The organism is Natronococcus jeotgali DSM 18795 (genome assembly GCF_000337695.1).
In the GTDB taxonomy this organism is placed as follows: domain Archaea; phylum Halobacteriota; class Halobacteria; order Halobacteriales; family Natrialbaceae; genus Natronococcus; species Natronococcus jeotgali.
Genome location: NZ_AOIA01000160.1, coordinates 1 through 48,456, shown reverse-complemented (window position 1 = coordinate 48,456; position 48,456 = coordinate 1). Strand labels below are relative to the sequence as shown.

At 67.2% G+C, this 48,456-nt stretch carries 49 protein-coding genes and 2 tRNA genes; 25 read left to right on the top strand and 26 right to left on the bottom strand.

The features are described from left to right. From C492_RS19560 to C492_RS19550, 3 genes are all read left to right on the top strand, one after another. A partial coding sequence (locus tag C492_RS19560; protein WP_008426835.1) for a S1C family serine protease occupies positions 1-980 on the top strand: 980 nt, incomplete at its 5' end. A gap of 230 nt (positions 981-1,210) precedes the next feature. Beyond that, entirely contained in the window at positions 1,211-1,414 is a 204-nt protein-coding gene (locus C492_RS19555; protein ID WP_008426833.1) for a DUF7511 domain-containing protein, read from the top strand. 3 nt (positions 1,415-1,417) lie between these two features. Continuing rightward, positions 1,418-1,606 carry a hypothetical protein gene (locus C492_RS19550; RefSeq protein WP_008426831.1) on the top strand — a complete coding sequence of 63 codons (189 nt, stop codon included), beginning with the start codon at positions 1,418-1,420 and terminating at the stop codon, positions 1,604-1,606. A 27-nt stretch (positions 1,607-1,633) separates the two neighbouring features. Here the strand turns inward: C492_RS19550 and C492_RS19545 are convergent, their stop codons facing one another. Then, positions 1,634-1,813: an HVO_A0556 family zinc finger protein gene (locus tag C492_RS19545; RefSeq protein WP_008426829.1), complete on the bottom strand. Its 180-nt coding sequence runs from the start codon at positions 1,811-1,813 to the stop codon at positions 1,634-1,636. Positions 1,814-1,968: 155 nt separating this feature from the next. Here C492_RS19545 and trmY point away from each other — a divergent pair, with 155 nt between their 5' ends. Both trmY and C492_RS19535 read left to right on the top strand, forming a co-directional pair. Beyond that, a complete protein-coding gene (gene trmY / locus C492_RS19540; protein ID WP_008426828.1) occupies positions 1,969-2,565 on the top strand; it encodes a tRNA (pseudouridine(54)-N(1))-methyltransferase TrmY in 597 nt (198 codons plus the stop codon). Positions 2,566-2,746: 181 nt separating this feature from the next. Continuing rightward, positions 2,747-2,819: transfer RNA gene (locus C492_RS19535), tRNA-Pro, on the top strand. 344 nt (positions 2,820-3,163) lie between these two features. Here C492_RS19535 and C492_RS19530 read toward each other — a convergent pair. After that, positions 3,164-3,553, bottom strand: coding sequence for a PPOX class F420-dependent oxidoreductase (locus C492_RS19530; RefSeq protein WP_008426826.1), 390 nt, complete (start codon positions 3,551-3,553; stop codon positions 3,164-3,166). 116 nt (positions 3,554-3,669) lie between these two features. On the opposite strand from C492_RS19530, the gene C492_RS19525 reads away from it, so the two are divergent. Beyond that, the gene (locus C492_RS19525) at positions 3,670-4,020 is read left to right on the top strand and encodes a hypothetical protein (protein WP_008426823.1); all 351 of its coding nucleotides are present in this window, start codon (positions 3,670-3,672) and stop codon (positions 4,018-4,020) included. A 160-nt stretch (positions 4,021-4,180) separates the two neighbouring features. Beyond that, the gene (locus C492_RS19520) at positions 4,181-4,912 is read left to right on the top strand and encodes a hypothetical protein (RefSeq protein WP_049893205.1); all 732 of its coding nucleotides are present in this window, start codon (positions 4,181-4,183) and stop codon (positions 4,910-4,912) included. A 172-nt stretch (positions 4,913-5,084) separates the two neighbouring features. Here the strand turns inward: C492_RS19520 and C492_RS19515 are convergent, their stop codons facing one another. Continuing rightward, positions 5,085-5,360 (bottom strand): PadR family transcriptional regulator, encoded by a 276-nt coding sequence (locus C492_RS19515; protein WP_008426819.1) that lies wholly within the window; start codon positions 5,358-5,360, stop codon positions 5,085-5,087. A gap of 169 nt (positions 5,361-5,529) precedes the next feature. Here C492_RS19515 and C492_RS19510 point away from each other — a divergent pair, with 169 nt between their 5' ends. Together C492_RS19510 and tgtA are read left to right on the top strand one after the other, a co-directional pair. Beyond that, positions 5,530-6,084, top strand: a complete 555-nt coding sequence (locus C492_RS19510) for an NUDIX hydrolase (protein WP_008426817.1) — start codon at positions 5,530-5,532, stop codon at positions 6,082-6,084. A gap of 88 nt (positions 6,085-6,172) precedes the next feature. Continuing rightward, on the top strand, positions 6,173-7,654 hold the full coding sequence (gene tgtA / locus C492_RS19505; protein ID WP_008426816.1) for a tRNA guanosine(15) transglycosylase TgtA: 1,482 nt from the start codon (positions 6,173-6,175) through the stop codon (positions 7,652-7,654). 73 nt (positions 7,655-7,727) lie between these two features. Here the strand turns inward: tgtA and C492_RS19500 are convergent, their stop codons facing one another. Further along, positions 7,728-7,982 carry a hypothetical protein gene (locus C492_RS19500; RefSeq protein WP_008426813.1) on the bottom strand — a complete coding sequence of 85 codons (255 nt, stop codon included), beginning with the start codon at positions 7,980-7,982 and terminating at the stop codon, positions 7,728-7,730. A gap of 90 nt (positions 7,983-8,072) precedes the next feature. On the opposite strand from C492_RS19500, the gene C492_RS19495 reads away from it, so the two are divergent. Then, a complete protein-coding gene (locus C492_RS19495) occupies positions 8,073-8,486 on the top strand; it encodes a hypothetical protein (protein ID WP_008426812.1) in 414 nt (137 codons plus the stop codon). 47 nt (positions 8,487-8,533) lie between these two features. Next, positions 8,534-10,285, top strand: coding sequence for an archaeosine synthase subunit alpha (gene arcS, locus C492_RS19490; RefSeq protein ID WP_008426809.1), 1,752 nt, complete (start codon positions 8,534-8,536; stop codon positions 10,283-10,285). Between the two features lie 108 nt (positions 10,286-10,393). Here the strand turns inward: arcS and C492_RS19485 are convergent, their stop codons facing one another. Next, positions 10,394-10,954 (bottom strand): GMP synthase subunit A, encoded by a 561-nt coding sequence (locus C492_RS19485; RefSeq protein ID WP_008426807.1) that lies wholly within the window; start codon positions 10,952-10,954, stop codon positions 10,394-10,396. A gap of 90 nt (positions 10,955-11,044) precedes the next feature. Between C492_RS19485 and C492_RS24785 the strand changes: the two genes are divergently transcribed. Next, positions 11,045-11,182 (top strand): hypothetical protein, encoded by a 138-nt coding sequence (locus C492_RS24785; RefSeq protein WP_008426805.1) that lies wholly within the window; start codon positions 11,045-11,047, stop codon positions 11,180-11,182. A gap of 25 nt (positions 11,183-11,207) precedes the next feature. Here C492_RS24785 and C492_RS19480 read toward each other — a convergent pair whose 3' ends face one another. Next, positions 11,208-12,089, bottom strand: coding sequence for a glycerophosphodiester phosphodiesterase (locus C492_RS19480; protein ID WP_008426803.1), 882 nt, complete (start codon positions 12,087-12,089; stop codon positions 11,208-11,210). A gap of 191 nt (positions 12,090-12,280) precedes the next feature. Then, positions 12,281-13,498 (bottom strand): proteasome-activating nucleotidase Pan1, encoded by a 1,218-nt coding sequence (gene pan1, locus C492_RS19475; protein ID WP_008426801.1) that lies wholly within the window; start codon positions 13,496-13,498, stop codon positions 12,281-12,283. Between the two features lie 125 nt (positions 13,499-13,623). Between pan1 and C492_RS19470 the strand changes: the two genes are divergently transcribed. From C492_RS19470 to rad50, 3 genes are all read left to right on the top strand, one after another. Further along, positions 13,624-13,893, top strand: a complete 270-nt coding sequence (locus tag C492_RS19470; protein WP_008426799.1) for a MarR family transcriptional regulator — start codon at positions 13,624-13,626, stop codon at positions 13,891-13,893. 121 nt (positions 13,894-14,014) lie between these two features. Further along, a complete protein-coding gene (gene mre11, locus C492_RS19465; RefSeq protein ID WP_008426797.1) occupies positions 14,015-15,442 on the top strand; it encodes a DNA double-strand break repair protein Mre11 in 1,428 nt (475 codons plus the stop codon). Continuing rightward, the gene (rad50, locus tag C492_RS19460; protein WP_008426796.1) at positions 15,439-18,117 is read left to right on the top strand and encodes a DNA double-strand break repair ATPase Rad50; all 2,679 of its coding nucleotides are present in this window, start codon (positions 15,439-15,441) and stop codon (positions 18,115-18,117) included. The genes mre11 and rad50 overlap by 4 nt, the downstream gene beginning before the upstream one ends. A 27-nt stretch (positions 18,118-18,144) precedes the next feature. On the opposite strand, the gene C492_RS19455 is transcribed toward rad50, so the two are convergent. Genes C492_RS19455 through C492_RS19445 form a run of 3 tightly spaced genes read right to left on the bottom strand, consistent with a single transcriptional unit; the run spans position 18,145 to position 19,385 of the window. Continuing rightward, positions 18,145-18,615, bottom strand: coding sequence for a DUF7346 family protein (locus C492_RS19455; RefSeq protein WP_008426794.1), 471 nt, complete (start codon positions 18,613-18,615; stop codon positions 18,145-18,147). Beyond that, entirely contained in the window at positions 18,612-19,139 is a 528-nt protein-coding gene (locus C492_RS19450) for a DUF7322 domain-containing protein (RefSeq protein ID WP_008426792.1), read from the bottom strand. The genes C492_RS19455 and C492_RS19450 overlap by 4 nt, the downstream gene beginning before the upstream one ends. A gap of 57 nt (positions 19,140-19,196) precedes the next feature. Next, positions 19,197-19,385 (bottom strand): DUF7331 family protein, encoded by a 189-nt coding sequence (locus C492_RS19445; protein WP_008426790.1) that lies wholly within the window; start codon positions 19,383-19,385, stop codon positions 19,197-19,199. A 118-nt stretch (positions 19,386-19,503) separates the two neighbouring features. Here C492_RS19445 and C492_RS19440 point away from each other — a divergent pair, with 118 nt between their 5' ends. The 6 genes from C492_RS19440 to C492_RS19415 all read left to right on the top strand — a co-directional run bounded on the left by C492_RS19440 (position 19,504) and on the right by C492_RS19415 (position 28,616). Then, entirely contained in the window at positions 19,504-23,475 is a 3,972-nt protein-coding gene (locus C492_RS19440; RefSeq protein WP_008426788.1) for an intein-containing DNA polymerase II, read from the top strand. Between the two features lie 235 nt (positions 23,476-23,710). Beyond that, the gene (locus tag C492_RS19435) at positions 23,711-24,628 is read left to right on the top strand and encodes an ABC transporter ATP-binding protein (protein WP_008426787.1); all 918 of its coding nucleotides are present in this window, start codon (positions 23,711-23,713) and stop codon (positions 24,626-24,628) included. Positions 24,629-24,689: 61 nt separating this feature from the next. Then, positions 24,690-26,120: a Fe-S cluster assembly protein SufB gene (sufB, locus tag C492_RS19430; protein WP_008426784.1), complete on the top strand. Its 1,431-nt coding sequence runs from the start codon at positions 24,690-24,692 to the stop codon at positions 26,118-26,120. A gap of 1 nt (position 26,121) precedes the next feature. After that, entirely contained in the window at positions 26,122-27,336 is a 1,215-nt protein-coding gene (gene sufD, locus C492_RS19425) for a Fe-S cluster assembly protein SufD (RefSeq protein WP_008426783.1), read from the top strand. Between the two features lie 295 nt (positions 27,337-27,631). Continuing rightward, positions 27,632-28,126 carry a tumor suppressor TSBF1-like protein gene (locus tag C492_RS19420; protein ID WP_008426781.1) on the top strand — a complete coding sequence of 165 codons (495 nt, stop codon included), beginning with the start codon at positions 27,632-27,634 and terminating at the stop codon, positions 28,124-28,126. 58 nt (positions 28,127-28,184) lie between these two features. Next, positions 28,185-28,616, top strand: a complete 432-nt coding sequence (locus C492_RS19415; RefSeq protein ID WP_008426779.1) for a metal-dependent transcriptional regulator — start codon at positions 28,185-28,187, stop codon at positions 28,614-28,616. A 15-nt stretch (positions 28,617-28,631) separates the two neighbouring features. Here C492_RS19415 and C492_RS19410 read toward each other — a convergent pair whose 3' ends face one another. The 3 genes from C492_RS19410 to C492_RS19400 form a co-directional block, all read right to left on the bottom strand. Next, positions 28,632-30,422 carry a phospholipase D-like domain-containing protein gene (locus C492_RS19410; RefSeq protein WP_008426777.1) on the bottom strand — a complete coding sequence of 597 codons (1,791 nt, stop codon included), beginning with the start codon at positions 30,420-30,422 and terminating at the stop codon, positions 28,632-28,634. A 69-nt stretch (positions 30,423-30,491) separates the two neighbouring features. Then, entirely contained in the window at positions 30,492-31,922 is a 1,431-nt protein-coding gene (locus C492_RS19405) for a HEAT repeat domain-containing protein (RefSeq protein ID WP_008426775.1), read from the bottom strand. A 66-nt stretch (positions 31,923-31,988) separates the two neighbouring features. Further along, a complete protein-coding gene (locus C492_RS19400; protein WP_008426772.1) occupies positions 31,989-32,720 on the bottom strand; it encodes a protein sorting system archaetidylserine synthase in 732 nt (243 codons plus the stop codon). 294 nt (positions 32,721-33,014) lie between these two features. Between C492_RS19400 and C492_RS19395 the strand changes: the two genes are divergently transcribed. Further along, positions 33,015-33,452, top strand: a complete 438-nt coding sequence (locus C492_RS19395) for a cupredoxin domain-containing protein (protein ID WP_008426770.1) — start codon at positions 33,015-33,017, stop codon at positions 33,450-33,452. Positions 33,453-33,530: 78 nt separating this feature from the next. Here C492_RS19395 and C492_RS19390 read toward each other — a convergent pair whose 3' ends face one another. The 6 genes from C492_RS19390 to C492_RS19365 form a co-directional block, all read right to left on the bottom strand. Beyond that, entirely contained in the window at positions 33,531-34,172 is a 642-nt protein-coding gene (locus C492_RS19390; protein WP_008426768.1) for a 30S ribosomal protein S3ae, read from the bottom strand. Beyond that, positions 34,169-34,435 (bottom strand): KEOPS complex subunit Pcc1, encoded by a 267-nt coding sequence (locus tag C492_RS19385; RefSeq protein WP_008426767.1) that lies wholly within the window; start codon positions 34,433-34,435, stop codon positions 34,169-34,171. Before C492_RS19385 ends, C492_RS19390 begins: the two co-directional genes overlap by 4 nt. Continuing rightward, entirely contained in the window at positions 34,432-35,601 is a 1,170-nt protein-coding gene (locus C492_RS19380) for a hypothetical protein (protein ID WP_008426765.1), read from the bottom strand. Before C492_RS19380 ends, C492_RS19385 begins: the two co-directional genes overlap by 4 nt. Before the next feature lie 3 nt (positions 35,602-35,604). Next, positions 35,605-36,072, bottom strand: a complete 468-nt coding sequence (locus C492_RS19375) for a 30S ribosomal protein S15 (RefSeq protein WP_008426762.1) — start codon at positions 36,070-36,072, stop codon at positions 35,605-35,607. Between the two features lie 176 nt (positions 36,073-36,248). Beyond that, a complete protein-coding gene (locus C492_RS19370; protein WP_008426760.1) occupies positions 36,249-37,871 on the bottom strand; it encodes a long-chain-fatty-acid--CoA ligase in 1,623 nt (540 codons plus the stop codon). A 98-nt stretch (positions 37,872-37,969) separates the two neighbouring features. After that, entirely contained in the window at positions 37,970-39,610 is a 1,641-nt protein-coding gene (locus C492_RS19365) for a long-chain-fatty-acid--CoA ligase (protein WP_049893203.1), read from the bottom strand. Between the two features lie 220 nt (positions 39,611-39,830). On the opposite strand from C492_RS19365, the gene C492_RS19360 reads away from it, so the two are divergent. After that, positions 39,831-39,902, top strand: a tRNA-Ala gene (locus C492_RS19360). A 477-nt stretch (positions 39,903-40,379) separates the two neighbouring features. Next, positions 40,380-41,225 (top strand): CHRD domain-containing protein, encoded by an 846-nt coding sequence (locus tag C492_RS19355; protein WP_049893201.1) that lies wholly within the window; start codon positions 40,380-40,382, stop codon positions 41,223-41,225. Positions 41,226-41,425: 200 nt separating this feature from the next. Here C492_RS19355 and C492_RS19350 read toward each other — a convergent pair whose 3' ends face one another. The 6 genes from C492_RS19350 to C492_RS19325 form a co-directional block, all read right to left on the bottom strand. Continuing rightward, positions 41,426-41,764, bottom strand: coding sequence for a hypothetical protein (locus C492_RS19350; RefSeq protein ID WP_008426754.1), 339 nt, complete (start codon positions 41,762-41,764; stop codon positions 41,426-41,428). 42 nt (positions 41,765-41,806) lie between these two features. Continuing rightward, positions 41,807-43,750: an aldehyde ferredoxin oxidoreductase family protein gene (locus C492_RS19345; RefSeq protein ID WP_008426752.1), complete on the bottom strand. Its 1,944-nt coding sequence runs from the start codon at positions 43,748-43,750 to the stop codon at positions 41,807-41,809. Positions 43,751-43,934: 184 nt separating this feature from the next. Further along, positions 43,935-44,333, bottom strand: a complete 399-nt coding sequence (locus C492_RS19340; protein ID WP_008426751.1) for a helix-turn-helix transcriptional regulator — start codon at positions 44,331-44,333, stop codon at positions 43,935-43,937. Between the two features lie 231 nt (positions 44,334-44,564). Further along, positions 44,565-45,368, bottom strand: a complete 804-nt coding sequence (surE, locus tag C492_RS19335) for a 5'/3'-nucleotidase SurE (RefSeq protein ID WP_008426749.1) — start codon at positions 45,366-45,368, stop codon at positions 44,565-44,567. 52 nt (positions 45,369-45,420) lie between these two features. Continuing rightward, positions 45,421-46,872: a small ribosomal subunit Rsm22 family protein gene (locus C492_RS19330; protein WP_008426748.1), complete on the bottom strand. Its 1,452-nt coding sequence runs from the start codon at positions 46,870-46,872 to the stop codon at positions 45,421-45,423. Further along, positions 46,869-47,621, bottom strand: coding sequence for a prephenate dehydrogenase/arogenate dehydrogenase family protein (locus C492_RS19325; protein WP_008426746.1), 753 nt, complete (start codon positions 47,619-47,621; stop codon positions 46,869-46,871). The genes C492_RS19330 and C492_RS19325 overlap by 4 nt, the downstream gene beginning before the upstream one ends. Before the next feature lie 203 nt (positions 47,622-47,824). Here C492_RS19325 and C492_RS19320 point away from each other — a divergent pair, with 203 nt between their 5' ends. Beyond that, the gene (locus tag C492_RS19320; RefSeq protein ID WP_008426744.1) at positions 47,825-48,034 is read left to right on the top strand and encodes a hypothetical protein; all 210 of its coding nucleotides are present in this window, start codon (positions 47,825-47,827) and stop codon (positions 48,032-48,034) included. Between the two features lie 16 nt (positions 48,035-48,050). On the opposite strand, the gene C492_RS19315 is transcribed toward C492_RS19320, so the two are convergent. Next, complete coding sequence (locus C492_RS19315; RefSeq protein ID WP_008426742.1) at positions 48,051-48,392, bottom strand: DUF7344 domain-containing protein; 342 nt, start codon at positions 48,390-48,392, stop codon at positions 48,051-48,053. Between the last annotated feature and the right edge of the window lie 64 nt (positions 48,393-48,456).

The window sequence follows — 48,456 nt, the reverse complement described above, 5'->3', positions numbered from 1 at the left end:
ATCGGGAAGACCGCGCGGACGGCTCGACGTACACCGACGTCTACGAGGCGATCATCGACTCGGTGACCCAGATCCGCGTCTTCGGCGTCGAGAACCCGCGGACCGACGAAACGGGGCGCGGGCAGGGATCGGGGTTCGTCGTCGACGAGCAGTACGTCGTGACGAACCACCACGTCGTCTCCGGCGGCGAGGAGATCGACCTCCAGTACAGCAACGGCGACTGGAGCGGTACCCGCCTGCTCGGGAGCGACGTCTACAGCGACCTCGCCGTTCTCGAGGCCGACCACGTTCCTGACGTGGCGACGCCGCTGGGGCTGGCCGAGGAGCGCCCGGTCGTCGGCCAGGAGGTGCTCGCGATCGGCAACCCCTACGGGCTCGAGGGGTCGATGTCCTCGGGGATCGTCAGCGGCGTCAACCGAACGATCCCGGCGCCCCAGGGGAACTTTTCGTTCCCGAACGCCGTCCAGACCGACGCGCCGGTCAACCCCGGCAATAGCGGCGGCCCGCTCGTCGACCTCGACGGGAACGTCGTCGGCGTCGTCAACGCCGGCGGCGGCAACAACATCGGGTTCGCGATCTCGGCAGCGCTGGCCCGCCGGGTCGTCCCCGCGCTCGTCGAGGACGGGGAGTACGACCACCCGTTCCTCGGGGTGGCGGTCGCGACCGTCGACCGCTTCGTCGCCGAGGCGAACGGCCTCGAGGAGGCGGCGGGCGTCATCGTCACCGAGACGACCCGAGAGCCCGCCGCCGGAACGCTCGAGCCGGCCGACCGATCGGTCGAACGCGGCGGAGAGCCCGTTCCCGTCGGCGGCGACGTGCTCCGCTCGATCGACGGCGAACCGATCCCGGACCGCAACGCGCTCTCGACGCACCTCGCGCTCGAGACCAGTCCCGGCGAAACCGTACGGGTCGAACTGCGACGCGACGGCGAGGTGCGGACGGTCGAGCTGACGCTCGAATCGCGCCCGCGGCCCGACTGATCGACCCCGCCGGGGACGACGGCGCCGCGTCGACCGACGGCGGTTGCTCGCGACGAACGTTCCGGCTAACCGCACCGTACCGATCAGCGATAGATACGTTCTTTTACAAGTGATTAAACTCCCCGAAAGAGGATGGAGACCGACGCTACCGTTCCGACGCGACAGGTTAAATCCTCGATAACAATGGTGGGATCCGTCGTAGCCGGAAGCGCGACGGCCGCCTGCTCACCATGACCACCAACACAAACGACGTCGATACCCGCCAGTCAGCGTTCGACGAGACGAGCATCGAACTCGACAGCGTCACGATCCAACACAACGACGCGCCCAACGAGTGTGCGATGTTCCCGAGAGACGCGAGCGACATCGAGCTGATGACGAACTGGATCGCCGCGTACGACGACGGGTTCGTCAGGCTCGAGTCGATGCGATAACCCATGTACGCCTGGAGTACCGTCACCGCGATCGGGTTCTGGATCGGGGCCCTCCTCCCGGTCGTCTACTTGCCGGTGTTCGTAACCGGGATCGATTCGGTGCGAGCGCTGTCGCTGCTGTTCGGTCTGCTCGCCGTGCACGCGATCGCGTTGATCCTCGGCCACGGACACGACGGCACCCGGACGCGGTGACGTCCGTCGGTCCCTCCTCCCTTTTCGTTACCCCGAGGGCTGCCAGACCTGCGCTCGGGGCGTTCCGCACTCGTCGCAGACGGCGGCGGCGTTGTCCTTGTACTCGCCGCGCTCGAGCTCGCCGTCGGAACAGCTCGGACACGGTCGTCCCTCGAGGATGGCGAGTAACTGGCGTTGCGTTCCGACGGTTGACTGCGGTTTCGACATACTACCGAGTACTGCCGGCCGTCGAACCGGAAACCGTTCTCCCTGTGTGTGCAACGTGGTTCATGTCGGAGAGCCGGCGGTCCGATCGCGAACCCGCGGCTCGCGCGGGACCGGAATCGTCGCCTCTATCCCCGCGGTCGGCGTCGGTCCCCGGTATGCGCCAGTTCGTACTGATCGGCCACGAGGTACCGACCGATCCCTCGTTCTCGCTCGACGACCTCGCGGGCGGAGCCGGCCGGCTCGACGCGCTCTGTCGGTCCGTTACCGCGGCGTTCGTCACCTCCCACGGGATCCGCGAGGACGTCCGGGTCCACCTCGTCGCGCGCGACGAGTTCACGATCACCTTCGACGGGAGCGAGCTCAGACGGCTCAACCCCGACGAGCGCAGCACGGCCGCGCTGATCCGGAAAGCCTTAGAGCACCGCGAGGAGGCCATCGGCGCGATGCCGGCCGAACCCAGCCCCGGCGTCGAACTCTACCGCCGCGGGTTCGAGGCGACCCTCGAGGCCGTCGCCGACGAGGGAACCGTGGTGCAGCTGCACGAGGACGGCGACCCCGTCGGCGAAACCGACCCGCTCGAGGATCCGATCTTCGTGCTCTCGGACCACCGGGAGTTCACGCCCGAGGAGACCGAACTGCTGGGGTCGGCGGCCGACCGTCGGCTCCGTCTCGGTCCCGAACTGCTCCACGCCGATCAGGCGATCACCGTCGCCCACCACTGGCTCGACACCGACGGCTACGAGCGATTTTAGGCGGGAGTTAGCCGACGGTTGCGGGCGTGTACCACGAATTCGGCGGGACATAACTGCGCCGAGCGGAGTCGATCGAGGGGATAAGTTTCCGAGACGAAAGCGACCCTCGAGACCGTCCTGCGGTCGACGCGGGGTTCGCTTTCGGAAGCGTTAAACGAGCGGCCCTCCACAGTTCAGGTGCGGGCCGGTGGGGTAGCTTGGTATCCTTCGGCCTTCGGGTGGCCGTAACCGCGATTCGAATTCGCGCCGGCCCACTACCTTTCCCGCACTCGATGAACGCCGAGCGACAGCGAGGCGTTCCGAGTGCGGGAAGTCTGTCGCCAAGCGAATTCGAGCACGGGAGACGAGCGAAGCGAGTCTCCCGGAGTTCGAGATTCGCGCCGACCCACTTCTCCCGCAATTTCGTCCGATAGCGACAGCCTTCGGGTGGCCGTAACCGCGTTCTCGTGAGCACGGCAAACGAGAGCACGCGAGACTCGGAGTCTCGCGTGAGTCGAACTCTCGCCGACCCGCTGTTCCCGCGTCTAGCGACGACGAGCGGAGCCGTCGTCGCGATGGGAGAAGCGTCGATAGGGTTCGAGCGGATCCGGCCTCGAGGCTACAGGACCCGGTCGGGCCGGATCCGCAACAGCACCCGCTCCGTCTGGATCGGGTTCGGATACTCCTCGACGTCCATGTACCGCCGCGCGAGCTCGTCGATGTGGGCTCGAGCGCCCGCCGTCGTCAGCTCGTCGACCTCGCCGATCACCGAGAGGAACCGGTAGGGGTCGTCCGGGTCGGTCATACTGACGCCGACGGCGGGGTTGGCGCGGGCGTTGCGCTCCTTCTGGCGGCCGCGCTCGGTGTTGACCAGCAGGCGCTCGGCCTCGGCGTCGTAATCGATCCAGACGGGCGTAATGTGGGGAAACCCGTCGTCGGTCAGCGTGCCGACGTGGGCGAACGTCGCCTTCTCGAACAGGTCGCGGTACTCCGTGGGTATCGGAACCATGGCTCGAGAGACGCCGACCAGCCGCTTAGTATTACCCGGAGAACCGATCCCTCCCGCGTTACAGACCCCGCGACTGCTGGCTCGTCGCGTATCCGTCTCGAGCGGGTGGCTCGGGTATGAGCTCTCGACGACGAACACGACGACGACTGCTGGCGGCCGCCGGCGCGACGGCGGCGACCGCGCTCGTCGCCGGCTGCGGCGACGGGGGCGGCGAAAACGGCGACGACGGCGCTCCCGAGGACCCTACCGGAAACGGCGAGGACGGGGGTATCGAGGGCGACGAGCCCGAGGCCGAGGAGGGAACCGGAAACGGCCAGGACGTCGAGGACGAGGAAAACGGCGGGATCGACGGCGGCAACGGCACCCAATCGAGCGGGAACGAATCCGGGGACGACGACTCGAACGGGACCGAGTCCGGGGACGGCGCGGACAACGAGTCGGCGACGGGGGGCGACGAGAGCGAGTAGCCGGCTCGACGTGCGATTTCTCGCCCGGCGGCGCCGGTTCGCGCCCGCTCGAGGCGGGGACGATCCCCGCGTCGCAGCGTCCCGCGCTCGCGCTACGGAGAGCGACGGCGTCGGCGACGAAACCCAAACCGTTACCGCGCTCCGATCCCTCCATCGGACGATGAGCCACGGACTCGATAGCGACGTCGCGTCGGCAGACGACGTCGCCTCGCGACGCGACGAGGTCGCCGCCCGCGTTCGGTCCCACGCCGGCGAGATGGCCCGCCAGCTGGCCGTCCTCCAGGGCGGGGACTACGGCCAGCGCACCTTCGAGACCCCCGACGGCGACTGGACGCTCAAGTACGAGGCCGGGGACGTCCAGTACCTGCGGTTCGAGCCCGATTCGGGCTCGGAGATCTACGTCGTCTCGAGCAAGCAGCCGCCCGAACCGGCGGAGCTCGAGCGGGCCCTCGAGGCGTACGACGCGTTCGTCGCGGCGTTCAACGAGCACGTCGAGTCGTTCGACGGGCTGTTCGACGACGCGACGACGGATTTTCCCGCGGTCGCGAGCGCGGCGGAACTGGCCGCCGAGCGCGACCGCATCCTCGAGGGGATCCGCGAGGTCGCGACCGCGATGGCCCAGGAGCTGCACCGCTACGACGGCGAGTACGGCACCTACCGGACGACCGTCTCCGGAACGCGCTGGGAGCTGAAGTGGGACGGCGACGCCGCCTCCTACCTCCGGGTCGGCGGCTCGGACGGCACCTACCTGCTCTCGCAGTACGGCCCCGCGCCGGCGCCCGAGGTTCGCCGGCTCGTCGACGACGTCGGCGCGTTCGTCGACTCCTTCAACGAGGACGTCGCCGACCTCGAGGCCGACCTCTCCCGGGTGTCGTTCGAAACGACCGCGTAGGGCCACCCTACGGCGCTCGCAGTCGGTCGTAGGGTCCCCGTTCCCGCCCGCTCCGGCGCGGGTCGGCGACGGTCCGACGTCGACGTCCGGGCGTCGCCCGATCGCGAGCCGTCGCTGCGAGCGTCCGCGTCGCTCGAAGCGCCGCACTCGAGACGGTCGGGATCGGACCGAGCTACACGTCGACGTACCGGTTGACCCACTCCTGGCGCTGCTGGAGTTCGCGGCGTCCTTTCGGCGTCAGCGCGTAGTAGTTGGTTCGGCGATCGAGTTCCCCTTTCTCGATGAGTTCCTTCTCGACGAGCGAATCGAGGTTCGGATACAGCCGGCCGTGGGTGACCGGTTGGTCGATGTACTCGTTGATGTCGTCGAGAATCTCCTGTCCCGACGGCCGATCCTTGCCTGCGATGACGTACAGCAAATCGCGCTGGAAGCCGGTTAGTTCGTCCATGGTTCCCTCTGAGTGCCGACGTTCACCGATCCGTGGCTTTGTTATAGTGCGGGTACGCCCTCCGGGTCGGCCGGAACGCACCGCATAGCTCCGGTTGCACGCTCGGTACGTTTCCGGTCGTCGACGCCGTGACGGGGCGTTTTTTACGCCGACGAACGTACCGCGGGGTATGCCGACCGATCCGCTCGCCTGGGAAACTCTCGAGGAACGAACGTCGTACTCCTGTTCGGGGTTCGACGTGATCACGCAGGCCGTCCGGCTGCCGGACGGAACCGAAGCCGAGTTCGATTACCTCTCCGAGCCCGCGAGCGTCTGCATCCTCCCGTTTACGCCCGACGGCGACGTCGTCTGTATCGAGGAGTGGCGCCAGGCCGTGTCGCGGGTCAACCGCGGGCTTCCCGTCGGCGGCACCGAGCCGGAGGACGACGACCTCGAGGCCGCGGCCCGTCGCGAGCTCGCCGAGGAGACCGGACGCGAGGCCGAGCGGCTCGAGCCGCTGATCACGGTCGAGCCGATCAACGGGGTCGCCGACTCGGTCATGCACTTCTTCGTCGCCCGCGGCTGTCGTCCCACGGCCGAGCAACGCCTCGACCACGACGAGACCATCCGACCGACCGAGAAGACGCTCGAGGAGCTAACGGACGAGGTTCGGGACGGAGAGATCCGGGACGGCCGGACGGTGCTCGCGCTCTCGTACTACCGACTGTTCGAAGCGAGCGGGTAACGCGGTCGCCACGGGGCGCCCGGCGCCGCAGCGATAGCCTCGCGGGAGAACGGAACGTTTACCGACGCCCTCGCCAACACACGGTCGAATGCGCGAGTGCTTCGAACTCCGGGACGCCGACGCCGGCGGCCGCATCGGCGAGCTCACCGTCCCCCGCGCCGACGCGACCGTCGAGACGCCGGCGCTGTTGCCGGTGATCAACCCGAACCTGGACACGATCAGTCCCCGCCGGCTCGCCGAGGAGTTCGGCGCCGAGATCCTCATCACCAACTCCTACATCATCTACGGCACCGAGGACGTCCGCGAACGGGCTCTCGAGGAGGGACTTCACGACCTGCTGGATTTCCCCGGCGCGATCATGACCGATTCCGGCTCCTTCCAGCTCGCGGAGTACGGCGAGATCGACGTCACCACCGAGGAGATCCTCGACTTTCAACGCCGGATCGGGTCGGACATCGCCACCCCCGTCGACATTCCGACGCCGCCGGACGTCCCTCGCGAACGGGCCGCGGACGAACTCGCGACAACCCAGGATCGCCTCGAGGTCGCCGAGGGCGTCGACACCGGCGAGATGCTGGTCACCGCGCCCGTTCAGGGCTCGACCTACCCCGACCTCCGCGAGGACGCGGGCCGTCACGCCGCCGAGACGGATTTGGACGTCTTCCCCGTCGGCGCGGTCGTCCCGCTGATGAACGACTACCGCTACGACGACATGATCGACGCCGTCGCCGGCGCCAAACGCGGCCTGGGCGCCGACGCGCCCGTCCACCTCTTCGGCGCCGGCCACCCCATGATGTTCGCGCTCGCGGTCGCGATGGGCTGTGACCTGTTCGACTCGGCGGCCTACGCGCTGTACGCCCGAGACGACCGGTACCTGACGGTTCGCGGAACGCGCCACCTCGAGGACCTCGAGTACCTGCCGTGTTCGTGTCCGGTCTGTACTGCCCACTCGCCCGACGAGCTCCGCGCGTTGCCCGACCGGGAGCGCGAGGAGGAACTCGCCGCCCACAACCTCCACGTCACCTTCGAGGAGATTCGCCGCATCAAACAGGCCATCCGCGCGGGCAACCTCCTCGAGCTGGTCGAGCAACGTGCCCGCGCCCACCCGACTATGCTCGACGGCTACCGGGCGCTGCTGGATCACGCCGACCAGCTCGAGCGCTCCGACCCGGTCTCGAAGGGCGCCTTCTTCTATACGTCCCACGAGAGCGCCCGCCGACCCGAGGTGGTTCGCCACCACCGGCGACTCGAGCGACTCGCGGTTCCCGACGCGCTCTTTCTTACCGAGGGGCGCACCGACGGCGGCGACGCGTACGACAACGCCTGGCGGGTCCAGCCGCCGTTCGGGCCCTTCCCTCGCGCGCTCTCGAAGAGCTACCCGCTGACCGCCGAAGTTCCCGACCGAACCGACCGCGGGGCGCTCGCGGCTGCAGCCGACGGCGTCGCTCGCCTCGTCGAGGACAACCCCGAAACCGAGTTCGCGCTCGGACATCGCGGGTGGCCCGCGGACGTTCTCGCCCGCGTTCCGGACCGCGTCGAACTGATCGAGCTGTCGGGCGGCGCGGAGTAGCACGTCCGTTTCCGATTCCGTTTGCACATCTGTTTGCAGGCGGAAGAGGTGTCGATACACCGGGGTCGCGTTCCTACCCCTCGAGCTCCTCGTCGATCGAGAGCCACCAGAGGTAGCCCTCGCCGACGACTTCGTGGCCCTCGAGCCGTCCGTCCGCGACCAGCGATTCGAGGCGCTCGAGCAACGCCCTCGGAGGAACGTCGAACTCGCCGGCGAGGTAGGTCGTGTTCACGACGGGTTTCGGCGCGGTGCGGATCGCCGCGACGATTCGGTCGTCGTCGATCGCGTCGACGCCGTCTCCCGGCTCGTCGGTCGGCGGTGGCGACATACGGCTGATACGGGTTCGCTCGAGTTGAATCTGCGGGGGAGAGGGACCCGAACGGTACGGGTTTTTCTCCGTCGCCGACCTAACGGGGGTATGCTCCGGCCACTGTTGCTCGCGCTCGCCGCGATCGAGATCCTCGCTCCCGATCGGCTCGTCACCCGGGGCGAGCGACTGGCGTTCGAGAACCCCGACGTCGGCCGGCTTCGGCCGTGGACGCTCCCGCTGGCGCGGCTCGAGGGCGTCACCGCGATCTGGCTCGTCCGCAATCGGGAGGCCGCCTGGCCCGGGATCAAGCCGCTGCTGGCCGTCCTCGGGCTGCCGGCCGCGTTACAGCCGCGAGCGTTCCTGGCGATCGCGCTCGAGACGGCCTACGAGAACCCCGACGCGATCGAGCCCAAGCCGTGGGTCGTTCCGTTCACGCGCGTTCTCGGACTCTGCTACCTCGCGGTCGCGCTGTGGCCCGGACGCCCGGAATCGCCGTCGGACGCTCGGATCGATCACCCGTAGTCGACGGCTATCGACAGCCTCTTTCGCGCTCCGGCGCGAGGTGCGGTATGACCGACTACTTCGAAGTACACGCACGCGACGGGGCCGCGCGCGTGGGCGAGCTCCGCCTCGAGGAGCCGCGTTCGACGCCCGCGCTCGTCGACGACGTCCTCGAGGACGCGGGCTCGCTGTGGAGCGCCGACCGGGCGATGCCGGAGGGCGACGACTCGCGGCTCACCGTGCTCCCCCACCGCGGCTTCCCCGGGGGAACCGCCGAGGAGGTTCGAGAGTCGTTCGCCGTTTCCTATCCCGACGTCGACTACCCGAGCGTCGCCGTGATCTCGAGCGAGGGCGCGGCCGACGAGGGAACCGACGCCTACGCCGTTTCGGACGTCCAGTCGATTACGGGCCACGGCGCGGCGCTGGTCGAGGCGATCGTAAACGTCCGCGAGGCGGTTCCCGCGGATACGGCCGTCTACTTCTCGGGGGTCGCCACGCCCCGCAACGTCGCCGTGCTGGCCTACGCCGGGGTCGATCTCTTCGACGAGACCGCCGCCGTCGTGAAGGGAACCCAGGGGCGATACCTGACGACCGACGATGCGTACTTCCTCGAGGACCTCGAGGAGCTGCCCTGTGCCTGTCCCGCCTGCCGGAAGCCCCGCGAGGAGTTCACCCGCGAGGACTGCGTCGAGCACAACCGAAACGCCCTGGCGGCGGAACTGGGGATCGTCCGCCGGCGGATCCGCGACGGCCGCCTGCGCGATTACGTCGAGGGCCAGGCCCGCCAGGATCAGTGGCTCACGGCCGCGATGCGCGAACTCGACTCGCAGTGGGGCTACCTCGAGGAACGGACGCCCGTCCTCCGGGATGCCCAGATCGACGCCGCGACCGGCGACACCATCCGCCGGGTCGAGATCCAGCGCTACGCCGACCGCGTGACCACGCGGTACCGCAACCGCTTTTCGAACCCGCTCGTGCTGGTGCCCTGCTCGGCGGCGAAACCGTACAGCGAGTCCCAGAGCCACCGCCAGTTCCACGACGCGATCCAGTGGCGGGCCCACCTGGTCTCGATGACCAGCCCGATCGGGGTCGTCCCCCAGGAGCTCGAGACGACCTACCCCGCCCAGCACTACGACACCGTCGTCACGGGCCGCTGGTCGGAAGACGAGAAGCGGTTCGTGAGTACGGTTCTTCGGCGCTACCTCGAGCGCAACGCCTACCCGGAGATCATCGCCCACGTCCCCGACGAGGGCTACCGCGACATCGTCGAGCGCGTCGAGGCGGAACTCGACCTCGGCGTTACGTACACCGTCGAGGACCACCCGACCGACACGGAGTCGCTGGCGAACCTCCAGCGGGCGCTCTCCGGAGAGCTCAAGTACTCGAAACGCGAGCGCGAGCACAACACCGTCCGCGCGATCGCCGACTACCTGCTCGGCGACGGCGCGGGCGACGACCTCTTCGAGGACATCCAGACGACGAGTCGCTACCCGAAGATCCAGGTTCGCGATAGCGAGGACACCCAGCTGGCGACGATGGTCCCCCAGTACGGGACGCTGTCGTTCACGCTCGAGGGCGCGAAGCGGTGGGTCGACGGCGAGGCCCCCACGAAACGCGTCGAGATCGACGGTTTCGTTCCCCACGGCAGCGTGCTCGCGCCGGGGATCGTCGACGCCGACGAGGAGATCCGCGTCGGCGACGAGGTCGTCGTCGAGGGACCGAAGGCCTTCGGCGTCGGCCGCGCCGAGATGTTCGGCCGCGAGATGGCCGAGAGCACGCGCGGGGTCGCCTGCGAGATTCGCCACGTCGAGGAGAAGTAACGGCTCGACCGAGGCGGATCTGCCACGGGGACCGAACGAGACGCGTTCCGCGGTCTCGAGACCGCAATTCGACGGATAGAGAGGACCGAACGCGGAAGAGACGGCCGACTACGCCCCGTTTCGCTCGCAGATCTCGAGGAAGTTCTCGAAGATTTGCTCGCCCTCCTCGGTGTGGGCGACCTCGGGGTGCCACTGGACGCCGTAGAGGTCCCGATCGGTGTCGCTCATCGCCTCGACGTCGCAGACGTCGCTGCGGGCGGTCAGCTCGAATCCCTCGGGGAGGGTCGTGACCTCGTCGGCGTGGCTCGCCCAGACCCGGGTTTCGGGGTGGAGACTGCCGGTGAGAGGGTCCTCGTCGTCGACGATCTCGACGGTCACGTCGGCGTAGCCGCCGTAGTCGCCGCCGCCGACCTCGCCGCCTAACTCCTCGGCGATCAGCTGCATTCCGAGACAGATCCCCAGGACGGGGACGTCGCGCTCGAGGTAGTCCGCCGAGTTGCCGATCCGATCCATGTCCGGGCCGCCCGAGAGGACGACGCCGTCGGCGTCGACCGCGGCCGGATCTGTGTCGTTGTCGATCAGTTCGGCGTCGACGCCGAGGTCCCGGAGCGCCCGCTGCTCGAGGTGGGTGAACTGCCCGTGGTTGTCCACCACAGCGATTGTCGTCATTACGACGGTGTAGCCGGGCGGTCGGTAAAAGCGGACCGGAACCGCGAGCCCGTCGGTACGTTTATGGATGCGTCCTCGGTTCGTACCGGTATGGCAGTCGATACGAGCGGGTTCGACCACCCCGCCTGGCTCACCGCGGGCAGCACCGTCGCCGGATACCTGCTGATTCTCGCCGTGCTGACGGCGGCGCTGTTCGTGGTGCCGTGGCTCGTCTTCGCGGCGCTGTGAGGACGGGCGGACTCGCGCCCGGACGTTACCGTTGCCGGCCGAAACCGGAGCGCGCGTCGGTTCCGAACTCGAGCACGCTGGGGTAGTCGGCGATCAGCGAATCGACGTTCAGCTCGATCGGACGCCGGGCTTCCCGCCAGCTATCGATCGTGTAGACGTTCACGTCCCGCCCCTCCTCGCGGGCGGTCGCGACGAGGTCGGCGTCGAGGACGTCCAGCGAGGGATTGATCGCCTCGGCCTCGAGTTCGCGAGCGATCTCCAGGTTCTCGGCGGGGTTCGCGCCGAAGAGCTTCGCTATCGGGACGGCGGGATCGACGCCGCGAACCGCCTCGAGGGCGGCCGTCTCGAACGAGGAGACGTAGAACTCGCCCGGGAACTCGGACGCGATCTCGAGGGTTCGCTCGGCCACCGTCGACCAGGAGTACTCGCCCGCGGCCTTGAACTCGACGTTCATCGTGACGCTCGGCCGCGCCGCCTCGAGGACCTCCCGCAGCGTCGGCACCGTCTCGCCGCTGTCGAGGACCTCGGCCCGACAGACCGTCTCGGCGGACGCGTCGGCGACGCGTCCGCTCTCGTCGGTCAGGTCGTCGAGGCGTTCGTCGTGGAAGACGACGATCTCGCCGTCCGCGGTCGGCTGGACGTCGATCTCGATCCGCTCGGCGCCACACTGCGCCGCCCCCTCGACCGCGGCGACGGTGTTCTCGGGGTAGACGTCGGCGAACCCGCGGTGGGCGGTCAGCCGTGGCGTCCGATCCCGACCGCCGGCGGACCGCGCCGCCCCGCGGTCGCTCGCGGTGACGAGACCCGCCGCGACGCTCGCGGCCGCGCCGATCGCACCGAGGACCGTTCGTCGGGTGTTCGTTCCGGTCGCGCTTCGTTCCGTCTCGTCGGCCTGTCGATCAGCCATCGCCGAATAGGTCTCGAGCGGAGATAGTGATGGTTTATATGATCGATATGTCTGAAACGATGTCTCTACGTGTGGCTATAGAGCGACCGCGAACTGCGGCCGCCGGACTGTTCGAGCCTCGAGAGGAAGGCAACTATCGCACGGAAAGAGAGAACGAAAGGACGACGTCGACGGGGCGTTCGGGTTCGTCCTCAGGCGAACGTCTTCGAGACCTCGTCGGTCTCGTCGGTTTCGGCCTGGACCTTCTCCCAGGCGCCACGGAAGTCCTCCATCCGGATCTCGGTGCGGTCGTCGCGGATGGCGAACATCCCGGCCTCGGTACAGACGGCCTTGACGTCGGCGCCCGAGGCGTCCTCGGCCTCGGCCGCCAGCTCCGCGAAGTCGACGTCGTCGGCGACGTTCATGCCGCGGGTGTGGATCTCGAAGATGATCTCGCGGCCCTCCTGGTTGGGCTTCGGTACCTCGATGAGGCGGTCGAACCGGCCCGGGCGGAGGATCGCGCGATCGAGCATGTCGAAGCGGTTGGTCGCGGCGATGATGCGGATGTCGCCGCGGTCCTCGAAGCCGTCCATCTCCGAGAGCAGTTGCATCATCGTCCGCTGAACCTCGGCGTCGCCGGAGGTCTTCGACTCCGTGCGCTTGGCGGCGATGGCGTCGATCTCGTCGATGAAGATCACGGCTGGCTCGTGCTCGCGGGCGACCTTGAACAGGTCGCGGACGAGCTTCGCGCCCTCGCCGATGAACTTGTGTACGAGTTCGGAGCCGGCCATCTTGATGAAGGTGGCGTCGGTCTGGTTGGCCACCGCCTTGGCGAGCATCGTCTTCCCGGTGCCGGGCGGGCCGTACAGCAAGACGCCGCTCGGGGGCTCGATGCCGACATCGTCGAACATCTCGGGCTTCTCGAGGGGCATCTCGACGGTCTCGCGGACCTCCTGCATCTGCTCCTCGAGGCCGCCGATGTCCTCGTAGCTGACGTCGGGGCTCTCGGTGACTTCCATCACGCGGGCGCGGACGTCGGTCTCGTTCGAGAGGGTCTTGACGATAGACAGCGAGTTGTTGACCGCAACCCGGGCGTCGGGCTCGATCTCCTCGCGCATCTCCTCGGTGACCTCGGTCAGCGCCTCCTGGTTGTTCCCGTGCTGTTTGATGATGACGCCTTCGTCCGTCATCTCCTGGACCGTGGCGACGAACAGCGGGGACTGCTTGAGCTTCTTGTTCTCGTGGGTAAGCCGCTCGAGTTTCTGCTGGTACTTGTTGTTCTCGGCGTTCGCGTCGAGGAGTTTGTCGCGCATCTCCTCGTTTTGGGACTCGAGGATCTCTAACCGATCCTCGAGCGCCTGGATTTTCTCCTGTTGGGACGCCTCGTCCTCGTCGTAGGGGAGGTCGACGTCGTCCACAGTGTCGCTCATCACTCGTGAGTTGGGTGTTGGCTCATAAGAGGCTTCGGGTAACTACAGCCCCCTCGGAATATAACCACTGGGCATTGATCGAAACAGAAAATATTATCTGGCCGTATTCGAAATGGGTGTGTACGATGAGTTCTCTAGAGTCGCCAGAGCCCGACCCCGCGGACAGGGGATCCTGGGAGGACGTCCGCGAGCTTCCGCCGAGTGCGAAACTCGTCGCGAAGGTTCTCGAGTACAACGACACCATGACCCAACAGCAGATCGCTGACGAGACGCTGCTCCCGTCGCGGACGGTGCGGTACGCGCTCAACCGCCTCGACGAGGAGAACGTGATCGACTCCCGGTTCTCGTTCTCGGACGCCCGCAAACGTCTCTACAGCCTCGACATCGAGTCGTAGCGAACGCCGTTCGTTCTCGCGTCGCCCTCTCGGTCGCCGCGGTCCCGTCCGTTCGGCGAGCGCTTCACTTTCGGTCCGGTCGCGGAATCCATTTAGGGAGCGGTGGCCAACGTCCCGACAGATGACGCGGGTGATACACACGGGCGACACCCACATCGGGTACCAGCAGTACAACTCGCCCGAGCGACGGCGGGACTTCCTGTCGGCCTTTCGGAACGTGGCCGAGGACGCGATCGACGACGACGACGTGGACGCCGTGATCCACGCCGGCGACCTCTTTCACGATCGCCGACCGAACCTGGTCGACCTCCAGGGGACCGTCGAGATCCTCCGGGACCTCGCGGACGCCGACGTCCCCTTCCTCGCGGTCGTCGGCAACCACGAGGGGAAACGCGACGCCCAGTGGCTCGACCTCTTTTCGGATCTCGGGCTCGCGACCCGGCTCGGCGCCGAGCCGTACGTGCTCGACGACGTCGCGGTCTACGGGCTGGACTTCGTCCCCCGCTCGCGCCGCGGGGATCTCGAGTACGAGTTCGACCCGGTTCCGGACGAGGCCGACCACGCCGCGCTCGTGAGCCACGGCCTGTTCGAGCCGTTCCCCCACGGCGACTGGGACACCGAACGCCTCCTGACGGCGTCGACCGTCGACTTCGACGCCGTCCTGCTCGGGGACAACCACCACCCCGATACCGCCGAGCTGGCGGGGACCTGGATCACCTACTGCGGTTCGACCGAGCGCGCGAGCGCGAGCGAGCGCGAGGAGCGAGGGTACAACCTCGTCGACTTCGAGCCCGGCGAGGAGCCGGCGATCCGGCGACGAGGGATCGAGGCGACCCGCAAGTTCGCCTTCGTCGACGTCGGGCTCTCCGAGGGCGAGGGCGTCGACCGGGTTCAGGAACGGGTTCGCCAGCACGACCTCGAGGACGCCGTCGTCGTCGTCACCCTCGAGGGGGAAGGCAAGCCGATTACCCCCGCGGCCGTCGAGGAGCTCGCGGTCGATCGGGGCGCGCTCGTGGCCCGCGTGAACGACCGCCGGGAGCTTCCGGACGAGGACGCCGACGTGTCGGTGAGCTTCGCGAACCCCGACGACGCGGTCCGGGAGCGCGTCCGCGAGCTGGGGCTCAGCGACGCCGCCCGCGAGCTCGATCGCACGGTTCGAAACGACGATCTCGCCGACGCGAACGTCCGCGAGCGCGTCGAGCGCCGGGTTCGAGAACTCCTCGAGGACGAGGCTTCGGCGTTCGAACCCGCTCCCGACCGGGGGCCGGACGGCGCGGACGCGACGACCGTCGCGGACCGGGAGGGCGAGGCCGACGCTGAGAAGCCCGCTGTCGCCGAGCCCGCGTCTGCGGCGGACGACGACGCGAGCGACGAGGCCGCGGGCGCGAGTGGTGCCCGCCCGGACGGGAACGCCGAGACGAGTACGGGGACCGACACCGAAGCCGAGGCGTCGGGCGACGCCGCCGACGCGGGCCCGGAAGACGGTTCCGAGTCGGAGTCGACGCCGGGTTCCGACCGCGAGTACGCTTCGCTGGGTGATTTCGAATGAGGGTCGACCGCGTCCGCCTGCTGAACTTCAAGTGTTACGGCGAGGCCGAACTCGACCTCGAGCGGGGCGTGACGATCGTCCACGGGGTCAACGGCAGCGGGAAGTCGACGCTGCTCGAGGCCGTCTTCTTCGCGCTGTACGGCTCGAAGGCGCTGGACGAGCGCACGCTCGACGACGTAATCACGACCGGCGAGGAGGAGAGCGAGGTCGAGCTCCGCTTTACCCACGACGGCCGCGAGTACCGCGTCGAGCGCCGGCTCAAGCTGCGTGGCGACCGCGCGACGACGACGAAGTGTGTCCTCGAGACGCCGACCGAGACCGTCGAGGGTGCACGCGACGTTCGCGCGGAGGTGACACGGCTCCTGCGGATGGACGCCGAGGCGTTCGTCAACTGCGCGTACGTCCGCCAGGGCGAGGTCAACAAGCTGATCCACGCCTCGCCGGGCGAGCGCCAGGACATGATCGACGACCTCCTGCAGCTGGGCGCGCTCGAGGAGTACCGCGAGCGCGCCAGCGACGCCCGCCTCGGGGTCAAGTCGGTGCTCGACGGACAGCGAGAGGTGCTCGAGGACCTCCGATCGCAGGTCGAACGCAAGGAAGGGCAGGACCTCCACGAGCAGCTCAACGAACTCGAGTCGCGCCACGCCGACGTCGTCTCGAAGATCGATCGCTTCGAGTCCCAGCGCGAGGACGCCCGGGACTCCCTCGAGACGGCGACGGACGTCCTCGAGCGCCACGAGGAAACCCGCGAGGAGCTCGCCGACCTCGCCGAGGAGATCGAGGCGCTGCGCTCGAAGATCGACGAGACCGAGCGCAAGCGCGAGGACGCCGGCGAGCGACTGCGCGAACGCCGCCGGCGCCGCGAGGAGCTCGCCGACGAGCGCGACGGGCTGCTCGGCGAAACCGACCTCGAGACGGGCGACGCCGAGGCCGTCGAGGACCGCATCGAGCGCCTCGAGGAGCGCGACGAGGAGCTGCGCGACGACCTCGAGGACGCCCGCGTCGCGATCACCGAGCGCAAGGGAAGTATGGAACGGCTCCGCGAGGAGGCAACGGAGCTCGAATCCCGGGTCGAGACGAAACGCGAGGAGGCTGACCAGCTCGACGACGACCTCGAGGACGCCGTCGAGGCGATCGAGCAACGGGAGGAGAAACTCGACGAGTTCGACGCGGAGATCGAGGCCGCCCGCGAGGCGTTCGACGACGCGCCGATCACGTTCGGCGAGGCCGAGGGCTACCTCGAGGACCTCGAGGACGACCGCGAGGAGCTCGTCTCGACGCGCAACGACGTCGCCGCCGAGATCAGGTCGGTCGAGGACGCGATCGCCGAGGGCGAGCGACTGCTCGAGGAGGGGAAATGCCCCGAGTGCGGTCAGGACGTGACGGACTCGCCCCACGTCGACGTCCTCGAGGAGAAACGCGACCGGCTCGCGGCCCTCGAGGACCGCCGCGACGACCTCGCCGACGAGCGCGACGACCTCGAGGAACGCATCGAGCGCGCCGAGGCGCTCCGCGAGGCCGAACGGCGGGTCGACCGACTCGAGGAGAACCGCGAGAACGTCGCCCAGCTGGTCGCGGAGAAACGAGACGCGCTCGAGGGGCGCCACGACCAGCGCGAAGAGCTCCGGGCGGAGGCCGACGAGCGCGAGCGCGAGGCCGAGGCGAAACGAGCGGAGGCCGACGACCTCGAGGACGACGTCGCGGACGCGCGAGCCGAACTCGGGGAGATCAACGGCGAGCGCAGCGAGATCAAGGCGGAGCTCGAGACGCTTCGCCGCGTCGCCGAGATCAACGGCGAGCGGGCCGACCTCGAGCGCGAGCTCGAGACCGTCCGGGAGCGACGGGCCGACTGGGAGACGATGAACGAGGAGCGCCGCGAGCAACTCGCCTCGAAACGCGAGCGAAAGCGCGAGCTCGAATCCGAGTTCGACGACGAGCGGATCGAACGGGCCCGCAGCGAGAAGCGGAAAGCCGAGGACTACCTCGAGCGAGTCGAGGAGAAACTCGCGGCGCTCGAGGACGACCGCGACCAGCTTCGGGGCCGGATCGGCGGGATCGAGGAGAAACTCGAGGCGCTCGAACGGCTCCGCGAGCGCCTCGAGGCGGTCGAAACGCGCTGCGAACGGCTCGACTCGCTGTACGGCGAGGCGGAGACGCTCCAGACGACCTACGGCGAGTTGCGCGCGGAACTGCGCCAGCGCAACGTCGAGACTCTCGAACGGCTGCTCAACGAGACGTTCGATCTGGTCTACCGGAACGACTCCTACGCGGGGATCGACCTGGACGGGGAGTATCGCTTAACGGTCTACCAGAAAGACGGCGAGCCCCTCGAGCCCGAGCAGCTCTCGGGGGGCGAGCGGGCGCTGTTCAACCTCAGTCTGCGGTGTGCGATCTACCGGCTGCTCGCGGAGGGCGTCGAAGGGACCGCCCCCATGCCGCCGCTGATCTTAGACGAGCCGACCGTCTTCCTCGACTCGGGTCACGTCACGCAGTTGGTGTCGCTGGTCGAGTCGATGCGGGACCTGGGCGTCGAACAGATCGTCGTCGTCAGCCACGACGAGGAGCTGATCGGCGCGGCGGACTCGCTGGTCCGCGTCGAGAAAGACGCCACCTCGAACCGATCGCGGCTCGTGCGCGGCGAGCCACCGGAGGCGGCGCTGCTGGGGGCGGAGTGACTGACTCGAGAGCGATACCGCCGGCGGCTAGCGCTCCCCGCGGTCGTCTCCGGAGCGACGCGGGTTCGCGTCGGTGTTCGCGCCGATCGCCTCGAGGGCGACTTCCCCCTCGTCGGCGAGTCGGTACCCCCGTTCGCCGGCGACGTCGGTCTCGGCGATCAGGTCCGCGGCGGTCAACACCGTGAGCCGACCGTGGAGATCGCTCTCGCAGCAGTCGTAGGCGTCGAGCATCTCGCGAACGCCGAGCGGGCCGCGTTCGCCGAGGTCGACGAGCAACCCGAGGGCGGTTTCGTCGTGGACGGCCGTCAACAGCGTTCGAACCGGTTCGTCGATGGTTCGGGCGGCCGTCTCGAGGACGGACTCGTCCTCGAGGTGCTCGAGGCGGTCGTTCTGGACGTAACACTCGTTACCGGTTTCGGGATCGCGAACGAGACTCGCGTGCTCGGAGCGTTTGAGAAGGACGTATCGCTTCCCGGTGTCGTCTTGGACGGGTTTCATGTTCGGTCGTGATCCGCGGGCGATCGGTGTTCGGGTTCGGCAGGCGTCTCGTCGGGCGCGGACGGGTCGGCGTCGCGGTCAGATTCGGCGTCGGGCGCGGACGGGTCGGCGTCGCGGTCAGATTCGGCGTCGGGCGCGGACGGGTCGGCGCCGTCCGACGGTCGGGACGTCCGGTAGCGGCGGACGGCGAACCCGGAGAGGACGATGCCGCCGAGGAGCAGGACGACGCCGTTGGTCGAAGGGCCCTCGAAGACCAGAAACAACACGCCGAGCGACAGCGCGAGAACGGCCGCGTTGATGACGAGGACGAGCGACCAGAACGTCTGCAGGAGGTCGCTCGGAACGTCGGTTTCGATCTCCGGTTCGGTCGACGACCCGAACTCCGAACGCAGGTCCGACCCCAGGTCCGACCCCGCGTCCTCCGTCGATACCTTGGGGATCGTCAGCGAGTCGCTGTCGGAGTCGGTAAACTCCTCCTCGGGGTCCCACTCCTCGGGCTCGTGTTCGGAGCGATCGAACACCACACCTGCGCAGACGGGAACCGGAAGGAAAAGGATTCGCGTTCGCGCCGCACCCTCGGTTCAGACGAACTCCTCGAGCGCGAGCGTCCGGCTCGCCTCGACCCACGCGAGGGGGTTCTCGGCATCGTAGAACACCACCCCGTCCTCGATCTCGTAGGCCTCGACGGTCGCTGTGCCCTCGGGCTCGCTACGCGGTTCGCGTCGATCCATCATCTCGTCTTCGTTGGCGCGGGTAGACACGTCGGTCACCTCGACCCTTGCTATGTGTTACCACATTATATGTCTTGTTGCCCCACCGCGTTTTCGCCGGTACCGCAGCGAACCGGGAATGGTGGGTTTTTAACCGGCGGCGCCGAACTCCGGTACCATGACCGAGGCGGGACAGAGCGGACTCGCGGATTTCGGATCGGGGTCCGACGAACCCAGCGACCGACCGGACGCGGAGGCGGCACACGTCGCAGGCAACGGCGGCTCGAGCGCCGCCGACGTGATCGACGTCGTCGAGGAGACGCTTCCCGAATCGCGGGGGGAACTCGATCTCGCCGTGATGCAGGTCGACTACACGATCGCCGGCTACGGCGACGACGAGCGACCGATCATGCACGTCTTCGGACGGACGACCGACGGAACGCTCGAGCACATCCAGATCGTCGGCTTTCGTCCGTACTTCTACGCGCCGACGGCGAGTCTCGAGCGTCCGCCCGAGGAAGCGTACGACCGACTCACCGGGAGCCGCGAAGTGGACGAGGACGGCGAGCCCTACGAGAGCATCCGCGGGGAGAAGCTGACGAAGATCTTCGGCCAGACGCCCCGCGACGTCGGGCAGGTCCGCGACGAGTTCGAACACTACGAAGCCGACATCCTCTTCCCGAACCGATTTCTCATCGACAAGGACGTCCGCAGCGGGATCCGGGTTCCCGAGCGGCGGGCCGAGGACGACTCGCTGGTCGTCCCCCACGAGGAGGTCGAGGCGGTCGAGGTCGACGCCGAGCCGCGGGTCAACACGTTCGACATCGAGGTCGACGACCGCTCCGGATTCCCCGAGGACGGGGAGGAGCCGATCGTCTGTCTCACCAGCCACGACTCCTATCGCGACGAGTACGTCATGTGGCTCTACGAGGCGCCGATCGGCGACGGACCGATCCCCGAGGCCGTCGAGGAGTACGATCCCATCGAGGGACCGCTGGACCACGAGGTCCGGAGCTTCGACGAGGAGGAGGCGATGCTCGAGGCGTTCATCGAATACATCCGGGAGACCGACCCGGACGTGCTAACGGGGTGGAACTTCGAGGACTTCGACGCGCCGTACCTGCTGGATCGACTCGAGGTACTCCAGGGCGGCCACGAGTACGACCTCGAGATCGATCGCCTCTCGCGGGTCGAGGAGGTCTGGCGCAGCAACTGGGGCGGTCCCGACATCAAGGGTCGAGTCGTCTTCGACCTGCTGTACGGCTACCAGCGGATGGTCTTCTCCGAACTCGACTCCTACCGGCTGGACGCCGTCGGCGAGTCCGAACTCGGGGTCGGCAAGGAACGCTACGCCGGCGACATCGGCGACCTCTGGGAGGACGACCCGACGCAGCTGCTCGCGTACAACCTCCGGGACGTCGAGATCTGCGTCGAACTCGACCGCCAGCAGGAGATCGTCCCCTTCTGGGACGAGGTCCGCTCGTTCGTCGGCTGCAAACTCGAGGACGCCCCCACCCCCGGCGATGCAGTTGACATGTACGTCCTCCACCAGGCCCACGGGCAGTTCGCCCTCCCCTCGAAGGGCCAACAGGACGCCGGCGAGGAGTACGAGGGCGGGGCCGTCTTCGACCCGATCACCGGCGTCAAGGAAAACGTCACCGTGCTGGACCTGAAGTCGCTGTACCCGATGTGTATGACGACGATCAACGCTTCGCCGGAGACGCGGGTCGATCCCGACGAGTACGACGGGGAGACCTACACCGCGCCGACCCAACCGGAACCGATCCACTTCCGGAAGGAGCCCGACGGCGTGATGCGCGAGATGATCACGGAGCTGCTCGCCGAGCGCGAGGAGAAGAAGGGGCTTCGGAACGAACACGAGCCCGGAACGCCGGCGTACGAGCAGTACGACCGCCAGCAGGGTGCGGTAAAGGTTATCATGAACTGTTTCACGCCGGACACGGAGGTAGTGACTCCCGACGGCGTCCGAGAGATTACCGACCTCGAGGTCGGTGACGAAGTGTACTCGCTCGATCCGGAAACCGAGAAACTGGAGACGAAGTCCGTCGTCGAAACCCACGCCTATCCCGACTACGACGGCGATCTGATCGATATCGAGACGAGCAAGATCGATTTTAGCGTCACGCCGAATCACCGAATGCTCGTCCGCAAGAACGAGACGAACGGGATCACGGAAGACGAATACAGGTTCGTCGAGGCCGGGGACCTCGACCGGGCGACGAACTATGAACTACCCCACGACTGGGAGGGGCCCGACGGTGACGAACTCGAGGAAGTCGATCTGACGGAACTGATCGACGGCGAGTACGAGGTGTGGGTTCGACCGTCCGTTCACGGCCACACGTTCACCGCAGAACTGGGTTGGACACCGCGTCGCGTGCCGAAAGCCGACGTGGGGGAGGTAGGCTACGTGTTCACTGCCGAGGAGTTCGAGCAGCACCGCGAGTACATCGAAGACGTCTGCGAGACGAGCTTCGTTCACCGTGTATCCGGTCGGAAGTGGATTCCGCGGACGTACGACGGCGACGATTTCCTCGATCTACTTGCGTGGTTCGTAACGGAAGGAAACGTCTACACGTCCGAGGACAAGCAGTTCGGCGAGAACTTCCGTGGCTCTGCGACGACCGTTAAACTCGCGCAGGACGATCGTCCCGTCGCTGACGGGGGTGAAAATCACCACGCGACGATCGGCGAACTCCTCGACGGGATGGGATTCGACTCGTACGTCGACGATCGGTCGTATACGATCACGTCGAAGCTTCTCGGGGACCTCATGACCGAACGCTGTGGCGACGGGAGTTTCGAGAAACGAATTCCCGACCTCGTCTTCGAGTGTAGTCGCCGACAGAAGCGACGGTTTCTGGAGGTTCTCATCGACGGGGACGGCGACCGACAGGTGAACTCGTGGCGATACTCTACCTCGAGCGACGAGCTTCGAGACGACGTTCTTCGGCTCTGTGCACACCTCGGACTGACCGCCAACTACAGCCGAGACAGCGGGACGTGGCGGATCTACGTGACGGAAGCGTCGAAGAACACACTTCGGATGCATCGAAGCTCATCCCGGAGTACGGCCGAGAACGGCGTCTACTGCGTTACCGTCGAGGACAATCACACGCTGCTCGCAGGACGAAACGGGAAGTTCCAGTTCGTCGGCCAATCCCTGTACGGCGTGTCGGGATGGGAACAATTCAGACTGTATGATAAGGAAGCAGCATCCGCGATCACCGCTACTGGGCGCGAGGTGATCGAATTTACCGAGACTGCCGCGGACGAGCTTGATTATCAGGTTACGTATGGTGATACGGACTCCGTTATGCTCGAGCTCGGCCCCGACGTCTCGAAGTCCGAAGCCATCGAGCAGTCCTTCGCGATTGAAGAGCACATCAACGACCGCTACGACGACTTCGCGCGCGACGAACTGAACGCGGAGTTCCACCGCTTCCAGATCGAGTTCGAGAAGCTCTACCGGCGCTTCTTCCAGGCGGGCAAGAAGAAACGCTACGCCGGCCACATCACCTGGAAGGAGGGAAAGGACGTCGACGACGTCGACATCGTCGGTTTCGAGTACCAGCGCTCCGATATCGCCCCGATCACCAAGGAGGTCCAGCATCGGGTCATCGAGATGATCGTCAAGGAGGGTGACATCGAGGGCGCCAAGGAGTACGTCCAGGGCGTTATCGAGGACGTTCGCGCGGGCGAGATAAGCCTCGACGACCTCGCTATTCCGGGCGGGATCGGCAAGCGCCTGGACAACTACGACACCGACACCGCCCAGGTTCGGGGCGCGAAGTACGCGAATCAGCTGCTCGGGACGAACTTCCAGCGCGGAAGCAAGCCCAAGCGACTCTACCTCGAGCGCGTCGATCCCGCCTTCTTCGAGCGCCTCGAGGACGAGGAAGGGCTCGACGCGCGCCGGGACCCCGTCTACGGCGCGTTCAAGCGCGACCCAGACGTCATCTGCTTCGAGTACGAGGACCAGATCCCCGAGGAGTTCGCGGTCGACTACGACACCATGCTCGAGAAGACGCTGAAGGGACCGATCTCGCGGATCCTCGAGGCGCTTGACGTCTCCTGGGAGGAAGTGAGGTCGGGCCAGGAACAGACCGGGCTCGACCAGTACTGGTAGGCGGTCGGTTCGAGAGCGCAGGCACCGCCGGAGCGTCGTCCGTCTCGTGGACCCCAATCCACGACAAAATGGCACGCTGAACCGCCATTGCGCCGTTATCGGTCGGTGGCGACGTCGCGCAGTCGGCGGCGACGGTTCCGGTTCAGAAAAATATTCTTCGCCATTCGAAACCGTATCCAATCGCATACGAAACCGTTATCAGGCGGACGACCCACGGTTTACACGACAGAGTACTATGGCACGCCTCGAACTATCCAACCTGCACGCGGAAGTGGCGGACGGCGACGAGAAGATCCTCGAGGGCGTCGACCTCGAGGTCGAGTCGGGCGAGATCCACGCCCTGATGGGGCCGAACGGCTCCGGGAAGTCGACGACCGCGAAGGTCATCGCCGGCCACCCGGCCTACGAGGTCACCGAGGGCGAGGTGCTGATCCACCTCGAGGACGACGAGTTCGGCGACGACGTCGAGATCGACGAGGACCAGCGCACCTGGAACCTGCTGGAACTCGAGCCCAACGAGCGCGCGGCGCTGGGCGTCTTCCTGGGCTTCCAGTACCCCGCCGAGATCGAGGGCGTCACGATGACGAACTTCCTCCGCACGGCGCTCAACGCCAAAATCGAGGAGCGCGAGGAGCTCTTCGAGGACGAGGACGAAGCGGAAGCGGAAGCGGAAGCGGAGGAGGACGAAGGCTTCGAGACGTCGCCGATGGAAGGTAACGTCGACGAAGGCGAGGTCGGCGTCGCCGAGTTCCAGCAGATCCTCCAGGAGAAGATGGAGCAACTGGACATGGACGAGCGGTTCGCCCAGCGCTACCTCAACGCCGGCTTCTCCGGCGGCGAGAAGAAACAGAACGAGGTCCTCCAGGCCGCCATCCTCGAGCCGTCGGTCGCCGTCTTAGACGAGATCGACTCCGGGCTCGACATCGACCGCCTGCAGGACGTCTCGAACGGGATCAACGCCCTTCGCGACGAGCAGGGCACCGGGATCCTCCAGATCACCCACTACCAGCGCATCCTCGACTACGTCGAGCCCGATCACGTCCACGTGATGCTCGACGGCCAGATCGCCAAAAGCGGCGACGCCTCGCTCGCAGAGGAACTCGAGGACAAGGGGTACGACTGGGTCCGCGACGAGGTCTACGGCACGGCGTAACCGGATTCGACTAGAACAACCGTAATAACGCTACAGCCGTAAACACGAATACATACCAATCATGAGTTCCGAACAAGACCACCTCAAAGACACCGACACCGAGGCGCGCTTCGAGTTCAAGAAGGAGCAAAACGCCGCCGTCAAGTCCGACAAGGGCCTGACCGAAGAGGTCATCCGGATGATCTCCGAGGACAAAGACGAGCCCGACTGGATGCTCGAGCGGCGTCTGCGCGCGCTCAAGCAGTACCAGAACATGCCGATGCCGACCGACTGGCCCGGTCAGCCGGACCTGACCGAGCTGGACATCGAGGAGATCGTCCCCTACATCCGGCCGGACGTCGACAAGCGCGAGGGTGTCGACGACTGGACCGAGCTCCCCGACGAGATCAAGGACACCTTCGACAAGCTGGGCATCCCGGAAGCCGAGAAGAACGCCCTCTCGGGCGTCGGCGCCCAGTACGAATCGGAGGTCGTCTACCAGAACATGCAAGAGCAGTGGGAGGAGAAGGGCGTCATCTTCATGAACATGGACAAGGCGGTTCAGGAGCACCCTGAGCTCGTCAAAGAGCACTTCATGACGACCTGTGTCCCCCCGAGCGACAACAAGTTCGCCGCGCTCCACGGCGCCGTCTGGTCGGGCGGCTCGTTCGTCTACGTCCCCGAGGGCGTCACCGTCGAGATGCCCGTGCAGGCGTACTTCCGGATGAACTCCGAGGGGATGGGCCAGTTCGAGCACACGCTCATCATCGCCGAGGAGGGCTCGGAGGTCCACTACATCGAGGGCTGTTCCGCGCCGAAGTACGGCACCCACAACCTCCACAGCGGGGGCGTTGAGGTCTTCGTCGGCGAGGACGCCCACGTCCAGTACTCCACGGTACAGAACTGGTCGAAGAACACGTTCAACCTCAACACCAAACGCGCCATTGTCGAGGAGAACGGCACCATGGAGTGGGTCTCGGGCTCGATGGGTTCGAAAGCGACCATGCTCTACCCGTGTACGATCCTCAAGGGTCGCGGCGCGACCGACACCCACATCACCATCGCCTTCGCGGGCGAGGATCAGGACATCGACACCGGCGCGAAGGTCTATCACAACGCGCCCGAGACGTCCTCGACCATCGAGTCGAAGTCGATCTCGAAGGACGGCGGCCGCACCAACTACCGCGGCCTCGTCCACATCGCCGACGGCGCCGAGAACTCCTCGACCGCCGTCGAGTGTGACGCCCTGATGTTCGACAACGAGTCCACCTCGGACACCATGCCGTACATGGAGATCGAGGAGTCGAAGGTCGACGTCGCCCACGAGGCGACCGTCGGCAAGATCGGCGACGAGGACATCTTCTATCTGCAGAGCCGCGGACTCGACGACGACGACGCCAAGAAGATGATCGTCGCCGGCTTCATCGAGCCGATCACGGAGGAACTGCCCATCGAGTACGCGGTCGAACTCAACCGCCTCATCGAACTCGAGATGGAGGGAAGCCTCGGATAACATGAGCACGCAGGTACACGCCAATCTGACGGACGAGCAGGTACGCGAGATCAGCGGCAATCTCGACGAGCCCGAGTGGCTCCTCGAGACCCGTCTCGAGGCCCTCGAGGCCCTCGAGTCCCTCGAGATGCCCGACGTCATCCGGACGCCGGGGCGGGACTGGACGAACCTTCACGAGCTCGACTTCGAGTCGCTCGTGGATCCGCTCAACGCCGCGGAGAACAAAGACCAGATCGGCCCCGACGAGGCCGAGGTCCTGCCCTGGAGCGAGGCCGTCGACGAGCACGAGGAGCTCCTGCGGGAGCACTTCGGTTCCATCGTCGATCCCCAGGAGAACTACCTGACGGCGCTTTCGACTGCGCTGTTTAGCACCGGGACCGTGATCTACGTCCCCGAGGGCGTCGACGCCGAGGACGTCACGATCCGGACCGAGCAGAACTCCCGCTCGCTGTTCAACTACACGCTCGTCGTCGCCGAGGAGTCGAGTTCGGTGACGATCCTCGAGCGGCAGTCGACCGGCACCGAGCAGGACGAGCAGTACTACAGCGGGATCGTCGAAGTCGCCGCCGGCGAGAACAGCAACGTCCAGTACGGTAGCCTCCAGAACCTCTCGGAGGAGGCGTACAACTTCGCCGCCAAACGTGGCGACGCCGATACCTACGCCACGATCGACTGGATCGAGGTCAACCTCGGCACGCAGCTGACCAAGTCCGGCGTCTCGACGGAGCTCAACGGCGATGGCTCCGAGACCCAGATCGTCGGCGCCTTCTACGGGCACAACGATCAGCACTTCGACCTCGACGCGAAGGTCTGGCACCGCGCCGAGCACACGACCGCCGATCTGGTCACCCGCGGCGTCACCGACGACGTCGCCCGCTCGGTCTACGAGGGCGTCCAGGACGTCGGCCGCGAGGCCTGGGACACGAGCTCCTACCAGCGCGAGAACACGCTGATGCTCTCCGACGAGAGCGAGGCCGACGCCTCGCCGAAGCTGATCATCAACAACCACGACACCGAAGCCAGCCACTCGGCGACGGTCGGCCAGATCGACCAGGAGGAGCTGTTCTACATGATCTCCCGCGGGGTCGACCCCCGCGCTGCGCGGAACATGCTCGTCGAAGGGTTCTTCACGCCCGTCCTCGAGGAGATCGCGGTCGACGAGCTCCGCGAGGACCTCGAGGAACTGGTCGTCTCCCGGCTTCACCAGCGCGACTGACGAGACGCTCCACCCTCGGTCCGATTTCGGGGCGAAAACGAAACGCGGCTCGTCTGCCGAGTTCTTTTGTAGTGGACCCCGGCACCGAGGAGTGATGCGGAAGCTGTCCGTCGAGTTCGACGGCGACACGTTCGCCGCCCTCGAGCGGGAGAACGGCGTCTAAGAATCGGGAGCCGGAGTGACTACGTTCGGTGGCTCGTCGCACACCGCGGTGCGGTCGGGGCCGACGAGACGCCTCGGCGACGAGCCGGGAAGATGCCTGAAGTTAAGTAGCGCGCTCACCCACGATACGGGTATGAGTCTGGGACAGCGCGTCTCGAGCGACCACCAGCTCGCCCGACTCCTCCAGATCGGCGTCGTTCTGGAGGAGGTGGTCGAATCCCGCGCCGCCCACCACCTCGAGTCGTTGCCCGCCGACGAGCGCGAGGCGATCGACGAGGAGGTGCGAGCGCTGCTCGCCGACGCTGCCGACGAATCCGCCGAACACCGCGAACGGCTCGAGGCACTGGTCGACGAGCTCGAGGCCGAAACCGTCGCCTACGAGGAGATCAACGCGTTGGTCGACGCGCAGTACGGCCCTCCCGAGGACACCGACGGCGTGCTCTACGATCAACTCTGTAACGAGGAAACCGCCTACAAGTTCTACGACGATCTGATCGAGGCGGTCGAGGCGTCGGACGCGGCGTTCGACATCGACCGCGAGCGATTGCTGGAGACGCTGTACGACATCCGCGAGGAGGAACGGGAGGGCGTCGAGGAGGTAACCGAGATCATGGAGCGCAGAGCATGATCGGCGTCCGGAGTTCGCGACGACCGACGACCGACACCGACACTGACGGAGGACCGCGATGAATACCGCAGACCAGTATCTCAAGGCGATCTATCTCGCACAGCGCATCGACGACGGACCGGCCTCGACCGGCACCCTCGCCGACCTCCTCGGGGTCAGCCCGGCCAGCGTCAACGAGATGGTCGGCAAGCTCGAGAGCCGGGAACTCGTCGAGCACGAGAAGTACAAGGGAGCCAGCCTCACCGACGAGGGACTCGAGCGCGCCCACGACGCCCTCCAGACGTACTGCATCATCGAGCGGTTCCTCGCGAACGTCCTCGAGGTCGAAGAGTTCCGCGAGGAGGCCCACGCTCTCGAGGCGGTGATCGACGACACCGTCGCCGACCGGCTCGACACGATCATCGACCGCCCCGAGGAGTGTCCCGACTGTTTCGACCCCGAGGCGGACTGCTGTAAGTACCTCGAGGTCGAACCGAGCCGAGCGGACTAGGGTTCCCGAAGGGGCTCACTCCGAGCCGAACCGGACGTATCGGCGACCGACGATCGCCGCACAGACGAGCGCCACAACGACGGTCGCCGAGAGCTCGATCGGAAGCGACCACGTCTCGCCGTTCCAGTCGTCCTCGAAGACCGTCGCGTAGTAGTTCGCCGCCGCCGATCCGTGCACGGCGAGTAACACCTCCCGGTTGTTTCGCAGCGAGTTGTCGTTCCAGTTGGCGCTGCCGACGACGACGGTCTCGCGGTCGATCACGATCCCCTTCGCGTGGATCTTTTCGAACGCGTCGCCCTCCTCGACGAGGGCGGCCTCCAGCGGAAGCTCCTCCTCGTCGGCCGTTCGCTCGAGTTCGTCGACCAGCGCTCCGTTTTCCTCCTCGACGTACCAGCTCGAGTCGAGCAGGATCCGAACGTCGACGCCGCGACGCGCCGCGTCGATCGCCTCTTGGAGCAACGAGACGTCCGCGGCGATACTGGCCTGCTTGATCAGGATCTCGTCGTCGGCGCTGGCGAGTAGCTCGCCGAGCCGTCCCTCCGCGTTCTCGGGAGCGAGCAGGAGTTCGGCCGAGTCGACGGGAACCGTCTCGGGCTCGTGAGTCGAGTCGAACTCCCGCAAGGGTGCCGGTTCGTCCTCGGCGAACGAAGCGTTCTCGAGGTAGGACGTGCCGGACTCGGTGTCCCATCCCTCGAAGTCGGCCTCGAACACGGCGGCGAGGTCGGCCGCGAGTCGATCGTTCTCGACGCGGACGCCCCAGCCGCGACTCGACTCGCCGCCGATCCCGGAGGCCTTCCAGTTCTCCGTCGTCACGAGGACCGTCTCGTCGGCGACGGCGTACTTCGGATGGTGGTACCGGTAGCGCGCGTCCCGACCCCCGACGACCCTGACGTCGACGCCCCCGCGCTCGAGGGTCTCGAGGACCGACGCGGTCGCCGCGGGCGTTCCGCCGACGGGGCTCGCCTCGAGCAGTACCGACACGTCGACGCCCCGGTCAGCCGCCGCGACGAGGTCGTCGGCGATCTCGTCGTCGGTGACGGTGTAGCCCGCCAGCAGGAGCCGATCGTCGGCAGAACGGATCGTTTCGCGCGGGACGCCGGGGCCGTCGGGGAGGACGAACGCGGTCGCCTCGTCGGCGTCGGCTGTCGACACCGGAAGGCAGGTCGCGCCGCGGGGCCACCACTCGCCGCGGGCGGGTGCGTCGCCGGCGTCCCCTCCCGTTCGGTACCACCGCTCGGCCGTCGGCGCGCGATCGTACGCGACCGCGTCCGCGACTCGATCGCCGTCGCGAAGCTCGAGGTCGTCGCCGTCGGCGGCGAGTCGCAGCGTGCCCTCGAGTTCGGCGACCGGATCGTCGGTCAGTTCGCGCGTCGTTTCGGGCGCGGTCGTGAGCGCGATCCGACCCGACACGGTCTCGTTCGGGAGCCGTGCGGTCGTGTGACCGTCCGTAATCGTCCAGTTTCCGAGGTTCGTTTCCGGGGGCGTCTCGACGACGAGGTACTCCCCGGCGTTCCCGTGCGTGGTCGGATTCGGGTAGAGTTCGACGATCCGCGGGTCCGACGGCGTCTCCGCGGCGTCGGTCGGCCGGGGACAGACGGGGTCGCCTCCCGCGGGCGTCGTCGCGTCCGCGAGAGCGGGCGAGGGCCCGCCCGCCACCGCGTCCGTTCCGGAGGCGGGAGGAACGGTCACGGACGGGTCCGGCGGAGTCGGTGAGTGGGTCCCGGCGCCGCCGACGATCGGAGCGGGTACCGCGGCGACCAGCAGCGCCGTCGCGACGAGAGCGAACGCAATTCGCCGACGAAGCATCGGTTCGTCTGGCCGCGGCTTCGTGCTTAAACTCGCGGAACGGAGCGGGCTCGCGGACGGCGGTCCGTCTCAGGCCGCGGGCTCGAGGTCGGCGCGCTCGGCTTCGGCCTGGACGAGGTAGGCGCGGTCGTCGGCGTAGTCGGCGACGATCTCGAGCGCGTCCGCCGTCCCGATCTGGTTGAGCGCCCAGGCGGCACTGGCTCGAACGCGGTCGGCGTCGTCGTCCTCGAGAACGTCGGCCAGCGGATCGATAGCGCGGGTGTCACCGATCAGCCCGAGCGCGCGGGCGGCGTTGCTGCGGACGGCCGGGTCGTCGTTGGTCGCGAGCTCCTCGGCGATCGGCTGCACGGCGTCCGCGGCGCCGATCTCGCCCAGCGCCCTGAACGCGGGGCGCTGGAGCTGGATGTTCGAGTCGACGTAGTCGAGCAGGGTCTCGACGACCTGTTCGTCGGCGACGCCGATCTTTCCGAGGATGCTCATGGCCTTCGTATCCCGACGGTTGGCCTTCTGGACCATCGCATCGGTCGCCTCCGAAGGACCCATTCGCTCCAGTGACTCCATGCAGTGTTCCTCCATGAACTCCGAGCCCAGCGAGTCCAGCGCGAGCAGGATCATCTCGACGTTGCCGCGCTTCTCGTGGACCTTCAGGGCTTGCCACTCCGGCGGGAAGTCCTTGACGTGGTCGAGCACGTCGTAAAAGCCCTCGCGGCGGAGCTGCTCGCGGACCTTCAGGTCGGTCCACTCGGTGGCGTCGTCGACGTCGCCCTCGAACTCGTCGGTCGCCTCGAGCAAGGCGGCGATCGTCTCGGCGTCCTCGTCGGGGTCGAGGTCGGCGGCCTCGACGGCGTCGGTAACGTCCTCGAGCGTCGTCGCGAGCCGTTCGGGAACGCCCTCCTCGTCGGGATCCGGCGCGTCCTCGCGGAGCTTGGCGCCTTCGGTCGGCTCCAGATCGTCGGGCAGCGAGACCGAGGCGCCGAGCAGGTCGTTCGCGTCAGCGAGGAAGTCGTCGACGGCGTCGATCAGTTCCTCCTCGCCCTCGATCGTCCAGCGGGTGCCCGTGATCGTGCCGCTGACGCCCTCGATCTCGCCGATCACGTCCTCGGCGTAGGGACCGCGCTGGTCCTCGAGGTCGTCCTCGAGATCCTCGAGGTCGCTCTCGATGTCGTCGTAGCGGTCCTGCAGTTCCTCCTCGGGGTGGACGACGTCTTCCTCGTCCTCGTCGTCTTCGTCCTCCTCGGGCGGTTCGGGGATCTCGAGATTCTCGAGTTCCTCGCGAAACGCCTCGAGTTTCGGCTCGACGTCGTCGAGGTCGTCCTCGGTCTCGGCGGCCTCGAGTTCGGCCTCGAACTCCTCGATCTGGGTTTCGAAGGCGTCGAGCTCTCCGCGGATCGCCTCGAGCTCGTTTACGTCCTCGGCGACGTCGTTCGCGTCCGGTTCTCCATCCCCCTCGGTCGGCTCCTCGGCCGGCGCGTCGTCGCCGTTCGTCTCGTCCTCGCTCATCGACTCACCCGGGGACGACACCGACGCGTGGCTTCGTTCATACGTACCGATCGTGTCAGCACGTTCCTAAGCGTTTCCATGCAGGTCGGTTTCGGGCCGACGGGGCTGCGGTCGCCAGTAGAGCCAGGGACTCAGCGTCATGTACGCGATCCCGAGCGTCAGCAGGGCGTAGGGGAAGGTGCGACCCGCGGCCGTCGGCACGAGGATCGCCAGCGCGTGGACGACGCCCATGATGGCGGCGTCTCGAGCGAGCAGGTCGGGGTAGCGGATTCGCGAGACCATCAGGTAGGTAAAGGCGGCCGTGACCGCCAGGATGAGCACGGGTGCATCGGCGGGGTCGCCCGCGAGGATCGCGGCGCCGATGATCGTCGCCGCCAGCGTCGTCTGGACGCCCTCGGTGTAGCAACCGGTCACGTCGTAGGCGGTGTACAGCCCGAGTCGGGTGACCGCCATCGCGACGAACAGCGCACAGACCGCGGTGACGACGAGCAACTCGGCGGTGACGGCGCCGAAGCCGATCCCGAGCCCGTCCGTGACGACGACGAACGCGAGGACTGCGGGGGCGACCGAGAAGGAGGCGACGTCGGCAAGCGAGTCGAGGTACGGGCCCGCCTCGGTCCCGCCGTAGCGGCGCGCGAGCAGTCCGTCCAGTCCGTCGGCGATCGCCGCCAACAGGATCAGCCGCGCGGCGAGTTCGATCTCGACGAACGCGACGACGATCGCGACGAATCCCAGCGTCGCGTTGGCGATCGTCACCGCGTCCGCGACACCCAGCCGTCCGACGAACCGCGGAAGCATACGTTCGATACGGGTAGCGGATACCTTACGTGTTTTCGTTTCGTCGGAATTATCGTTGATTCGACTCGACGTCGTCATAAAGGAGTCGCGACGAGTCGAACGATCCGGCGCTCGAGCGTCCGCGCGTTCGTTTCCGTCGACGCCGCATCGCGGCGTGCAATCGGCTCCGACCGATGGTTACGGCGACGGACCGGCCCGTGATCGCACTCGACTTGCGAACCCGTTCGGATCAGCGCGTTCCGATTCGAGAATCGAACCGGGGCCGTTATGTCGCGACCGTCCCAACGTCCGCGCATGAACCGGCGCGTCTACCTCGCCGCCGTCGGGACCGCCGCCTCGGCCGGTCTGGCCGGCTGTGCGTCCGTTCTCAACGTCTTCGAGGACGACGAAACGGGCGACGACGAGGGGTTCGACATCGGGATGAACCGCAACGCGTTCCGCCCCGAAACGTACGAGGCGAGCGTCGGCGAGACCGTCGTCTGGAAGAACACGAGCGGCGCCGACCACACCGTCACCGCCCTCGAGGATCAGATCCCCGACGAGGCCGCGTACTTCGCGAGCGGCGGCTACGACGGCGAGCAGGCGGCGATCGACGCTTGGCACGAGTCCCGCGGCGGCGGGCTCAGTCCCCGTGAGACGTACGAACACACCTTCGAGGTCGCCGGGACCTACACCTACATCTGCGAACCCCACGTCAAGGGTGGGATGATCGGCGAAATTGTCGTCGAGTAGTCTCGGCTCGCTCGAGCGCCGGCTCCTCGCGTTCGCGCGACGGTGGCCGAAAAAACGAAATCGATCCCGAACCGCCGGTTACTCGTCGGTCGCGACGTCTTCCTCGTCGACGTCGACGGCGGTCGCTTCCTCCTCGGCGACTTCCTCGGGGTGGGCCTCGAGGGACGTCTTCTGGATCTCGACTCGGCGCAGCGGGTAGATCGTCTTGGCCTCGCCGTAGATCGCCGAGGAGAGCCGTCCCTCGACGATGCTGTCGATGAGTTCCTCGAAGGTGCGCTCGGCGGCAGCCTCCTCGATCATCTCGACCATTCGCTCGCGGATGGCCTTCTCCTGGCTGGCGTCGGCCTTTTTCGTCGTGAAGGCGACGGGCTGGACCTGGACGCGGTAGTCGTCGGTCGTGAGGACGGTGACGTAGGCCTCGATCTTCGAGGCGCCGCGACGGACCAGCGAGCGCAGGTAGTCGCGGGTCAGCGCGTGCTCCTGGAACTCCGTGTACGCCGCGTCGCTGCCGACGTCGGTGATCTTGAAGGTCAGCTTCGTGTTGTTCTCGCTGGCGTTGTCGGTCAGCTCGCCGAGCGTCGTTTCGATGGTTCGGTCGTAGACTTTCTCCGGTTCGTCAGCGGGGGTCTCGCCGAGCTCCGTGCGGTCGAACTGCTCGGGAGCGTGGACGGTGTACCACCGCTTTTCCTGTTTCGTGCGTGAAACTGAACGTTCGCTCATGATTCTGTGTTATCTGGGGTGTCGGACGCAGTGCCCGCGTCCGTCGGGTGTGCGTGCTGTGCGACCTCGAGCGCGACCGCGAGGTTGACCGCGTAGTCGTCGACCGTCGAGCGGAGCCCGGCGGTCGTCTCGCGTTCGATCCGCGTGACGACCGCGTCGGCCTCCGTCGTCGTCTCCATCTCGGCGGTGTTGTCGGGCGCGAGCGCCCGCGCGATCAGCTCCGGATCGTCGTGGGTCGTCCGGATCGTCGCGCGCCGGCTCATCGGAACTCCCTCGCTGCCGCGGTGATCGTCGACTCGTCCACGTCGGGGTCGTACCGCAGGTAGCCGCGTCGCGGCCCCTCGTCGTACGCGACGGCGTCGCCGGTTTCGTCGGCGAGCGTCCGCGCGATCGCCTCGATCGGCGCGTCGGCGGCGTCTGCCGCGACCAGCGCCGCCTCGCCGTCGCCGACCGCCAACACGGCGGGTTCGGGCGAGCGATAGGCGACCGCGAGCTCGGCGACCGTCTCGACGGGTCCGTCCTCGATCTCGAGGACGACCAGGCCGTCATGGCGACTCGCCGCGGCCGAATCGAGCGCCGCGTGGGCGCGACGGCCGTGGGTTCGCCAGGCCTCGAGCGCGGCTCGATCGACGCCGTGGCCCATCGCGAGCGCGACGCCGGTTCCCGGTTCGGTCCGGGCCGTCGCCGCCAGCACGTCGGCGTAGCCGCCGACGGTCGCGAACGGCCCCTCGGGGGTCGCGTACGGCTTCAGTGCCCGCCCGATCGACTCGGCGCTCCGGTCGGTCGCGTCCGCGGCGCCGACGACCTCGAGGGCGACCAGCGAGCCGATCGCCCGGTGGTCGTCGGCCGCGGGCTCGTCGGGAACCTCGAGCGCCGCGAGCGCGTCGCGAACCGCGTCCGGATCGCCGGACCACGGCGCGCGGAGGCGGGTCGAGTGTGCGAGCCCCGCGACGGGATCCGCGGTCGGCACCGCGACGCCCGGTCGGCGCTCGACGAGACCGCGCTCGCGCGCGGTCTCGAGGAGCCACTCGCTCTCGCCGGCGCCGGGGTCGCTCCCGGCCGCGACGAGTCCCGCGAGCGCGAGGACGAGGTCGGGCGTCTCGCCGAGTTCGCGGACGAGTTCGACGGCCTCGAGCGTCGCCGTCCTGTCGGTCGCGTCGAGCCGAACCGCGCCGACGTCCGCGTCGGCGCCGCCGACGACGATCGTCGCGTCGTCGGCCTCGGGTTCGCCGGCCGTCGCCCGTTCGGACCGTTCAGCGACGGTGCGGCCGACGGTTGCCTGGAACGGCGTCCCGCGCTCGCGCAGCGCCCGCGCGAGCAGTCCGGTCGCCGCGAGCGCGTCGCCGTCGGCGCTCGTGACGAGCCGAACGAAGCCCGCGCTCTCGAGGGGGGCTGGCGTCGTCTCGGCGGTTCGACCCTCCGTGGACATCGCTTACTCCTCGAGGAGCTCGACCGCCACGTCGTAGGAGTACTGGAAGTCGGCCTCGAGTTCGTCGCCGCGGTAGTAGTCGACGAGGCGGCGGACCTTCGACTCGGTGTTTTGTAGGGCGCGCTTGTTCTGGTAGTCCTGGGGGTTCTCCCGGATGTGCTCGCGCAGGCGGACTGCCCGCTGCATCAGGCTGCGCAGGTCCTCGGGGATATCGGCTTTCGCGTCGTTCTCCTCGAGGATCTCGGTGATCTTCTTTCCGGTCGCCAGCTTGACGTCCGGAACGGGCGTGCCCGTGACGCCCTCGTCGCGCAGCTTGAGCCCGATCTGGCTGGGATCGTGGCCCTGCTCTGCCAGTTCGACGACGCGGGCTTCGATGTCGTCCGCGTCGACGTCGCTCCACTCCGGCGGTTCGTCTGCCGTCGGCTTGTCCGATCCGGACGAGCCGCGACGGCGGGTATGCATTCGTGCCATTGGTGAGGATAGGAACCGCACTGACCGCTCGAGCGTTCGACAGCCGGGGATCCGGCTGCCCGTGCACTTCCGCAATCCCAAGCCGCCCGAAAGGGTGGACGGCGGTGTCGGATTTGCGGCCGTGCGCTTCCCACCGTCGCTACCGGGAGCAGCGACTAAAGAGTTGTGTCCTGCCGTCAGCCCTGCCCGACCATCGACTCCTCGTCCTCCCACTCCCGTTCGCGGAGTTCGTACTTCTGGATCTTGCCCGTCGCGGTCTTGGGCAGTTCGTCGACGAACTCGACGCGGTGGACGACCTTGTAGCCCGCGAGCCGCTCGCGGGTGTAGGCCGTCAGGTCGTCCTCGGTGACCGGCGGGTTCTCGGGATCACCGTTTGCCGGCACGACGAACGCCTTCGGCGTCTCGCCCCACTTCTCGCTGGGCGCGGGGATGATCGCGACGTCGGCGACGTCGGGATGGTCGAAGAGGGCGTCCTCGAGTTCGATGCTCGAGATGTTCTCCCCGCCCGAGACGATGATGTCTTTCTTGCGGTCCTGGATCGCCATCAGGCCGTCTTCGTTCACGACCGCCAGGTCGCCGGTGTGGAACCAGCCCTCGCGTTTGTCGTCGAACGCCTCCTCGGTCTCCTCCGGTTTCTCCCAGTACCCCTCCATGACCTGGTTTCCTCGGACGAGGATCTCGCCGATCGTCTCGTCGTCCCAGGGCACTTCGTTCCCGTCGTCGTCGACGACCTCGACCTCGGTCCCGAGCGGGGCGATCCCCTGGCGCTTTTTCAGCGCGAACCGCTCCTCGCTGTCCTCGTCGATCAGCCGCCGGGTCGCGGAGGTACCGATCAGCGGGCCCGTCTCGGTCGCCCCGTAGAGCTGGCGGAAGTACCAGCCGAACTCCTCCTCGACGGTCTCGATGATGCTTTCGGGTGGCGCTGCGCCGGCCGCGGTGACCCGAATCGACGCGTCGCCCGTTGTCGGCACGTCCGTCTCCTCGAGGTACTCCTCGAACAGGGTGAGGACGGTCGGCGCACAGCAGAGGAAGGAGACGTCCTCCTCGCGGATCTGCCGGAGGTTCGCCTCGGCGTCGACGCCGCGAGTGCAGACGTGTTTGGCGCCCATCCCCGTGATCGCGTAGATGTGCCCCCAGCCGTTGACGTGAAACATCGGCAGCGTCCAGAGGTAGACGTCGTCGTCGCGGATCTCGTGGTGGATCGTCACCAGCTGGGCGTGCAGCGACTCGGTGCGGTGAGTCCGCATGACGCCCTTCGGGTCACCTGTCGTCCCCGAGGTGTAGTTGATCGTGATGACGTCGTCCTCGCTCATTTCGGGGCGGTCGTAGTCGGGATCGGTTTCGGCGATCAGGTCCTCGAAGTCCTCCCACTCGCCCTCGCAGTCCTCGAGCGCGTCGGCGTCGGTCGCGATAAAGGTCTCCGTCGGCACCTCGTCGCGGACGGCGTCGATCTTGCGGGCGTACTCGTAGTCCGCGACGACGGCGTCGACGCCCGCGTCCGAGAGCATGTACTCGTAGTCCTCGGGCGTCAGCCGGTAGTTCAGCGGCGTGTGGATCGCCCCGAGCTGCATGATTCCGTACGCGGCCTCGAGGTGATAGTGGGTGTTCGGATCGAGCACCGCCACCCGATCGCCCTTCTCGATGCCCCGCTCCTGAAGCACCGCCGAGAGCCGGTCGGCGCGGTCGCCGAACTCGTCGTAGGTGTACCGTTCACCCGTCGTGGCGACGACGGCCTCCTCGTCGCCGTAGTACTTGCGCGCCCGGTCGAGAAAGTCTGTTACGAGGAGCGGAACCTCCATATACGAGGTTCTTGAGTATCGTTCATTATACTCCTTGCGGATGAGTCAATCGGTGCCAAAACCGAAACTCGGCGCCCCAACGGCCGAAGCCGTTCGGTCTATTGTTGGCCGACCCGGCGCTCGGCGTCGTCCCAGTACTCCTCGCGGAGCTCGTACTTCTGGACCTTCCCCGTCGCCGTCTCGGGGAGGTCCTCGACGAACTCGACGCTGGTCGGCTTCTTGTAGCCCGCCAGGCGGTCGGTGACGAACTCGACGATCTCGTCCTCGGTCGGCTCGGCGTCCGCGGCGGGGACGATCAGCGCCTTTGGCGTCTCACCCCACTGCTCGCTGGGGACGGGGATCACCGCCGCCTTCTGGACGTCCGGGTGGTCGTAGAGGACGTCCTCGAGTTCGATGCTCGAGATGTTCTCCCCGCCGGAGATGATGATGTCCTTCTTGCGGTCCTGGATCGCGACCATCCCGTCCTCGTCGATCGTCGCGAGGTCGCCGGTGTGGAAGTAGCCCTCGAGGCGCTCGTTGAAGGCTCGCTCGGTCTCCTCGGGTTTGTTGAGGTAGCGATCCATCACCTGGTTGCCCCGGACGACGATCTCGCCGATCGTTCTCCCGTCGCGGGGAACGTCCTCGCCGTCCTCGTCGACGATCCTGACGTCAGTACACAGCGTCTCGGCGCCCTGCTTGACCTTGAGCTCGCGGCCGCGCTGGGCGAGTCGGCGCGGCGAGTTGCTGGTCGTGATGATCGGCGCCGTCTCCGTGAGACCGTAGATGTGGATGATCCGCCAGTCGAACTCGTCCTCGACGGTCTCGATGGTCGCGGTCGCGGGCGCGCTGCCGGCGGTCGCGATCCGCACGTCGCGGTCGCCGGTCGTCTCGAACGCTCCGGCGGTTTCACCGCCTTCGCCTCGCTGCCCCTCCGGCGCAGCGCGGTCGTCGTGGTACTGGGTCAGCGAATTGAGCACCGTCGGCGCGCCGCACATGAACGTGACGTCGTACTCCCGGACGCGGTCGAACACGCCCTCGGCGTCGAACGTGCGCTGACAGACGTGGGTCCCGCCGGTGCCCGTGATCGCGTACGTGTGCCCCCAGCCGTTGCAGTGAAACATCGGCAGCGTCCAGAGGTAGTTGTCGTCGTCCCGGATCTCCATGTGCTGGTTCAACACGAGGGCGTGCCAGTGTTCGGTGCGGTGGGTCCGGACGACGCCCTTCGGATCGCCCGTCGTTCCCGAGGTGTAGTTGATGCTGGCATCGTCGTCCTCGCCGATGTCGGGGCGGTCGGGTTCGTCGGCGGAGTGACCCTCGAGGAACGCCTCGTAGTCGGTCCACTCGCCGTCGATCTCGTCGGCCCGGTAACCGACGAACGTCTCGGCGGGGATCGAATCGCGGATCGGCTCGATCTTCTCGGCGTACTCGTAGTCGGCGATCAGCGTGTTCGCCTCGCAGTCCCCGAGGATGTACTCGTACTCGCCGGGCGTCAGGCGGTAGTTCAGCGGAACGAACACCGCCCCCAGCTTGTTCGTCGCGTACAGCGTCTCGATGAAGTAGTGGGTATTCGGCGCCAGCAGCGCGACCCGGTTGCCCTGCTCGACCCCGCTCTCCTCGAGGGCGTGGGCGAGCCGGTTCACCCGCTCGTCGACCTCCGCGTAGGTGTACTCGGTGCCGTCGTGGGCGACGATCCCCGTTACGTCGTCGTAGAGGTCGACCGCTCGGTCGAGGAAGTCCGTGGTCCGCATTGCCGTTTTCATGGGGTACATTCACACCCAAAGGCAGTATCTGCCTAATCTTTTATCATTGACGACGGTGCCCGCCCGCGATTCGATGACCCGGGGTCGCGAGTGGTTCGGAAGTCTCGAGGATCGAATCGAACGACGTGGCTCGAGACCACACACCGTGTCCTTCCCCGCCGCTGTCGCCCGATATCGAGGGGTTTATACCGGTGTGTACGAAAGTGAGGAGTGCAGGCGAGGGCTCGTAGATCAGTGGTAGATCACTCCCTTGGCATGGGAGAGGCCCCGGGTTCAAATCCCGGCGAGTCCACTAATTTTGCGGCGAGCAATTCTCGAGCCGCAAATTCGTGATACGAGCGGGATTTGAACGAGATCAGTCGCAGTCCGGGAAGTGAGCGCAGCGAGCGACCCGGAACGTCTAGGCGTAGTTCAACATCCCGGCGAGTCCACTTCTTGCCGTTCACTTCGTTCACTCTAGTCAGTCGATTCGCCGTCCCTCGCAAACCACCCGGTCTGCTCAGTCCCGACGAGCGCATATTCGTTCTCCCCGGGCGCTATCCGTTCGATAGCGTCGAGGTCCGCGTGTTCCGACTGGTACCCCGAATCCCGTCTTGAGCGAGTTCGCGTCGTTCCGTCCGCGCTGTTGCTCCAGTCGGTTGACTCGCCGTACCGCGCTCCGGACCGATTCTATGTCGTCTGATATTAGATTTTATGAATTTCAAACTATTCCGTAAAATGAATTTATCGGGTTAGGGGAAATATTCTCAGTCGAGTACTTCAACGACGCATGAGTGACTATCTGCGATCCAGACGACGGGTGCTACAGACGGCGGGCGCAACGATCGGCGGCGGACTCGCGACGGGAATCGGCGGCGCGGACGGCGACGGTCGCGACGAGGACGCCGTCCTCGAGGATCTTCCGACGACGTTTTCGGCGACGCTGACCGACGCGGTCGTCCCCTACGAGGTCGAGACGAACGCCTGCGGAACCGCCGCGTTCGAGATCGACCTCGAGGCGCGGGCCGTCCACTACGCGATCGACGTCGAGTGGCTCTGCGATCCCATCGCGGTCAGGATCCGCTCCGGGAACGACGACGGCGAGGGTCGCGGTCTCGTCCAGCTCTATCCTCGAGCGGGGACGGCCGATCGCATCGAGGGTCGGTTCGACGGCACGCTCGCGGAGGGGACGCTCACTCTCGAGGATCTTCTCGGAGCGTTCGATCGGTCGGACCTCGAGGCGATCGCCACCGAGTTGGCCGAGGGCGAGGTGTACGTCAGCGTGGCCACTGAATCGTATCCGACGGGCGAGCTTCGCGGCCGAATCGTCTGCGAAGACGACCGCGAATCGGGCGACGGAGACGGGTCCGAGGACGAAACGCGCGAAGGCGACTCTACGGAAGAGACGACAGACGAGGCGTCCGGAGACGCCGAACAGGACGCCACAGACGAGGCGTCCGAGAACGATTCCGGGCGGGATACGGCGGACGAGACACCCGAAGGCGACACCGAACAAGACCCCGCAGACGAGGCAGCCGAGGAAAACTCGAAGGAAGGTTCCGACGACGAGTCGTCGGAGACCGATCGCAGCGGAGAAACGGTCTACGGAGCGCCCGAGGATCCGGACGACGAGTAGCCGAACCGGACGATCTCTTTCGTACTCGAGTGCGGCGATTCGCCGATCGCGCGGATCGACACCGTTCGATCGACCGCGATCAACGGACGGGACCCGTCCGGCTACCGTGATCGCACCGCCGTTGATCGTCCGGCCTCGAGCCGTCACCGCGACGTTCTACCGTCGAGTCAGTGAGGAGACGCCGGCTCGGAGTCGGACCGTCACTCGTCGGGATTGGCGATCGACGTCGGGTCCGGATAGGCCTCGAGGTCGGTTACCGTCTCGTCGAACCGGCCCCGATCGCTCTCGCGGTAGTGACAGCGCTGGATCCACTCGAGCCGAGGGTTGTACCGGATCTCGACGCGTTCCCAGACGTCCTCGCCGTCGGGGTCCGAGTGAAGCGAGACCGTCTCGAACGCCCGGAGCTCGTAGTCGCCGTCGGCGTACCCCGTCAGCTCGAGGGTCGTTCGGGCGGGTTCGAGCTCGGCGGCGGCGTGCTCGAGGATCCGGTCGGCCAGCGGACCGAGCGCGGCGAGACTGGGGACGTCGGAGTCGGTCATCGGTCTGGGTCGGACCGCGAAAAATCGGCGAACGCGAAGTCCTCAGTCGTCGCTCGGTGCCGCGGCCCCGCTGTCACCGGCGCTGACGCCGGTTCCGGGTCCGATCTCGATCTCGAGCTCCTCGAGTTTCTCGTCGGGGACGACGCCGTCGACCCAGCCGCGGTGCTCGTAGTACTCGTCTTTCATCTCCTCGAGCTCGCAGAACTCGCCCTCGCTTGCGCCCTGGCCCGGCGTCTCGCCCTCCTCGAGGAAGATCTCGGGCAGGGAGTCGTCGTCGCCGTCGAAGCCGACGAGGTTGTTGTAGTAGCGCTCGAGGTTGTAGATGCGCTCGCCGGTTTCCATCAGTTCGTCCTCGGTGACGTCGAAGCCGGTCATCCCGTTGTACTGGGCGACGTACTCCTCGATTCCCTCGGCGAAGGCGTTGAACTTGCAGATGTCGAACGAGTCGGAGATGGCGTGGAGGTCCTGGAACTCGGCGGTGAGTTCGCCCTTCCCCTCGTGCTCGTAGGGGTCGACCTTCTCCGGGATGCCCAGAATCTCGGCGGCGGGGGTGTAGCCGCGCAGGTGACAGGCGCCGCGGTTCGAGGTGGCGTAGCCGATCCCCATCCCCTTCATACAGCGGGGGTCGTAGGCCGCGATCGCCTGGCCCTTGACGTCGAGGCGGCAGTCGTGGGCGTCGACGGCGTCGGCAAAGCGGGCCTGGCCCTCCGCGAGCAGGTCCGGCAACTCGCCGTCGCGGTTGGCGATGCGCTCGATCATCTCGATCATCTCCTCGGCGTCGCCCCACTCGAGGCCCTCCTCGAGGTCGTCGAGGTAGCCCTCCTCGGTGGCGTCCATCGCCATCGCCATGATGTTGCCCGCCTCGATGGTGTCGATCCCCATGTCGTTACAGCGATCGATCATCACCGCGATCTTGTCGCGGTCGTCGTTCAGCGAGTTCGTGCCCAGCGCCCAGGCGGACTCGTACTCGAACGACTCCATCCGGACGTTCATCTCCTCGCCTTTGTGCATCACGTCGACCTCGACTTCCTTCTTGCAGGCGACGGGACAGGAGTGACAGGTCGGCTCGTCGACGAGGATGTTCTCGCGGACGTTCTCGCCGCTGATGCGCTCGGCGTCGAGGACCTCCTCGCCGCCCTGCTCGGTCTCGTTGTATGACCGCGAGGAGGTGTACTCGCCGTTTTTGGTCGGGTGGCCGTCCATCTCCTCGGTGATGTTCATCAGGACGTTGGTCCCGTACATCGAAAGTCCGCCCTCGTTGGGCGCGGTGACGTCGGACTCGGTGATCGCCTGCATCGCCTGCTGGTGGCCCTCCTTGAACGTCTCCGGGTCGGCGGGCTGGGGCATCTTCGTGTTGGACTTGATGACGACCGCCTTGAGGTTCTTCGAGCCGGCGACACAGCCCGTGCCGCCCCGTCCGGAGGCCCGGTCGTCCTCGTTCATGATGCAGGCGTACCGAACCCCGTTCTCGCCGCCGTCGCCGATCGCCATGATCGAGAGGTTCTTGCCGTACTGGCCGTCGACCTCCTCCTCGATCGTGTCGCGGGTCTCGTGGACGCCCTTCCCCCAGAGATGTGAGGCGTCCCGGAGTTCGACCTCGCCGTCCTCGACGTAGGCGTAGACCGGGTCGTCGGCCTGTCCCTCGAACAGCAGGCCGTCGAAGCCGGCCCACTTCAGTCGGGCGCCCGACCAGCCGCCGTGGTGGCTGTCCGTGACCGTCCCGGTCAGCGGCGATTTGGTACAGATGGCGATCCGACCGCTCATCGTTACCTGCGTGCCCGACAGCGGGCCGTTCATGAACGCCAGCAGGTTGTCCGGCCCGAGCGGGTCGACGTCCGTTCCCTGTTCGAAAACGTACTTCACCCCCAGTCCGCGCGCGCCGATATACTTCCGTGCGTCCTCCTCGTCGATCCCCTCGTAGTTTACCTCCTCTTCGCTGAGGTCGATGCGTGCGACGTTGTCCTGGAATCCGCCGATCTCGGTCATTGTAACGTATGTTACGTACATTCGCCCCGAGGCTTGTTAGGTGTTGCCGTGTTAAGGTAACTGGTATCGGTTACGACGGGTCAGCTACCGAAGATGAACCGGTGACGTCCTGAGGGGCTCGAGAGCGGTCATCAGTTCGAGACGTCGAGAGCGCGCCGGAAGGAACGTCCACATCGAACGACCGTCACTCGTTGAGGTGAGACCGGTAGCCCTTCGGTTCGAATCCGCGCCGACAGATCACGCGCTTTTGTCCGACCGTGATCGCGCTGACCTGATCGTCCGCTTCCATCCGTTCGACGACCTCGCGCAGGTGCTCTTCCGACCAGTCGGTTTCCTCGAGGACGGTCGACTCGTCGACGCGGCCGCCGCGTTTGACCAGCAACCGGAGCACCTTGTCGTCGTCCGGAAGCTGTCGGTCGTCGGTTCCGTACTCGATCCGTTCGGCGTAGCTTAACGTTTCGTTGCGCTGTTCCTCGGTCGATTCTGTCGCCGCCTCCGTCCCGGAGTCGGCTTCGGCGTCGTCGTCGGTGGAGTCCCCCGACCAGAGCGACGAGAGCCGTGTCCAGAGCGTATTAAATACCATCTATGATCTCCTCCGCTGAGAGTATCGCTGCTTGGCCGTCGGTCTACCTTGCACTTGTGTTTGGTTCGTTATATACTTGGCCCGTTGTCGAGTTCGATTTGTGTCCACGCGAGCCCCGTAGAATAGCGACGCCCTTGCGACGCGCAAGTCGACGCCACTCGAGGAGTCCCGATCGAGCGCTTCGGTCGCCGCGGTCGACGTCGACTCGAGCGACGCGGCGGGGACGCGAAATCAGTCGTCGGCGGCGACCGTCTCGAGGTAGGTCTCGGCCAGCGCTTCGAGTGCCTCGTGGTGGTTCGTCGAGTGCGGCGCCGTCAGCGGCGAGATGCTGATTCGGCCCTCGGCGACGGCCCGGCGATCGGTCCCCTCGGGATCCGGGATCGTCTCGGGATCCATCGATTCCCAGATCCGGTCGGTGAGGTGAACGGCGTCGCCGTTTCGCTCGGCGTCCATCTCGTAGCGCTTCGACGGGCGGGTGATCTCGATCGGCGCCAGATCGGCATCCGGAAGCGGGACGTTGACGTTTAAGTACGCCGCGTGGTCGAAAACGCCCGCCTCGAGGGCGTGGTCGGCGAGGTAGGAGGTCACGCGGGTCGCCTCCGCGAAGTCGGCGGGCTCGAGGTCGACCTCCTCGAGGGAGGTCCCGTCGAGGGGGACGTACATCGAGGCCGCGATCGCCGGCACGTCGAAGAAGGCGGCCTCGACGGCCGCGCTGATCGTCCCCGACCGTCCGAGGACGTACTCGCCGAGGTTGGCGCCCTCGTTACAGCCCGCGACGACGAGGTCGGGCTCGGGTCCCAGCTCCGCGAGTCCGGCGACGACGCAGTCGGCGGGTGTCCCCTCGAGGGCGTAGCCGAGGTCGTGCTCCCGGACGTCGACGGCGTGGGAGATCGAGCGCCCGCAGGCGCTCTGGTCGGTCGCGGGCGCGACGACGGTTACGTTCGCGTGCTCGGCGAGGGCGTCGTGGAGCGCCCGAATCCCCGTGCTGTCGATCCCGTCGTCGTTGGTCAGCAGGATCTCGAGAGGCTCGCTCATGTCGACACCGTCGAACGGAGGTGCGAAAAGGACTCCGGAACGAGCAACCGCCTCAGCCGATCCGGTCGACGATCGTCTCCTCGTCGACGACCAGGTTGTACGCCTCCTCGTCGTCGTTCCACAGCGCGAGGACGCCCTCGAAGGTGAGCACCTCGCCGTAGTCGGCCTCGAGCAGCGGGCGGTTCAGGGCGCTCTCCCGGGTGAGCACGGCGTAGTGATCGACGGTCTCGCTTCCGTCGCTGATCTTGAACAGCGGATTCGCCCCGTCGGCCGACAGCGAGCGGCTGAGCTTCGCCGCGGCCAGGTCGATCCGATTGGTGACGTGGCGCTCGGTCTCGGCCATCCTCGCCCAGTCGCTGGTCTCGAGGGCGATCTCGATCCGGCGTTTCCCGTCCAGACGGAGCAGCGAGTAAGAGAACTGAACGTCGACGTTGACGAACTCGCCGGGGGCGTGGTCGGGGTCGTCCGCCGGCGTCGCCTCGTCGAGCCGGCGCTGGAACGACGGCACCGCCAGGTCGGGCCGGGCGTCGAACGACCAGCCGCGATCGGTCGGCGTCGCGTCCGGCCAGAGCCGGACCGTCGGCCCGTAGACGGTGACCTCGCGGTCCGCGCCGTCCCCGACGGTCGTTCCCTCGAGCTCCCGCTCGAGCGCTCGGAGCTCGACGCTCGTGTTCTTGTCCGCGGGCGCCATCGCGAGGAGGGTGCCGTCGGGCGCGAGCGCGCCGAGCGCCGAGCGTGCAACCGCCTCGGGATCGGCGAGCTCGCTCAGGACGTTGCAGGCGAGCACGAGGTCGAACCCCTCGCCGTCGCCGAGCGCGCCGAGATCGACGTCCTCGACGGGGTCGCGGTGGATCGTCGGGTGAACGTTTCGGCCCGTCTCCGCGAGCAGCCCCTCGAGGATCTCGGCGGCCGCGCCGGGTTCGATCGCGTGGTAGTCGACGACGGCGTCGTCGGGAAGGAAGTCACAGAGCCCGAGCGCGGGACCGCCGACGCCCGCACCGACGTCGAGCACGCGCAGCTCCCGTCCGAGCAGCCCCCGCTCGGCCAGGTCGTCCAGCGCGTACTGGACGGCGGCGTAGTAGCCCGGCAGGTGGTAGATCGCGTATCCCGCGGCGACGTCTTCGTCGTACTCGACGGGCCGCCCCTCCAGGTACCGGGACTTGAACCGCCGGATCGTCGACCGCAGCAGCTGGCCCGTCCCGTCCCGGTGCCAGTCTACCCCGTAGCGCTCGACGAGCAGATCCTCGAGGCGCTCCCCGTACCGGTCGGGAAAGCGCTCGACGGGGCCGCGCCGCGGGCCCACGGGCTCGTCGCCGACGGGGACGAAGGTGCCGTCCTCGCGTTCGCGCAGACCCAGCGAGACGGCGTCCTCCCGGAGGTGCTGGCGCACGACCGCCGGGTGGGGCGAGCCCTCGACGTAGTCGCAGATCTCCTCGGGATCGATCGGGCGGACGTTTCGCAGGTACTTCGCGTTCGAACGGATCGCCTCGCGTTGGTCGGTCATTTCTGGTCACCCTCCTCGCGTAGCTTCCGGGCCGCCTCGGCGTACAGCGACTCGAACTCCTCGTGGTCGGCATCGGCGAGTTCCCGGGCGGCGTCGGCGACGGCCTCGGCGCCCGCGAACGTTTCCTGGATGTCGGCGTAGACCCGCGGCGTCCCCGCAGTCACCCGGCCTGCGAGCGCGCGCAGCTCCTCGTAGATCGGCGTCTCGAACCCCTCGGGAACCGACTCGGCCGCCAGCGCAAAGGCGAGGACGGCGGCGTGGGTCGCCGACTGGACCGTCTCCATCGCCTCGTCGTGCGCTTCCGGGGTCGTCTCGACGAGGTCGTTGCCCCGGTCCTCGAGGGTCGCCAGCAGCGTCTCGATCGTCGGTCCCGCGTCCTCGCGGACGACGGCGATCGACCCGGGAGCCCGCTCGGGCGCGAACAGCGGATGGAGGCTCGCGCGCTCGAGGGCGGGCGCGTGGCGGGCCATCGCCGCCAGCGGGTCGACCATCGCCCCCGAGACGTCGACGATCGCCGCGTCGGCCCGCGAGGCGTGGTCGGCGATCGCCCCGTCGGCGTGGGAGAGCGGCACCGCGATACAGACGACGTCGTAGGTCGCGTCGCTCTCGAGGGGAACGGCCTCGCCGCCGACGGCGTCCGCGGCGGCGGCCGCGGCCGCGGGATCGACGTCGGCGAAGGCGGCGTCGGCGTCGACGGCCTCGCCGAACCACGATCCCATGGCCCCCGCTCCGACGATCAGTACGTCCATCGGGGAAACGTACCGGGCGGCCTCGCAAAAGGCGTTCGATCGCTCCCCTCTCGGCGCGAGTCCGCGGGTCGAGAACCATCGCGGGTCTGACGACCGACGGGTCCCGTCCTTCGAGTGCGGAGTCGCGGACGGCACTCGCCGACGTAAATACCGTCTGCGACGGACGGCACGGGTCGTATTCTCGTCGAGGCGGTGCTGTCGGTATGGTCGATATCGGGAGTCCGTTCGGCGTTGACCTGGCGACGACGATCTTCGGCGCGGGAGTGTCGCTCGTGCTCTCGGCGGCCGCGATGACCTACGAGCACCGAATCGTCGGCTGGACGTCGGCGGAGATGATCGGCGTCGCCGGCGCCGGCCTCCTCGCAGTCGGGGCGCTGCTGGGTATCGTCCTCGCGGTCGCGGGACTACGGTAGCCGACGCCGATCCGGCTCACCGCGTTCGAGCCGCACGGTTCCCCGTCCCTTCTCGCCGCAGCAACTCGCGAGCGACGACGGTCGCTTCGGTCGTCTCGACGGTTCCGCTCTCGGGGTCGTAGTCGATCACGCCCGCATCCGCCATCTTCGGTAGGTGACGGTGATACAGCGCCACCTCGATTCGGGTTCGATCGGGACGCCGCCCGTCGATCTCGGCGCCGACGAGTTCCGAGACGAGCGCGGCGACCGACGTCGCGGAATCCGTCCGGAGCGCGCGGAGGACCCTCCGTCGGACCGGGTGCGAGAGCGCGTCGAAGACGCCGTCGATCGCGTCGACCGTACCGTGTGTGGTACACATCGTAATCCGGCTAGACCGTCGCTTCGCTTCCGACCTCGGGCGGTTACGACAAACAGTTTATGAG

Coding starts and splice junctions, on each gene's coding strand:
- C492_RS19555 (WP_008426833.1), top strand. CDS start 1,211: ATGACCACCAACACAAACGACGTCGATACCCGCCAGTCAGCGTTCGAC.
- C492_RS19550 (WP_008426831.1), top strand. CDS start 1,418: ATGTACGCCTGGAGTACCGTCACCGCGATCGGGTTCTGGATCGGGGCC.
- C492_RS19545 (WP_008426829.1), bottom strand. CDS start 1,813: ATGTCGAAACCGCAGTCAACCGTCGGAACGCAACGCCAGTTACTCGCC.
- trmY (WP_008426828.1), top strand. CDS start 1,969: ATGCGCCAGTTCGTACTGATCGGCCACGAGGTACCGACCGATCCCTCG.
- C492_RS19530 (WP_008426826.1), bottom strand. CDS start 3,553: ATGGTTCCGATACCCACGGAGTACCGCGACCTGTTCGAGAAGGCGACG.
- C492_RS19525 (WP_008426823.1), top strand. CDS start 3,670: ATGAGCTCTCGACGACGAACACGACGACGACTGCTGGCGGCCGCCGGC.
- C492_RS19520 (WP_049893205.1), top strand. CDS start 4,181: ATGAGCCACGGACTCGATAGCGACGTCGCGTCGGCAGACGACGTCGCC.
- C492_RS19515 (WP_008426819.1), bottom strand. CDS start 5,360: ATGGACGAACTAACCGGCTTCCAGCGCGATTTGCTGTACGTCATCGCA.
- C492_RS19510 (WP_008426817.1), top strand. CDS start 5,530: ATGCCGACCGATCCGCTCGCCTGGGAAACTCTCGAGGAACGAACGTCG.
- tgtA (WP_008426816.1), top strand. CDS start 6,173: ATGCGCGAGTGCTTCGAACTCCGGGACGCCGACGCCGGCGGCCGCATC.
- C492_RS19500 (WP_008426813.1), bottom strand. CDS start 7,982: ATGTCGCCACCGCCGACCGACGAGCCGGGAGACGGCGTCGACGCGATC.
- C492_RS19495 (WP_008426812.1), top strand. CDS start 8,073: ATGCTCCGGCCACTGTTGCTCGCGCTCGCCGCGATCGAGATCCTCGCT.
- arcS (WP_008426809.1), top strand. CDS start 8,534: ATGACCGACTACTTCGAAGTACACGCACGCGACGGGGCCGCGCGCGTG.
- C492_RS19485 (WP_008426807.1), bottom strand. CDS start 10,954: ATGACGACAATCGCTGTGGTGGACAACCACGGGCAGTTCACCCACCTC.
- C492_RS24785 (WP_008426805.1), top strand. CDS start 11,045: ATGGCAGTCGATACGAGCGGGTTCGACCACCCCGCCTGGCTCACCGCG.
- C492_RS19480 (WP_008426803.1), bottom strand. CDS start 12,089: ATGGCTGATCGACAGGCCGACGAGACGGAACGAAGCGCGACCGGAACG.
- pan1 (WP_008426801.1), bottom strand. CDS start 13,498: ATGAGCGACACTGTGGACGACGTCGACCTCCCCTACGACGAGGACGAG.
- C492_RS19470 (WP_008426799.1), top strand. CDS start 13,624: ATGAGTTCTCTAGAGTCGCCAGAGCCCGACCCCGCGGACAGGGGATCC.
- mre11 (WP_008426797.1), top strand. CDS start 14,015: ATGACGCGGGTGATACACACGGGCGACACCCACATCGGGTACCAGCAG.
- rad50 (WP_008426796.1), top strand. CDS start 15,439: ATGAGGGTCGACCGCGTCCGCCTGCTGAACTTCAAGTGTTACGGCGAG.
- C492_RS19455 (WP_008426794.1), bottom strand. CDS start 18,615: ATGAAACCCGTCCAAGACGACACCGGGAAGCGATACGTCCTTCTCAAA.
- C492_RS19440 (WP_008426788.1), top strand. CDS start 19,504: ATGACCGAGGCGGGACAGAGCGGACTCGCGGATTTCGGATCGGGGTCC.
- C492_RS19435 (WP_008426787.1), top strand. CDS start 23,711: ATGGCACGCCTCGAACTATCCAACCTGCACGCGGAAGTGGCGGACGGC.
- sufB (WP_008426784.1), top strand. CDS start 24,690: ATGAGTTCCGAACAAGACCACCTCAAAGACACCGACACCGAGGCGCGC.
- sufD (WP_008426783.1), top strand. CDS start 26,122: ATGAGCACGCAGGTACACGCCAATCTGACGGACGAGCAGGTACGCGAG.
- C492_RS19420 (WP_008426781.1), top strand. CDS start 27,632: ATGAGTCTGGGACAGCGCGTCTCGAGCGACCACCAGCTCGCCCGACTC.
- C492_RS19415 (WP_008426779.1), top strand. CDS start 28,185: ATGAATACCGCAGACCAGTATCTCAAGGCGATCTATCTCGCACAGCGC.
- C492_RS19410 (WP_008426777.1), bottom strand. CDS start 30,422: ATGCTTCGTCGGCGAATTGCGTTCGCTCTCGTCGCGACGGCGCTGCTG.
- C492_RS19405 (WP_008426775.1), bottom strand. CDS start 31,922: ATGAGCGAGGACGAGACGAACGGCGACGACGCGCCGGCCGAGGAGCCG.
- C492_RS19400 (WP_008426772.1), bottom strand. CDS start 32,720: ATGCTTCCGCGGTTCGTCGGACGGCTGGGTGTCGCGGACGCGGTGACG.
- C492_RS19395 (WP_008426770.1), top strand. CDS start 33,015: ATGAACCGGCGCGTCTACCTCGCCGCCGTCGGGACCGCCGCCTCGGCC.
- C492_RS19390 (WP_008426768.1), bottom strand. CDS start 34,172: ATGAGCGAACGTTCAGTTTCACGCACGAAACAGGAAAAGCGGTGGTAC.
- C492_RS19385 (WP_008426767.1), bottom strand. CDS start 34,435: ATGAGCCGGCGCGCGACGATCCGGACGACCCACGACGATCCGGAGCTG.
- C492_RS19380 (WP_008426765.1), bottom strand. CDS start 35,601: ATGTCCACGGAGGGTCGAACCGCCGAGACGACGCCAGCCCCCCTCGAG.
- C492_RS19375 (WP_008426762.1), bottom strand. CDS start 36,072: ATGGCACGAATGCATACCCGCCGTCGCGGCTCGTCCGGATCGGACAAG.
- C492_RS19370 (WP_008426760.1), bottom strand. CDS start 37,871: ATGGAGGTTCCGCTCCTCGTAACAGACTTTCTCGACCGGGCGCGCAAG.
- C492_RS19365 (WP_049893203.1), bottom strand. CDS start 39,610: ATGAAAACGGCAATGCGGACCACGGACTTCCTCGACCGAGCGGTCGAC.
- C492_RS19355 (WP_049893201.1), top strand. CDS start 40,380: ATGAGTGACTATCTGCGATCCAGACGACGGGTGCTACAGACGGCGGGC.
- C492_RS19350 (WP_008426754.1), bottom strand. CDS start 41,764: ATGACCGACTCCGACGTCCCCAGTCTCGCCGCGCTCGGTCCGCTGGCC.
- C492_RS19345 (WP_008426752.1), bottom strand. CDS start 43,750: ATGACCGAGATCGGCGGATTCCAGGACAACGTCGCACGCATCGACCTC.
- C492_RS19340 (WP_008426751.1), bottom strand. CDS start 44,333: ATGGTATTTAATACGCTCTGGACACGGCTCTCGTCGCTCTGGTCGGGG.
- surE (WP_008426749.1), bottom strand. CDS start 45,368: ATGAGCGAGCCTCTCGAGATCCTGCTGACCAACGACGACGGGATCGAC.
- C492_RS19330 (WP_008426748.1), bottom strand. CDS start 46,872: ATGACCGACCAACGCGAGGCGATCCGTTCGAACGCGAAGTACCTGCGA.
- C492_RS19325 (WP_008426746.1), bottom strand. CDS start 47,621: ATGGACGTACTGATCGTCGGAGCGGGGGCCATGGGATCGTGGTTCGGC.
- C492_RS19320 (WP_008426744.1), top strand. CDS start 47,825: ATGGTCGATATCGGGAGTCCGTTCGGCGTTGACCTGGCGACGACGATC.
- C492_RS19315 (WP_008426742.1), bottom strand. CDS start 48,392: ATGTGTACCACACACGGTACGGTCGACGCGATCGACGGCGTCTTCGAC.